At 49.6% G+C, this 57,671-nt stretch carries 46 protein-coding genes, 1 tRNA gene and 1 pseudogene (1 of these 48 running past the window's edge); 38 read left to right on the top strand and 10 right to left on the bottom strand.

The window, feature by feature from the left end:
• Positions 1-184, bottom strand: partial view of an ankyrin repeat domain-containing protein gene (locus tag LLG46_14775; protein MCE5324560.1) — the 5' portion only. Its footprint begins 245 nt before the window's first position; only the first 184 of its 429 coding nucleotides appear in the window; its start codon is at positions 182-184; its stop codon lies off the left edge, out of view.
• Between the two features lie 247 nt (positions 185-431).
• Positions 432-623, bottom strand: a complete 192-nt coding sequence (locus tag LLG46_14770; GenBank protein MCE5324559.1) for a hypothetical protein — start codon at positions 621-623, stop codon at positions 432-434.
• A gap of 192 nt (positions 624-815) precedes the next feature.
• Here LLG46_14770 and LLG46_14765 point away from each other — a divergent pair, with 192 nt between their 5' ends.
• The 29 genes and pseudogenes from LLG46_14765 (at position 816) to LLG46_14625 (ending at position 31,953) form a co-directional block, all read left to right on the top strand.
• Entirely contained in the window at positions 816-1,319 is a 504-nt protein-coding gene (locus LLG46_14765) for an L-2-amino-thiazoline-4-carboxylic acid hydrolase (GenBank protein ID MCE5324558.1), read from the top strand.
• A 179-nt stretch (positions 1,320-1,498) separates the two neighbouring features.
• Positions 1,499-2,194 carry a GntR family transcriptional regulator gene (locus LLG46_14760; protein MCE5324557.1) on the top strand — a complete coding sequence of 232 codons (696 nt, stop codon included), beginning with the start codon at positions 1,499-1,501 and terminating at the stop codon, positions 2,192-2,194.
• Positions 2,195-2,269: 75 nt separating this feature from the next.
• Positions 2,270-2,965: a lipoyl(octanoyl) transferase LipB gene (gene lipB / locus LLG46_14755; protein ID MCE5324556.1), complete on the top strand. Its 696-nt coding sequence runs from the start codon at positions 2,270-2,272 to the stop codon at positions 2,963-2,965.
• Positions 2,966-3,021: 56 nt separating this feature from the next.
• On the top strand, positions 3,022-7,545 hold the full coding sequence (locus tag LLG46_14750; GenBank protein MCE5324555.1) for a translocation/assembly module TamB domain-containing protein: 4,524 nt from the start codon (positions 3,022-3,024) through the stop codon (positions 7,543-7,545).
• 6 nt (positions 7,546-7,551) lie between these two features.
• The gene (locus tag LLG46_14745; protein MCE5324554.1) at positions 7,552-8,064 is read left to right on the top strand and encodes a sigma-70 family RNA polymerase sigma factor; all 513 of its coding nucleotides are present in this window, start codon (positions 7,552-7,554) and stop codon (positions 8,062-8,064) included.
• A gap of 169 nt (positions 8,065-8,233) precedes the next feature.
• Positions 8,234-10,093, top strand: coding sequence for a BamA/TamA family outer membrane protein (locus LLG46_14740; GenBank protein ID MCE5324553.1), 1,860 nt, complete (start codon positions 8,234-8,236; stop codon positions 10,091-10,093).
• Between the two features lie 370 nt (positions 10,094-10,463).
• Positions 10,464-11,108 (top strand): OmpH family outer membrane protein, encoded by a 645-nt coding sequence (locus tag LLG46_14735; protein MCE5324552.1) that lies wholly within the window; start codon positions 10,464-10,466, stop codon positions 11,106-11,108.
• 20 nt (positions 11,109-11,128) lie between these two features.
• Complete coding sequence (locus tag LLG46_14730; protein ID MCE5324551.1) at positions 11,129-12,256, top strand: hypothetical protein; 1,128 nt, start codon at positions 11,129-11,131, stop codon at positions 12,254-12,256.
• The gene (gene lpxD, locus LLG46_14725; protein ID MCE5324550.1) at positions 12,256-13,311 is read left to right on the top strand and encodes a UDP-3-O-(3-hydroxymyristoyl)glucosamine N-acyltransferase; all 1,056 of its coding nucleotides are present in this window, start codon (positions 12,256-12,258) and stop codon (positions 13,309-13,311) included. The genes LLG46_14730 and lpxD overlap by 1 nt, the downstream gene beginning before the upstream one ends.
• The gene (gene lpxC, locus LLG46_14720) at positions 13,292-14,218 is read left to right on the top strand and encodes a UDP-3-O-acyl-N-acetylglucosamine deacetylase (GenBank protein ID MCE5324549.1); all 927 of its coding nucleotides are present in this window, start codon (positions 13,292-13,294) and stop codon (positions 14,216-14,218) included. The genes lpxD and lpxC overlap by 20 nt, the downstream gene beginning before the upstream one ends.
• A pseudogene (fabZ, locus tag LLG46_14715) lies at positions 14,206-14,631 on the top strand (3-hydroxyacyl-ACP dehydratase FabZ). Before lpxC ends, fabZ begins: the two are co-directional and overlap by 13 nt.
• Positions 14,632-14,695: 64 nt before the next feature.
• Positions 14,696-15,511, top strand: coding sequence for an acyl-ACP--UDP-N-acetylglucosamine O-acyltransferase (gene lpxA, locus LLG46_14710; GenBank protein ID MCE5324548.1), 816 nt, complete (start codon positions 14,696-14,698; stop codon positions 15,509-15,511).
• Positions 15,512-15,513: 2 nt separating this feature from the next.
• Entirely contained in the window at positions 15,514-16,668 is a 1,155-nt protein-coding gene (gene lpxB / locus LLG46_14705; protein MCE5324547.1) for a lipid-A-disaccharide synthase, read from the top strand.
• Positions 16,669-16,715: 47 nt separating this feature from the next.
• The gene (locus LLG46_14700) at positions 16,716-17,240 is read left to right on the top strand and encodes an isoprenylcysteine carboxylmethyltransferase family protein (GenBank protein MCE5324546.1); all 525 of its coding nucleotides are present in this window, start codon (positions 16,716-16,718) and stop codon (positions 17,238-17,240) included.
• A 10-nt stretch (positions 17,241-17,250) separates the two neighbouring features.
• Entirely contained in the window at positions 17,251-19,044 is a 1,794-nt protein-coding gene (locus LLG46_14695; protein MCE5324545.1) for an ABC transporter ATP-binding protein/permease, read from the top strand.
• Positions 19,041-19,700 carry a lysophospholipid acyltransferase family protein gene (locus LLG46_14690; GenBank protein ID MCE5324544.1) on the top strand — a complete coding sequence of 220 codons (660 nt, stop codon included), beginning with the start codon at positions 19,041-19,043 and terminating at the stop codon, positions 19,698-19,700. Before LLG46_14695 ends, LLG46_14690 begins: the two co-directional genes overlap by 4 nt.
• 429 nt (positions 19,701-20,129) lie before the next feature.
• Positions 20,130-21,353: a hypothetical protein gene (locus tag LLG46_14685; protein ID MCE5324543.1), complete on the top strand. Its 1,224-nt coding sequence runs from the start codon at positions 20,130-20,132 to the stop codon at positions 21,351-21,353.
• Positions 21,346-22,455: a tetraacyldisaccharide 4'-kinase gene (gene lpxK / locus LLG46_14680; protein ID MCE5324542.1), complete on the top strand. Its 1,110-nt coding sequence runs from the start codon at positions 21,346-21,348 to the stop codon at positions 22,453-22,455. The genes LLG46_14685 and lpxK overlap by 8 nt, the downstream gene beginning before the upstream one ends.
• Complete coding sequence (locus tag LLG46_14675) at positions 22,397-23,371, top strand: lysophospholipid acyltransferase family protein (protein MCE5324541.1); 975 nt, start codon at positions 22,397-22,399, stop codon at positions 23,369-23,371. The genes lpxK and LLG46_14675 overlap by 59 nt, the downstream gene beginning before the upstream one ends.
• Complete coding sequence (locus tag LLG46_14670) at positions 23,361-24,404, top strand: glycosyltransferase family 9 protein (protein MCE5324540.1); 1,044 nt, start codon at positions 23,361-23,363, stop codon at positions 24,402-24,404. The genes LLG46_14675 and LLG46_14670 overlap by 11 nt, the downstream gene beginning before the upstream one ends.
• A 6-nt stretch (positions 24,405-24,410) precedes the next feature.
• On the top strand, positions 24,411-25,403 hold the full coding sequence (locus LLG46_14665; GenBank protein ID MCE5324539.1) for a glycosyltransferase family 9 protein: 993 nt from the start codon (positions 24,411-24,413) through the stop codon (positions 25,401-25,403).
• On the top strand, positions 25,404-26,492 hold the full coding sequence (locus LLG46_14660) for a glycosyltransferase family 4 protein (GenBank protein MCE5324538.1): 1,089 nt from the start codon (positions 25,404-25,406) through the stop codon (positions 26,490-26,492).
• Between the two features lie 6 nt (positions 26,493-26,498).
• Positions 26,499-27,272: a glycosyltransferase family 2 protein gene (locus LLG46_14655; protein MCE5324537.1), complete on the top strand. Its 774-nt coding sequence runs from the start codon at positions 26,499-26,501 to the stop codon at positions 27,270-27,272.
• Positions 27,262-28,014: an outer membrane lipoprotein-sorting protein gene (locus LLG46_14650; GenBank protein ID MCE5324536.1), complete on the top strand. Its 753-nt coding sequence runs from the start codon at positions 27,262-27,264 to the stop codon at positions 28,012-28,014. Before LLG46_14655 ends, LLG46_14650 begins: the two co-directional genes overlap by 11 nt.
• A 21-nt stretch (positions 28,015-28,035) precedes the next feature.
• The gene (locus tag LLG46_14645; GenBank protein ID MCE5324535.1) at positions 28,036-28,818 is read left to right on the top strand and encodes a class I SAM-dependent methyltransferase; all 783 of its coding nucleotides are present in this window, start codon (positions 28,036-28,038) and stop codon (positions 28,816-28,818) included.
• The gene (locus LLG46_14640; GenBank protein MCE5324534.1) at positions 28,815-29,777 is read left to right on the top strand and encodes a hypothetical protein; all 963 of its coding nucleotides are present in this window, start codon (positions 28,815-28,817) and stop codon (positions 29,775-29,777) included. The genes LLG46_14645 and LLG46_14640 overlap by 4 nt, the downstream gene beginning before the upstream one ends.
• Positions 29,774-30,793 (top strand): PfkB family carbohydrate kinase, encoded by a 1,020-nt coding sequence (locus LLG46_14635; GenBank protein MCE5324533.1) that lies wholly within the window; start codon positions 29,774-29,776, stop codon positions 30,791-30,793. Before LLG46_14640 ends, LLG46_14635 begins: the two co-directional genes overlap by 4 nt.
• On the top strand, positions 30,780-31,535 hold the full coding sequence (locus tag LLG46_14630; protein MCE5324532.1) for a tetratricopeptide repeat protein: 756 nt from the start codon (positions 30,780-30,782) through the stop codon (positions 31,533-31,535). Before LLG46_14635 ends, LLG46_14630 begins: the two co-directional genes overlap by 14 nt.
• 202 nt (positions 31,536-31,737) lie before the next feature.
• Positions 31,738-31,953, top strand: coding sequence for a cold shock domain-containing protein (locus LLG46_14625; GenBank protein ID MCE5324531.1), 216 nt, complete (start codon positions 31,738-31,740; stop codon positions 31,951-31,953).
• A gap of 237 nt (positions 31,954-32,190) precedes the next feature.
• On the opposite strand, the gene LLG46_14620 is transcribed toward LLG46_14625, so the two are convergent.
• From LLG46_14620 to LLG46_14595, 6 genes are all read right to left on the bottom strand, one after another.
• Entirely contained in the window at positions 32,191-33,915 is a 1,725-nt protein-coding gene (locus tag LLG46_14620) for an EAL domain-containing protein (GenBank protein MCE5324530.1), read from the bottom strand.
• Complete coding sequence (locus LLG46_14615) at positions 33,912-36,659, bottom strand: response regulator (protein ID MCE5324529.1); 2,748 nt, start codon at positions 36,657-36,659, stop codon at positions 33,912-33,914. Before LLG46_14615 ends, LLG46_14620 begins: the two co-directional genes overlap by 4 nt.
• 61 nt (positions 36,660-36,720) lie before the next feature.
• The gene (locus LLG46_14610; GenBank protein ID MCE5324528.1) at positions 36,721-37,302 is read right to left on the bottom strand and encodes a YfiR family protein; all 582 of its coding nucleotides are present in this window, start codon (positions 37,300-37,302) and stop codon (positions 36,721-36,723) included.
• A gap of 31 nt (positions 37,303-37,333) precedes the next feature.
• A complete protein-coding gene (locus tag LLG46_14605) occupies positions 37,334-39,343 on the bottom strand; it encodes a TonB-dependent receptor (protein ID MCE5324527.1) in 2,010 nt (669 codons plus the stop codon).
• Positions 39,344-39,421: 78 nt separating this feature from the next.
• Positions 39,422-41,281, bottom strand: coding sequence for a TonB-dependent receptor (locus tag LLG46_14600; protein ID MCE5324526.1), 1,860 nt, complete (start codon positions 41,279-41,281; stop codon positions 39,422-39,424).
• 395 nt (positions 41,282-41,676) lie between these two features.
• Entirely contained in the window at positions 41,677-45,357 is a 3,681-nt protein-coding gene (locus tag LLG46_14595) for a hypothetical protein (protein ID MCE5324525.1), read from the bottom strand.
• A 297-nt stretch (positions 45,358-45,654) separates the two neighbouring features.
• On the opposite strand from LLG46_14595, the gene LLG46_14590 reads away from it, so the two are divergent.
• On the top strand, positions 45,655-47,061 hold the full coding sequence (locus tag LLG46_14590) for an MATE family efflux transporter (GenBank protein MCE5324524.1): 1,407 nt from the start codon (positions 45,655-45,657) through the stop codon (positions 47,059-47,061).
• A 34-nt stretch (positions 47,062-47,095) separates the two neighbouring features.
• Here LLG46_14590 and LLG46_14585 read toward each other — a convergent pair.
• A tRNA-Val gene (locus LLG46_14585) sits at positions 47,096-47,170 on the bottom strand.
• Between the two features lie 123 nt (positions 47,171-47,293).
• On the opposite strand from LLG46_14585, the gene LLG46_14580 reads away from it, so the two are divergent.
• The 3 genes from LLG46_14580 (at position 47,294) to LLG46_14570 (ending at position 50,281) form a co-directional block, all read left to right on the top strand.
• Complete coding sequence (locus LLG46_14580) at positions 47,294-47,650, top strand: hypothetical protein (protein ID MCE5324523.1); 357 nt, start codon at positions 47,294-47,296, stop codon at positions 47,648-47,650.
• Positions 47,647-49,509 carry an ASKHA domain-containing protein gene (locus LLG46_14575; GenBank protein ID MCE5324522.1) on the top strand — a complete coding sequence of 621 codons (1,863 nt, stop codon included), beginning with the start codon at positions 47,647-47,649 and terminating at the stop codon, positions 49,507-49,509. The genes LLG46_14580 and LLG46_14575 overlap by 4 nt, the downstream gene beginning before the upstream one ends.
• Positions 49,510-49,645: 136 nt before the next feature.
• Entirely contained in the window at positions 49,646-50,281 is a 636-nt protein-coding gene (locus LLG46_14570) for a corrinoid protein (protein MCE5324521.1), read from the top strand.
• A gap of 196 nt (positions 50,282-50,477) precedes the next feature.
• Here the strand turns inward: LLG46_14570 and LLG46_14565 are convergent, their stop codons facing one another.
• On the bottom strand, positions 50,478-51,326 hold the full coding sequence (locus LLG46_14565; GenBank protein ID MCE5324520.1) for a hypothetical protein: 849 nt from the start codon (positions 51,324-51,326) through the stop codon (positions 50,478-50,480).
• Between the two features lie 212 nt (positions 51,327-51,538).
• Between LLG46_14565 and LLG46_14560 the strand changes: the two genes are divergently transcribed.
• From LLG46_14560 to LLG46_14540, 5 genes are read left to right on the top strand one after another with little or no spacing between them, the layout of a single operon-like run.
• The gene (locus LLG46_14560) at positions 51,539-51,964 is read left to right on the top strand and encodes a hypothetical protein (GenBank protein ID MCE5324519.1); all 426 of its coding nucleotides are present in this window, start codon (positions 51,539-51,541) and stop codon (positions 51,962-51,964) included.
• Positions 51,965-52,366 carry a hypothetical protein gene (locus LLG46_14555; protein ID MCE5324518.1) on the top strand — a complete coding sequence of 134 codons (402 nt, stop codon included), beginning with the start codon at positions 51,965-51,967 and terminating at the stop codon, positions 52,364-52,366.
• On the top strand, positions 52,350-54,461 hold the full coding sequence (locus LLG46_14550; GenBank protein MCE5324517.1) for a YfhO family protein: 2,112 nt from the start codon (positions 52,350-52,352) through the stop codon (positions 54,459-54,461). Before LLG46_14555 ends, LLG46_14550 begins: the two co-directional genes overlap by 17 nt.
• Complete coding sequence (locus tag LLG46_14545) at positions 54,458-56,053, top strand: hypothetical protein (GenBank protein ID MCE5324516.1); 1,596 nt, start codon at positions 54,458-54,460, stop codon at positions 56,051-56,053. The genes LLG46_14550 and LLG46_14545 overlap by 4 nt, the downstream gene beginning before the upstream one ends.
• On the top strand, positions 56,043-57,362 hold the full coding sequence (locus tag LLG46_14540; protein ID MCE5324515.1) for a hypothetical protein: 1,320 nt from the start codon (positions 56,043-56,045) through the stop codon (positions 57,360-57,362). The genes LLG46_14545 and LLG46_14540 overlap by 11 nt, the downstream gene beginning before the upstream one ends.
• The last annotated feature ends 309 nt before the right edge of the window (positions 57,363-57,671 follow it).

Here is a 57,671-nt window from a genome sequence, read left to right as displayed (position 1 = left end):
CTTTCACACTGTTCGAGTATGCGGCAATATGAAGTCTGCCGTTATGTCGTGCCTTTCTAGGTCCCGAGTGTATAAAGACCTTGTCCAGCGTCTTATAAGCCTGCGAGGCGTGAAGTAGTCTGTTTATATTGGCAATATCATTGTTTAGTATGGCTATATCCAGCCTCTCACTCCATGAATACATCTTGGGATGCCTCCAAGCGATACTTCCTGTACGCACATCAGGCTGGCACTGCCTTTTGGGCAATGACCAGCCAAGAACTTCAACAGACTATTTGCTATATTGAGGCTATCATACCCTAGTAACATAGGTAAGTCAAGCCTGCATATAAGCCGTGCAAGATCGTTCCAGTCGTGCACGAACGCACCACGTTCGTCTATGGCGGATTGGCTGATAACTTATGCGAAAGCCGTATCAGCGGGGAAATTTCTTATCTACGTATCTCATATTCATCCACAGCAGTGGCTTTGGCTTCAGCTGCGCAGCAGGGGCATAGGATTTCCTCGCGTGTGCAGTCATCGCTGGTGATCTTGACGGGTTTACCACAGCGCTCACATCGCGGCATATCTTTCAAGCCGCCTCCGAGTTTCCTGTCGAATTTGTTTCTATAAACTCGCTCCACGATCTCCACCTCCAATTTTCGAGTGTAAATCGAGAACTGCCGTCAGTCCGATGCGCATCTATCAACATATGCATTACATGGCACATGTATACCCCACTTTCAGCAACTATTCAAGTGGTCTGGGCAGGATTCTTAAGAGTCTCTGTGTAAATTATTGCAGGTATATGGTTGCAATAGACAACGGGGTTGAACATGAAACAGTGTTTTTCCGATGCTCAAATAGCTGATTTTCTGCGCAGATCATACTTAGCTGTAGACGGTCTGTGGTTTCTGAATGTCGAGGAGCGCTTTTCTTCGGACGATGCGATGGACCTCGACGAGTCCGTATGGTCAGTGATGTACAAGATTCAGGCACGTAAGGCTAAGGAAATTCTTGACCTTGCTGGCGGCGACCTTGATGATCTTGCGAAAGCATTCCAGCTCAAGTTGACATCAGAGGGTTACGATTTCAATGTGGAGATGGGTGATAACGAACTGGTTTTCACAATCACCAAGTGTCCCTGGTATGAGGTCTTAAAAAGCAGTGGCAGGACGCATCTTTCGGAATCAATAGCGGATCGAATATGCGGCAACGAGTTTTCCGGCTGGACAAGTGAGCTTGCAAAAGGGGTCACATTTGAGATGTGCTCCGGTATGTGCAAAAATTTCGATACCGGCAGCGTGTGCCGATTGGTATTCAGATTACAAATGATGTAGCAGTATCGATTGACAACGCGAAGAAATTTGACAATAATAAAATAGGTCAACAAGCAGTGTGTTGAATATGCTTTCCAGTAGGTTATCGACTGGCATCAGTCATAGCACACCGCGCCTCAGCAGAAGATGTAAATGCCACAGAGCTGTTGGTACGGGCTTCTTATATGAGGAGGAATACATTGGCGAGAGAAAGTGGAACTGCGTCCGAGCACATATACAAAGAAATACGCAGTATGATCGAGCGCGGCGAACTCAAGCCTGGAATGAGGCTGATTCAGCGCGACCTCGCGAAGCGGCTCAGTACCAGCAATATACCGATTGTGGAAGCAATCCGACGGCTTGAACACGACGGTTTGGTGGTATCAAAGCCGAACTGCGGCGCACAGGTTGTGGACATGTCTTCGGTTGAGGAGATTGAGTCCATAATCATGATACGCTCTTCGCTTGAGCAGGTAGCTGTGCGTCTTTGTGCCGTTCGAGCTACTGATGAGCAGCGCGCCAAACTCAAGGAGTTGGCAGAGAAATATAAAACGAGCGCAACGGCAGGAGATCGAGACAAGGTTCGAGATATCGATGTCAGCATACACTCATTTATTGCAAAGTGTTCAGGTTCTCGCATACTTGCCCGTATGATTTCAAACTCACGCGTGATTACGAACACCATGTATAATGTGTACTGGCTGCCTCCGAGCAAGATAGTTCCAGATGTTCATGATGATCTAGTTGACGCAATTGTGTCCGGCAATGCCGATCTTTCTGCGCAGATTGCAAAGGCTCATATCGAAAGATCGCTATCAGTTTTACATCGTGTGGCTGAAGAGCGTGGTGTTCGAGCTCAGATGTTGGGCTTTCCTCCTGCTTCCGGTTCTGCTTGACCGTGTGCACTTGAGTAGGTATACTGAGTCAAGCCGCCAGGAACTTATAACGGAGGAGACTACGCAGTGCAAGATATGTCCACACCTGATATTCACGCCCAATCTTGCACAAAGGCTTGTCTGCTTCAAGATATCGGCCGCATATGTTACTCCGACGCCTTGAAGCTGCAAAACGATCTGCATGACCGCTGCGCAGTGGGCGATATACCAGGTGTTTTAATCCTTCTCGAACATGATCCGGTAATTACTTTAGGGGTCAAAAATTCCAGTCGCGGCAATGTGCTTGCAAGTCCCAAACTGCTGAAAGCGAATGGTGTGGAGCTAGTCGAGACCGACAGGGGAGGGGACGTAACATACCATGGACCGGGTCAGTTGGTTGGCTATCCCATAGTGCGACTGCGCGAACTCACCGGCGATGTCCACAGCTATCTTCGTCTGCTTGAACAGAGCATCATCGATACACTTGCCGAGTTCGGTCTTGAAGGCCACAGGAATGGTCCGGCGGGGGTATGGGTGGCGGACAAGAAGGTCTGTTCAATAGGCATTGCGGTGCGCAAGTGGGTCACATATCACGGTTTTGCCCTCAATGTGGACCCAAATCTCTCCCACTTTGCGCTTATAAACCCATGTGGACTTCACTCTGAACAGATTACCTCTATGGCAAAGCTTCTTGGGTATGTGCCTGAGATGCGCGATGTTCGCGATGTGTATGCGCGTGCATTTTCCAGGATATTCAACGTCGAACTCCAGGCCTGGTGTGGTCCGACATGACAAATCGCCGCCAAAAGCTAATTGTAACAACAATCGCTTGGTTGCCGGTATTGGTCATGTTATTTGCAAGCGTCGCATATGTAGTCGGCCAATATCGCAGAACGATAAGCAATGCCTCGATCATAATAGTCGATGAACTCGAAAGTCGGCTGGATCGCGAGGTTAAAATCAGCAGTGCCAGAGTTACTCCATTCGGCACGGTAGTTTTGGACGATGTTGCAATAGCTTCCGGCAAAAGACTTACAGATGGTTATATAGTCAGAGTCAAACAGATCAGAATCAAATACGATGTCAAGGCGATGCTGTCTGGTATGGGAGCGCAGAGTATCAAGAGCATTCTTGTCGTTGAGCCGAATGTCAATCTAGTCAGGCGGCGCGACGGCACTCTTAATATCCAGGACCTTTTGAAGCAGCCGCCCGGCCGGCCTGCCAGACCGTTCAAGGGCGTAGTAAGCGTCCGGGGCGGCAACCTCACATTCAGGGACTACCTCGCCAAGACAAGACCGCTGCCTGCAATGAACCGCATATATGATATGAACGGTTCACTGAGCGCGGCGAGTTATCCCGTCTATAAATTTCATGGGAAAGCTAGAGGTCCGGGCGGCAGATTCCAGTCGGCGGAGGTTATCGGCACATATGATACTCGTGCCAAGAAAATCAATCTGGACGTCAGCGCACGTGGTGTAAATGCGGCCTATTTAAGCAGGTATATCGGGCTGACCAAGAGCATTGACGTGCGCGGCGGTGTAATGAACGTAATTGCGGGCATTCGTCTAGCCAAATCTGCCGGTAAGACGAAAATGTCCCTGTCAGGTGTGGCGCGTATTTCCGATGCCAGTGCCCGGCTGTCGATGATGACCAAGCCGGTGACAGGTATCAACGGTATTGTTGTGCTGCGTGGGCAAAGTGCGATCATGAGTGTGACCGGCAGACTATCAGGCTCAGATGTGCGTGCAACCGGCACAATAAGCGGCTTCACAAAACCTCGACTGGATATATCCGTTTCATCAAACAATGCTGATTTTGCGACTCTTGTCGGTGCTTTCAAACTGCCGGACAGTGCCCGTGAGCTGCATGCAAGCGGACGCGGTCAACTAAAAGCCAGGATTACCGGCAAGACATCCTCTCCGATAATTGCAGTCAGGGCAAAAGTGCCAGGTGTGAATATTCGGGGTTACACGGCCAAAGATGTCGAAATCTCTGCGAGATATGCCGACCGGGCGATTGTGGTGTCACCCTTGACCTTCACCTGGCGAGACACGCGTTTTGCCGCAAGTGGCTCACTGTCGACCGCCGGCGACCAGCGAGTTGCTATCAGTGGGCGCGCGACGGGAGTAAACATAGCTGATCTGCCGCTTCCGTCCGCAGTGTCTGCAAAGGGCATTGCAAATGTTGGTTTCAGTATAAGTGGCACTCTAGTCGATCCGACAATCCGCGCGAATGTGAATGTGACGAGGGGCGAGTTTCGAGGAATTCCGGTTGAGCAAGCGCGCGCGCGTATAACGTATGCTTCCGGTCGTGTCGAAGTTGCGGCTCTTGAGGTGACGAGCAGGGCAGCGGCAGGATTGGTGACGGCCAAAGGAGCGGTAACTGCCAAGCGGGTAAATTTGTCGGTAACCGGCGAGTCAGTAAATCTGGCCACGGTCGGTCAATTGTTTGGTGTGAAGGATGTCACAGGCACGGGATATTTTACCGGCACGATCAGGGGGCCTCTCCACACGCCCACATTCTCGGGCATTTTCGAGGCATTTGATTTGGGGTATGGAAAATACAGAGCGGATTATACTCGCCTGGAGTTTTCGACCGATCTGAAGACCGCATCGATCACAAGCGGCATTGTCAGGCTGTTCCCGGCGGAGTTTAGGTTCAGCGGTAGTGCAGGCGGTTTGGGAACCGACCGTATAGCATTCAAGACATCCGGTCAGGTTGACAGGCTCACGATCGAGAAGCTGTCGGAAATCCTCGACCGCAAAATTGATTTCAGCGGCACTCTGGTGGGCAGTTTTGTTGCGTCGGGAGTTTACCTGACCAATCCGAAGCTGGGTCAAATACCTCTGCAGGATGCCTCTGCATCAGCACAGATTACGCTGGAGGATGGGTCGGCATTCGGATACCCTATAAACGAGGCATCGGCTCAGCTAAATCTGATCGGCAACAGGCTTGAGGTTAAAGAGGCAAAGCTCAGCAGCCAGGAGGCCAAAGCGAACTTGAACGGTTCGGTCATGTTGGATACCGGCGATGTGGATATGACATATGACATTTCCGATTTTGATCTAGCCAGGCTTCATAACGTGATCGGCCAGTATGTCGTTATTGGCGGAACTGCACATGCAGGCGGTTCAGTTACCGGGACTACCGCAAATCCGAAGATTTCGCTTGATGCGGCCATCGAAAACCTAATCATAAACTATTCCAAGTTCGACGTTGCGCAGGCAAAGGCCGAGTATTCAGACGGTCTTATCAAGACGGCCTCGGCACTGATAAAGAAGGGCAATCAATCAGTTTTGATTCAAGCAAATAGATATAATCTTAAGACAAACTGTCTGACGTCGGCAGGCGGGACAATTGAAAATGTGAGTGTTCCTGAGATGTGGAATATATTTCGTTCATCGCCATACTTGCGAACCGAGGGAGGTGCTCGGCTGCGAGAGTCGCTTACGCGTCTGCCGAAGTTAACGAGTGGCCTTATCAATGGCACATTTTCAGTAAGCGGCTGCATGACAAGCCCCGAAGGTGCGATCCATCTTGCAGGATCGGATATTGGTGTCGATATCACACGCATCGATACGGTTGTTCTAGATGCGAGCTTGTCAGGCGGCGCTGTGAATCTGAGTCAATTTAAAGCTATGTCGGGGTCAACGAGCCTGACGGCCACTGGCAGCTACGAGCTTGCAAACAGACAAATACAACTCGATGCATCCGCCGCCAACTTCGATCTCTCACGTCTGAGCCCATTGCTGGGAGCAAATACACCGGGCGGTATGATGGCTGCCTATTTTGAGATCAGCGGAGACATATCGTCGCCAAGTGTTACTGCTTCCGTGGAAGTTAAGCAGCCAAGTTTCAATGGTCTGACATTCGATAATTTGCGCACAAGCCGCATTGAGATTACATCCGACAAGATTGAGTCTGCCGATGTCATATTAGCATCCGGCAATCATCAGGTCATAGCTCACGGTTATCTGCCGTGGGATTGGTCGACTCTGACTATCCCGACAAACAAACCGATGGAGGTCACTGCACGACTAAACAAGCAGAACTTATCGATGTTGTCTTCATTCACAACTGCGATAGAGCCGAGCGCTACCGCTGGTTCGATTGAGGCCTCGCTAAATATAAGCGGTACGCCTGCTGCGCCTGTCTTGAATGGTTCTCTGGCTATCACAGACGGTGCCATCGCGCTTAAGAATTTCTCGAACCAGTTCAACAACATCAACATAAACATGGTATTTGACGGCAACAGGATAACGGTGGATCAGTTTTCGGTTGCGTCGAGTTTGGGCGGCACGCTCAGCATAGTCCCAGGCGGCTACATAGAGATGAGCGCGGACGGAAAAGCCGAGACCAATCTGCAAATTGCGGCAAGTGATTTCTCTGTTGCCGAGAAGAATGCTCTGGGTATGCAAGAAGACATCTCACTTCAATTCGATGCCGGTATATCAGTGACCGGGGATGTCAGTGCGCCGATGGTCACGAATGCGAACGTGGGCACTGTGGCAGGCGGCATAAACATACATGATTCTCATATTTCGTTTGTTGCGCCGAACGTTCCAGAGAGCAAGCCTATCAAGACTCCACCGATTAATCCGACATTCAATGTGGCAGTCAAGATTGGAGACAAGGTAGTGCTTGCGCCGCCGAACATGACGCTTACGATAACCGGTGACGGCCTCATCAATGGCAGCCTTGCAAGTCCTGTTGTCGTGTTTGATCCCATCAGGATTGAAGAGGGCACTCTTCGTTTGGCTGTTTCGCGTTTGACTGTTGAGCCTGACGGCACTCTATATGTGCGCTATGCACCTCCCGAGGAGCCGGTGGTGCGGGTCAATTTGAATGCGACGACTAACGTTACTGCAATGGATTCTTTCGGCAAGCGTCAGAGATATGAGATAACCGTAGCGGTCAGCGGCACGGTATCGAATCTGGATATCGAGCTTTCGTCCGATCCATCTGGTTTGAACAAGGAACAGATGCTGGCAGCTCTAGGGCATGTTTCAGGTATCTTTGCCACTGGTGAAAGCGGTCTGCAAAATGAGCTGGGCAATATTTTAACAGCCGTTGGCACGAGCACAATTTTTGCTCCGGTGGAGACTCTGTTTGTGGAGCAACTGGGCTTCGAGCAGTTTTCGCTGGAGTATTCTCTTGGCCAGCCTCTGGCTCTGTATGTGTCCAGGAAGCTAATCGGCAATATATACATTTCATATTATGGTTATCTAACGTCTGATTTTACGAGTCCGAATGACGTGGCATATCTACTGGGCTTAAGCTACAGGATGAATCCCAATTATCAGGCTTCGGTCTTTGTCGATGATCAGCAGAACGGTTCATTCCAGATTCAATATACAAGGGCGTTTTGGTAGGCAGATATGGACTTTGGCGAGTTGCTCGATGCTTACGAGAAGCCAATATATAACCTTATATTTCGGCTCATTGGTGATGCAGATGAGGCAGCCGACCTTACGCAGGAGACATTCGTCTCCGCGTACAAGTCCTATTCCAAGTTCAAAGCCGAGTCGTCTGAATACACCTGGCTATACAGGATAGCTGTAAACAAATGCAAAAACAAGTTCAAGGAGCGTGCCAGGCATAAGGAGAGTTTTACGCTTGATGAAGAATTACCATTGGATGCACTTGGCGAGTCTGATACAACATATAGTCCCGAGGCAGCCTTTGAAAGAAAAGAGCTAAAAGAACGCATAATCCAGGCAATAAGCCAGCTTCCCCCCGACTATAGAATAGTGACGGTCCTTCGCGAGTTGCATGGTTTGAGCTATCAAGAGATTGCACAAACTGTGGACTTGTCGGTTGATGTAGTAAGGACGCGTCTTGCCAGGGCGCGAAGCATGCTCCGCAAAAAACTTGAGCAATATCTGGAATAGGTGATGATTGTTTGGTGTCGGTCAGCCGCTCTCTTCCGGGGGAGAGGACTGGGGTGAGGGCACAAACTGCTTTGAGTTAGACATTTCGTTTGCTTGAACAAGAATTGGGTCATATAATATAATCTCGGCGAGTATGCTGTCGAGGGAACGGACGTGGAGGAATTATCTGATGAATCGGGCATATGTTTTTTTAAGAGATGCCATATTTACAGCTTTGGTCTTGAGTGTGTTGGCTGTGCCGGCAGTGCTTATGGCGCAGGAAACAAAAAAAGTAACTGAGATTGCCGTGACGGGCAACGACAACATCAACACCGACACCATATTGAATGCCATCTTGCTTAAGGTGGACGCAGACTATGACGAGCAGACTATCGATAAGGATAAGGCCGCAATCATAGCTCTGGGATATTTCAGTGCGGTAACGGTTCACACCGAGGATGTCGCCGAGGGTGTAAAGGTCACCTTTGAAGTGACTGAGAACCCAAAGATATGTGACATCAAGATCGTCAACAGTGAACCAATGACAGCCCAGCAGATTCTGGAATTAATGAAGACAAAGCCGGGCCATATCCTCAACACAGCCGTCTTATATCAGGATATCGAATCAATTCAAAATTTCTATGGCGAGCAGGGCTACATTGCTTATGTCGCCGAGGATGGTGGTGTTGATTCTCAGACAGGCGTTTTGACCGTGCCGATAGTAGTGCACCGGGTCGAGAGTGTCGAGATCGTAGATAACAAAAAGACCAAAGAGATGGTATTTCTGCGAGAGATGAGTACCAAACCCGGAACGATATTCAATTGGAAGACTCTCCAGAAGGACATGATGAAAATAGGCAGCCTGGACATTCTTGAGGACATCAAGACGCCACAGATCAATCAGGGCAGCGAAATTGGTTATGTCAAAGTTGTTCTTCCTGTTGTGGAGAAAAAGACCGGCCAGATGTCGGTTGGTGTTGGTTATTCGTCCAAGCAGAGGCTTGTCGGCCAGGCGAGGTATTCCGAGACAAACTTCCGCGGCCTTGGTCAGGGTCTAAATTTGATGTGGGAGCAGGGCACCACTGATAACGCAACCGGGGGCAATGCGAGTTACGAGTTGGGTTTCTATGAGCCGTGGATAGATACCAAGCATACTTCACTGAACGTAAACGCATACAACAAGTTGATTTACAGATTTTCTTCGGGAATTTTCAGCAGTGATGATGATGCATACAATGAGCGCCATAAAGGCGGCGAGGTAACCGTAAGCCGTCCGATGAATGAAAAGGTAAGATTATATCTTGGTGGTTCGTTTGAGAATGTCGAGACTGATCCTAGTCTGCTTACAGATGCAAGCATTCTCAACATTGTGCAGGATGGTAATGTCGGTAGTGGTTCACTTCGTTATGTGCGCAACACTCGTGACTATGATCTCGATCCCGCGGCGGGCGGATATGATGCCGTTTCATTTGAAGTCGGTGCGGTAGACGCCACTCGATACGAACCGAATGCCGTGTTAGTCGAAGATGAGAGCAAACCCGGCACATATGATGTCGACCAGCAGCCGATCCCATTTGATTTCAGCGGTGGGTACCAAAAGACATCCATCGAGATCAGGCGATATTACAGTAAGCAGGGCCCAAAAAGTTCTCTGCAGGATAAGCGGACAACATGGGCGATGCGTCTCAGAGCAGGGTACGGCAACGGCACCATACCCTATTTCGAGCAGTTTTTCGTGGGCGGCGGTGAGAGTCTTCGCGGATACAGAGAGGACCAATTCTGGGGTGACAAGATGCTGCTTGCGAGTATAGAATATCGCAAGCCGATTGCTCAGTCAATCGCAGGTGTGGCGTTTGTGGATTATGGAGATGCTTGGGGGACAGCGGATGAGTTCAACACAGAAGACCTTCCCCAGAGCAATTCATTTGTAGGTAATGTTGGTGTCGGCATTGGTTTAAGGGTGGCGACACCAATAGGCAACCTGCGGCTTGACTATGCGGAGGGCAGATATGGCCCGCGGACGCACTTTAGTATGGGTCAGGCATTTTAGCCCGCATTATTCACGAGGAGAGACCCGAATTATGCGGTAAGCACATAATCCGGGTTAGCAAGATCCGATAAACTAATGGTACAGGGTCGGATGGTTCATCTATCCGGCCCTTTTTTTGTCTGCAATGAAATTTATTGTTGCGGCGGCAATACAGTTTGTTTTGCTACGTCTATGCCATATGGGCTTAGCTTGCATTATTCACGAGGAGCGTGTCTGAGCCCCGGATTTTGCGGGAAGCGCATAATCCGGGTTAGTGGGTTCACGTTGTGGACGTAAACCTCTTTTGCTTGTTGGGCTGTGGCGTATTTGATATAATTTTTGCAGGAGGCGGCATCTTAGCCTCCATAATGCGTTTGTGAGGTGCATCCTTATGTTAAAATCACGCACTATGGCGTGGGTGTTGGCGATAATGGTCGTCAGCGCCGGACTGATGGCAACAGCAGCATCTGCTGCCGATCAGGCTCAAAAAATTGCTGTTGTAGATGTCGAGAAGGTGTATACGAATGCGCCGCGTGTCAAGCAATACAGTGAGGAATTGAATGCATTCGGGCAGGATTTAAGCAAGAAGGTAGATATTCGCAACCAGAACATGATGCTCAACGAGGCAGAGATTCAGGAACTCGTTACGCTCAAGACCAAGTCGAATCGGACAGCTGCCGAGGATGCGCGTATCAAGGAGATCGAGAGTACTGAGCGCACAAGGGACGATCAGTATCGGAATCTGCAGGCAACAAAAGAGCCGACCGATGAGCAGAAGGCTCAGCTCAAAGAGCTGCAGGATATGCGTCAAAAGGCCAAGGACACCCTGGACGCTCTTGCAAAGGACTATGACGGTCAGCTCAAGTCGAAGCAGCAGGAACTGCTCGGCAAGGCGGATGCAGATATAAGAGGAGCGATCAATAAGGTTGCCGGTGAGAAGGGAATCACGATGGTGATTGCAAAGGACGCTGTTTTGTTTGGCGGACTTGATATTACCGACGATATCATAAAGAACCTCGACCGCAAGATGCAGTAGGTTTTTATCGGAGACTGTTCTTGAAGTTTGCAATATACACATTGGCGGGCGCGATGTTGATTGCGACGGTTGCCGGGCTGACTCTATCTGGTAGTCAGCCCGTTAGCGCGCCTAGGCAAGCGAACGACCGTGAAGTTGTCTATGTCGACATAGACACTCTGGTGCAGATGCATCCTGCGTGGCAGGCTGTATCAATGACCGGGTCGGTAATGAGTGATGCGCTGGCCGATTCGGTAAAGGTCGGCGGATCAGCAGTGTATGGCAAGAATGCTGATACCGATATCAAATATTCAGAGTTGGACCCGAATATCAGGCAACGCCTTGTTTCAGAGGCTATTCGTCTTGCCGATGACGCGATGTTGAAACTCGAGAAGCAGCAGTTGGAGATAGTTGATCTGCGTCTAGGCCAGAGGCGCGAGACGATGAAAAAGAGTTACGAGACTGAGGTGACTGCGAGGGCACAAGAAATCAGTGAAAAAGCTGCAGACCAGGTTGAGCTGATAGCTCGCAAGTACTGCGCCGATAAAATAAATGCAGAGCTGAATGTTAAAACTTTGCAGTTGAGATCGGGCCAGCCGGGCATTGATGATAAGTTGAACGATTTAAAAATCGCGGCGGCTGAAAATGGGCTTGCCCGGGTCAATGAGCAGTGCTCGCTGGAGACAGATAAGGTGTTGGATCAGGCCAAGGCTCTGACGGATAGTTTGTGGTCGAATGCCATTACTCGGACGGATGCATCTCTGTCTATTATTGAGAGTGGTGAAAAGAGGAAGATCAGTAACAAGGGCGCGGCGTCACGAAATGAAATTTTGCGCGAGTTGCTCTCGCTTTATGATTTCGGCGACACTTCAACTGCATTACTGTCTAATCCGAGTAGGGCATTTGCAGTGGAGTCAAGCGCAGCATTTGCCGGTTCCGGCCGGATCGATATTGCAGACTGGCGCGAAGAGAATACCAGCCTTAAAAGTCGCATCAGGCAGGATGTAAAGATCGCTGTTTCAAGAATTGCCCAAACTCAAGGCGTGAGAGTCATTTTTACTCGGAAGTCAAAGGGAATTCCCGATGAGACCAAGCGTTTTGCTCGATTGATGAGTGAGAGCATATGGAACGGATGTGATCCGGTGATCAGCATGGCGGGCGATTCATAATGCAGATCATCGCTGCGGATATTGCCGCTCTTGTCGACGGGATATTGGACGGCAGTCCTGATACGCTCATAACCGGCGCTGCAGGCGTGGATGATGCTGAGGTCGGCGATGTAGTTTTGGCTGAGGATGCAAAATATTTTGCAAAGGCTATCTCTTCGGATGCTGGTTGTATTATTGCGCGCACTGACTCGGGATGTGCGCCTGGCAAGTGCCTGATACGTGCTGCGGACCCGGTGGAAGCCTTTATTAAGGTGCTAGAGGTCTTCAAGGGCGGTGAGGAATGTCCGTCTCCGGGCATCGGATGCGGAGCGGTCATAGAACAGGGCGCACTGCTCGGCAAGGATGTCGCGATAGGGGCGAACTGTTTTGTGGGCCGGGGCACAAGTTTGGGCGACGGATGCGTTTTATACCCTGGCGTATATATTGCTCGTGATGTCACGATTGGGGAGGGCTGCGTGCTCCATCCTGGGGTAGTTGTTTATTCCAAGTGCACCCTTGGCAAACATGTGATATTGCATGCAGGCGTAGTGATCGGCGCTGACGGGTTTGGATACAAGCCGTCGCCGCGGGGACTGATGAAGTTTCCGCATATAGGGACGGTCGAGATAGGTGACGACGTGGAGATCGGTGCGAACTCCACCGTCGACCGTGCAAAGACCGGCGTGACTGTGATCGGCAGCGGGACAAAGATCGACAATCTGGTGCACATTGCGCATAACGTAAAGGTGGGTGCTCATTGTGTGATAGTCGCGCAGAGCGGTGTTGCCGGGAGCGTGGAGATCGGCAGTGGTGTTGTTCTGGCGGCTCAGGTCGGCGTAAAGGACCATGTCCACATTGCCGACGGCGCAAAAGTGGCGGCGCGAGCCGGTGTGATAGGTAATGTGGAGCAGGGCGCGGTAGTATCGGGCTTCCCGGCCAGAGACCATCGTGCTGAGATGAGAGTCCAGGCTGCGAGGCTGCACCTGCCGGAGATAATGACAAGACTTCGTGACCTGGAAAATGAGGTTGCGAGACTAAGTGGGGAATGTGCTGTAGATGAATGTGCTGAAGATTGATATGAATACCAGGACATGCCGGTCCAAGCGTTCGGTCGTCACCTCAAATCAGACGACAATTGCCGAAAGCGTACGGCTGACCGGCACGGGCTTGCACAGTGGTGACCAGACAACGGTATTCATTCATCCTGCGGACAATGACCTCGGTATCGTCTTCAGCGACGGCGAGAACAACATCGTGCGCGCACTTGCTTCCAATGTGACCGACACATCGCGCGGGACCACCATCGGCAGCAACGGCACGAGTTTTCGCACCATTGAACACTTGATGGCAGCTTTGAGCGGTGAGGGCATAGACAACGCGATAATCGAGGTGCTCGGCCCCGAACTACCTGCACTTGACGGCAGTGCTCTGGTATATTCCGAGGCGATTGATGCAGCGGGTGTGGTGGAGTTGGATGCAAAGCGCAGATTGGTCGAGCTGAAGGACCCTATATGTGTGCGTCAAAACGGTTCATATATTTTGGCCGTACCCGCGCCCAGGTTGAGCATTACATATGTGCTCAATTACGATCACCCAATGATAGGCTCTCAGACTGCCTCATATGTGCCGGGCGAGACGGACTTCGGTGAGCAGATTGCTCCGGCCAGGACGTTTGTATTGTATGAAGAGATAGCCGGGCTGCTAAATGAGGGGCTTTCTCAAGGCGGCAGCATAGATAATGTGATTGTCATATGGCGGGACCATTTTAGTTCGGAACTACGTTTTGACGATGAACTGGTCAGACACAAAGTCCTGGACCTGATCGGTGATCTATCCCTTGCGGGCAGCGTGCCGCAAGCTGAGATATTGGCTGTTAAATCGGGCCACATGCTCAATGTCGAGTTTGCGAAGACGTTGGAGAGTATGGTCTGTGAATTACAAAATCGTGAGATTGGAGTAGGCGAAGAGATATGCTTGACGTAGAGCAAATCAGGGATGTGCTGCCGCATAGGTATCCATTCCTGCTTGTCGACAGGATTCTGGAGCTTGTCCCCGAAAAGAGCTGTCGCGGTTACAAGAACGTGACTATAAACGAGGAGTTTTTCGAGGGTCATTTCCCGGGTCATGCCGTAATGCCTGGGGTGTTGGTTTGCGAGGCTATGGCACAAGTTGCAGGAGTGCTGCTGCTTTCGATGACCGGCAATGCAGGCAAGCTGGCGTACTTTGGTGGAATGGACAAGGTTCGTTTCCGAAAACCGGTGTTGCCGGGAGACACGCTGGTCACCGATGTCGAAATGATTGCATCCAGAGGAAATATCGGCAAAGTGAAGGCGGTGGCACGCATCGACGATGAGGTCGCGGCGGAAGGCGAGTTTATGTTTGCACTTGTAGAAAGAGACAGAAGGCGAAAACTGACCGGCGATGCTGCCGAGACAGAAGAAAACGGAGCTCGGCGCAGCGATGAATAAAACAGACCAGAAGACAGAAATACACCCGAGCGCGATAATAGATGCGTCAGCCGAGATAGGTGAGGGTGTCGAGATCGGACCTTACTGCATAATCGGCAAGAACGTCCGCATCGGTGATGGGACCAGACTTGCTTCGCATGTGGTTATAGAGACCAACACGACCATCGGGCAAAACTGCAAAATTTTGAGCGGTGCGGTCTTGGGTGGTGCTCCTCAGGACTATAAGTTCAAGGGTGAGCCGACCTATTTGAAGATCGGTGACAATAATATTATCAGGGAATGCGTAACTTTGCATCGAGCCAGTGGCGAGGGCAATGCCACGACCATCGGCGACAACAATATGCTCATGGCATACTGCCATGTAGGCCATAACTGCACTCTCGGCAACTGCATCACCATGGCAAACACCGTGGGCATCAGCGGCCATGTTGTTGTCGAGGACAAGGTCGTCTTTGGCGGGATTGTGGGCGTTCATCAGAATGTCCGCATCGGCAAACTGGCTATGATCGGTGGCTTCTCAAAGATTCTGCAAGATGTGCCTCCGTTCGCGATGGTCGAGGGCAGACCCACCAGGGTATACGATCTCAACAAGGTCGGCCTTCGCCGCAATGGTGTGGGACCCCAGGAACGGGCAGGCATAAGGTTGGCGTATAAGCTGCTCTACAGGTCGAACCTGAACACCAGTCAGGCGTTGGAAGCAATCGAGCGTGAGGTCGAGCCGAGTTCCGAGCTTGAATATCTGCTCAACTTCATTCGCAGCATCAGAAAAGGCTATGCGGGGCGGCAGTTGGAAGCTCCCAGGTTCTAATAGTGTCATATCAAATTGCCATATCTGCCGGTGAGGCGTCCGGCGACATGTACGGCGGCCGACTGGCCGCCGAACTGCTAAATATACGAAATGACCTGGACTTATGGGGTGCGGGCGGTCCGAAAATGCGTGAAGCGGGTGTCGATGTGACCGTAGATATGACAGGCGGCGGCACCATAGGCGTATCGGAGACCCTAAAGTCACTTCCCTCGGTAGCCGCAAAGTATTTCAACTTTCGGTCTCAACTGCTTGAGCGGCGGCCTGAGCTGTTTGTGCCGATAGATTTTGGTGCATTCAACATCCGGCTGGCTCAGATCGCGCATAAAAACGGCATACCGGTGGTGTACTACTTTCCGCCGTCTTCATGGAGGCGAAAGCCCAAGAATGCAGCCAAACTGATAGCTTGCGGCGGCAAAGTGATAACTCCATTTCCCTGGTCCCAGGAACTGCTTTGCGCGGCAGGAGTCGACGCCAGGTTTGTCGGCCATCCGCTCATAGACATAGTAAAACCCTCGGCTGACAAGGCCACTTTTTTGCGTGAGTTCGACTTGTCCGACACACTGCCCACTATTGGCATGCTGCCCGGCAGCCGTGGGCATGAGCTGAAAGAGCACATGCCTATAATGATCGAGTGTGCTCGCATAATCGATGAAAAACTCGGCGGTGCTCAATTTGTAATAGCAGCAGCAGGAAGAACTGGCCGGATTCATAAATACATAGATGACGCCGCCGGAAAGAGCAATTTGCCGGTGATCCGCGTGATCGAAGGCCGCACATATGACTGCATGGCTCATTCCGACCTCTTGATATCTAAGTCCGGGACAGCTACACTAGAAGCAGCAATTTTGGGCACACCGATGGTCATCATATACAGCGGGTCGGCGATTATGCGCTTTGAGTTTTTGTTCCGTAAGGCCGTGCTCGAGGAATACATCGGGCTGCCGAATATCGTAGCGGACAGGGGCATATGCCCGGAACTCATAAATGAGCAGGCGACCCCTGAGGCTGCGTCGGATATTGCGCTCAGCCTGCTGCAGGACAGCGAGAACCTTGATACAATGAAGGCAGGTCTGCTCGATGTCAGACGTGTGCTTGGTGAACCGGGTGCGCTTGTCCGTGCGTCACACTTGCTGCTTGAGATGGGAGGATTGAAATAGACAAGCTGATATATTTTCTCTTCAGACGAAGGACTTCTTTTTTATTATTGGCGTCCATCATCATTCTATTGGTCGCCAAGCCGACTCCAAAAAGTTTTTTGATAGGTCTGCCGTTTGTCATTGTAGGTGAAGCGATTCGCATATGGGCATCGGGGTATCTGAGCAAGCTAAAGAGTCTGATAACCGCCGGACCCTTTGCAATTTGCCGCAATCCGCTATATATAGGCAGTTTCCTTATCAGCCTGGGATATTTTATCATGTGCAACCAACCCATTGTCTGGATTGCCGGCCCGATTTTATTCTGGCTGTTTCATGGCGGCGCAATTTCTTATGAGGAAAGGCTGCTTGCGAATTTGTTCGGAGATGAGTTTAATGAATACTGTAAGACCATACCAAGGCTCATCTCTTTTCCGCGTTCTCTGGCAGGTCATGGTGAATTCTCGATCAGGCAGGTCGTGAATAACAACGAGCACAGAGGCGCTCTCATAACAGCATTGGCTTTGGCGCTGTATGCCATACTGGCATACTCGTCGAGTGATATGCCGATCTCATGGTTGATATCAAGATTATAGGCAGGTAAATGTGACCTCTCAAAAACGCCTTTTAGGATATGTTCTGGCTCATAAAGGCCGCTTGATCACAGCTTTAGTATGCGGGCTGTTGATGACCGGCTGCACACTGTTTATGGCGACCCTGATAAAATGGTTTACCGCGGTTGCCAGCAATGAGCCGGTCACAGGCTATGCCATAGTGAGGTTCGGCATCAAACATGGTCTCTTTGATGCCAAGAATGCGCCGGCCGCGCTGATGATAATAGCTGCGGCGTTGATGGTGCTCATCAATATCCCGAAGTCGACATTCACCTTTTTCAATAATTATCTAATAGCCTCCGTCACCAGCCGCATCGGCACAGACGTGAGGGCGGATGTCTATGCACATCTGCAGACACTTCCTCTGCGCTATTTTCACAGGAGCAGGTTAGGGGATATCCTGTCCCGGATGAGTGTAGATGTCGCGCTCATTCAAAACTCGAGCACTATAGTCGTCCAGGCGATAGACGGTCCTCTGATGGTAATCGGCGGACTGGCCAAGATGGCGCTCATCAGTTGGCAGCTCACGGTCTGTACGATATTATTTGTGCCTCTGATGGGTGCTGCAATAAACAAGTTGACTAGGAAGATCCGGCCTCTGACGACCGCCACTCAGTCAAGGTTTGCGGACGTAAGTTCGGCCATCGAGGAGTCCATCCATGGTGTGCGGGTTATAAAGGCTTTTGGGATGGAGGACTACGAGGTCAAGCGTTTCAACAAGGCGAATAACAACAGCCTGGCTGCCACGCTCAAATATTGGCGGCGAAACGCATTGGTGACACCGATTGTCGAGCTGATGGGTTCCATTGCAGCAGCTTTACTTATGATAATCGGCGGTCGGATGCTGGTCAAGGGCACAATCACTTTTCCTGATCTTGCTGAGTTCATGGTCCTTGCGTTTTATGTAGCGGGCTCGGCCAAGCAGTTCGGTCGTCTAGGCTCGCTCTATCAGCAGACAATAGCGGCGGGCGAGCGTGTATTTGAGATACTCGATACCAAATCTGATCTGCCTGATGCGCCTGATGCAATTGTTCTGAAGAATGTTCAGGGCATGGTCGAGTGCGAGGATGTCTGTTTTGAATATAATCCTGGCGAACCCGTGATTCAGGGACTGTCTTTTAAGATAGACCCCGGAGAGGTGGTCGCTATAGTCGGTCCCAGCGGCGCCGGAAAATCGACGATAGCTGACCTCATTTTGCGTTTTTACGATGTCGACAAAGGCCGGATCCTGATCGAAGGTCATGACATACGCTGGATCAACACAAAGAGTCTGCGCGAGCACATGGCGATGGTCCCGCAGGAGACGATCCTTTTCAGCGGCACAATCGCAGAAAACATCTCATACGGCAGACCCGGCACCAATATGACCGAGATAATCGAGGCTGCCAAGGCCGCGAACGCGCATGATTTTATTATGCAGTGCCCGAACGGCTACGACACCGAGCTTGGCGAGGGTGGAGTGGGGCTTTCCGGCGGCCAGCGCCAGAGGATTTCGATTGCGCGCGCTCTGCTCAAGAACCCAAGGATTCTCATACTCGATGAGGCGACCTCGTCTCTGGATGCCGCGTCCGAAGGCATCGTCCAGGAGGCATTGGACCGCCTGATGAAGGGCCGCTCGACGCTGGTGATCGCGCACCGGCTCTCGACCGTCAAAAACGCAAATAAAATATTTGTGATGGACAGGGGCAGCGTGATCGAGTCCGGCACATTTGATGAACTAATGAGCGCAGGCGGCCTTTTTGAGCAGTTATATAAGACTCAGTTTCGCGATCAGGGTGCAAAATGAGCGGCGAGAGATCGAGTCTGAGAGAGCGGATCAAGCGAGGCATTATCATACGGCTGCTCTGGCTCATATCCACCGGGATCGCAATGACAGTCCGGTTCAAGGTTGAGGGCTGGGAGAAGCTGATAAAGATAAGGGACGATGGCAGAGGTGGGCTGATCCTACCATGGCATGGCGTGACCGTGCTGCCTATCTATTATTGCCGTCACATGGGTTTTTATTCGATTGCATCTGTCTCAAAGGACGGCGAACTGCAAAACGGCATATTGCGCCTGCGAGGGTTCCATACAATTCGCGGGTCGAGCGCAAGGCATGCTGTCCGTGCTCTGCTCGAAGCGATTCGGTGTCTAAAGAACGGCAATGTGCTTGCATATACACCCGATGGTCCCAAAGGTCCGCCTAAGAAGGTGCAGCAGGGCACTGTATATATGGCGCAGCGTTCGGGCTGCCCGGTGCTGCCGGTGGGTGTTGCATGCAGTCCGTGCAAGAGGCTGCACTCTTGGGATTCTCATATGATCCCTATGCCTTTTTCGCGCGCGGTGATTGCATTCGGCGACCCGATACATATCCCGGAGGGTATGCAGGAGCAGGAAGCCGCCGAGATGATAGAGAATGCCATTAACAGCGCGGAAGACCGTGCCAATGAAATTTTGAGATAATGTGCCTGCTGCGCAATACTCTGCATAAAGCAGCAAAGCCGTTAAAGTAAGTCATTCCGATGCGAAGCCGAGGAATCTGCTTTGAACCAATGTGGTCACAAGCCGGTAAGTGTCCACTTAATAAAAAGAAGCAATAGATAACTGTCATTCTGAGCGCAGCGAAGAATCTGCTTTGAACCACACGTAGTAAAAGGCAGATTCCTCACTAACCCGAATTGCAGCTACATCTTAACTAATCAAATTCTGCAATTCGGGTTATAAGTTCGGAATGACATGTATAATATAATGGATGGCAGAAATTTACCTGCATGCTTCGACGCGGATTGTAACTATCAAACCATCCAACTATCGAACCATCAAACTTGTATGACTTACTTTTTATACAACCTGTTGCTGCTGATACTCTCGCCGCTTATTGCGGTGTTTATTTTGTATCGCATTTTTATTTCAGGCAAATCGCGCAAGTCATGGCGTCAGCAGATGGGTTATACGGCTCTGCCCGATGAGATAGCGGACAAGCAAAAGGTATGGATTCATGCCGTCTCAGTGGGTGAGTCGGTGGCCAGCGCGGCAGTTGTGAGCGAAATTAAGCAGATGCTGCCTGATGCTGCTGTAGTGGTGTCGACCACGACCGAGACCGGCCAGGAGATGGCTCGCAAGTCGATCAAGGATGCCGATGCATTTTTCTATTATCCGTTCGATCTGGCGCCTTTCGTGTCTCGATCCATAGACAGTGTCCAACCAAGGGTGTTCGCGAGCACCGATACCGAGATATGGCCGAATTTCCGCCACATAGCGCGCAAAAAGGGCGTGAAGACAGCCATGATAAACGGCACGATATCTGACAAGACTATGTCCGGCTCAAGGAAGATACCATGGCTCTATCGGTGGACCATGTCCAATATAGACCTATTTTGTATGCAGTCTCAGGCCGATGCAGAGCGGGTAATTGCGCTGGGTGCTGACCAAACGAAGGTGATCGTGACCGGCAACTGCAAGGCCGATCAGTCGGCTGAGAACTTAAGCGAGTCGGAGAAGAACGAGATATGGTCGCGTTACAAATTTCCAGATGGGTCAAGGGTATTTGTTGCGGGCAGCACAAACCCCGGCGAGGATGCGCCCGTGTTGGAAGCATACGTGATTGCGAGGAATGCTCATCCGAGCCTGCGGCTGATAATAGCTCCCAGGCAGATAGAGCGCCGCGATGAGATAGTCTCTGTTGCACATGAAATGGGCTTGAAGTGCGGCTGGCGTAGCGAGCCTGTGAGCATTACAGGCGATGAGGATGTCGTGATACTGGACACTTTCGGCGAACTGGCGCGGGTATATTCCATAGCGGACGTGAGTTTTGTGGGGGGCAGCCTGATCCCTCGCGGCTGTCACAGCATTCTCCAGCCCATATCGCAGGGCAAGCCGGTGTTTTTTGGTCCATATACATTCAAGGCAAAGGACTTGGTTTCTCAGGCAAAGGCTGCGGGAGTGGGTTTTGAGATTGCGGACGGCCATGCGCTCGGCGAGAGTATAGCCGATATGCTGGGTGATGCTGCGCTGTTGGAGAAGATCAGAGTCGGCTGTGAACAGATGATGCAGGCAAATCAGGGTGCATCTCGACGCACAGCCGAAGCGCTGGTGCGGCTGTATAACCATGACTAAGGACTATATAGAACGTGTAATAGTCGGCGAAGACAGGGGCGCACTGTCCTGGTTGATCCGAGGTGCTCTGTGGCTTCTGTCAATAATATATCGAGCCGGTCTGGCAGTCTATCTTTGGCTATACTCACTCGGCATCAGAAAGAGATATGCCCTGAGTGTGCCTGTGATAAGTGTCGGCAATCTGACGTTCGGCGGCACCGGCAAGACTCCGGCGGTCCAGACCATATGCCGCCTGCTCGTTCAAAGTGGGAAAAAGGTGGTTATCCTGTCGCGCGGGCATGGCGGGTCTGCGAAAGGCGCATTGATTGTCTCAGACGGCAAGCATGTGTCGGCAAGTGCTTCAGAGGCAGGTGACGAGCCTGTTCTGCTTGCTCTGAGCCTGCCGGGCGTGCCGGTTGTTGTGGGAAAAGACAGGCGGGTCAGCGGGAAACTGGCTGTCGAAGAGTTTAGTCCTGATGTAATTGTGCTCGATGATGGCCTGCAGTATTGGCAGCTTCACCGCGATCTTGATATAGTATTAGTGAGCGCGGCAAAGCCCTTCGGCAGCGGGTTTGTGATGCCTATGGGCGATCTGCGCGAAAGTGTGAATGGTCTCAAGCGCGCGGGCGTAGTGCTGCTGAATACCGACGGAGCCACTGACATAGAATCTGTCGAACAGCGCATCAGGCGTATTGCTCCGGGGGTCGATATATATCGGTGTCGGCGCACGCCTGAGAGTTTTGTTCGCATCTCTGATGGCGAGCAGCTTGCTCTGGACTGGGTAAAAGGCCGCAGGGTATTGGCATTTTGCGGTATAGGTAAGCCCCAGTCGTTTATAGATATGCTCGAATCGCTGGGTGCCATAGTCGTCAAGCAGCTTGTATTTTCGGACCATCATGAATATTCGCACGAGGATATATCTCTGATCGAAAGTGAGCGCAGTTCATCGTCTGCCGAGGCCATTGTGACCACTCAGAAAGACCTCGCTCGACTGGGTGAGCTTGTTCGTATCAACAACTTGCACATACTCGTGATCAGACTCGAAGTTGAGGATAACATTCGTTTTGCTAATCGAATCAAAAGTAAGGGTACGCAGACTTCCGCCAAAGAAGCGGTTGATTAAGCTAATAGGCCGCATCACGTTTTGGTGTATGACCAAAACAGCAGGTCTGTTGAGGCCGTGGTCGGTCAGGCTCATCGGACAGACTCTCGGCTCGGCGTTTTATCAGCTTTCCAGCCGATATCGAAACGTTGCCTTGAAAAACCTCAGGAGCGTCTACGCGGATAACAAGAGCGAAGAGGAAATACAGGTTATCGCCAAAGAAGTGTTCAAGCACTTCTCGCAGGCTGCAGTCGAATTTTTCTATTTGATTTCCCTGAGCCGAGACCGAATCGATTCGATGATTGACCTCCAGGACGGCGAGCATATAAGTTCGGTTTTGTCTGAGGGAAAAGGCTGCATTATCCTCACCGCTCATTACGGCAACTGGGAGCTTCTTGCGCGTAAGCTGGTAATACTCGGCTATAAGGTGAATGTCATCGCGCGCGACAGTGATGATCCGGGCATGACCGGTATAACGGAACGCATCCGCGAGGACGGCGGTTATCGAGTTTTTGACCGGGATCAGCCAATCATAGGCGCATTCAGGGCGCTTAAGAATAATGAGATTTTGGGGATCCTGCCCGATCAGAATGACAGCAGTGGTATATTTGTAGATTTCTTCGGCAGGCCGTCAAAGACTGCAACCGGCACGGCGGTTTTATCGTTAAAGTCAGGCGCTCCGATAGTGCCCGTGTTTGCACGCAGAGTCAACGGAGGCAAGTACCAGGCAAAGGTCTATCCGCGCATTGAGTATATGCCCACGGGTGACCATGAGCGCGATGTTTGCAATCTGACTGAACTGGTCAATGCAGCAATCGAGCATGAGATACGCTCCAACCCGTCACAGTGGCTCTGGCTGCATGACCGATGGAAACTGTCTCCGTCTGTCTCAGCAGCTTCGACAATGCCCGGAAAGGAATCGCCCAATGCCCGCTGATGTGCCAAAGAGGATATTGATTGTAAAACTGAGCGCAATAGGCGATGTGTTGATGGCGACTCCAGCCGCGCGTGCAGTACGTCAGGCCTATCCAGACAGCTACATCGCATGGGTTGTCGAACGCAAGTCAGCCGATATCGTGCTCGGAAACCCATATTTGGATGAAGTGATTGTCTGGGAGCGAACCAAGGGTCATGGTCCGATCAGCGGCGCATGCCGCTTCATTAAGTCTATGTCCGGCCTGAGTAGAGAACTCAAATCACGCAATTTCGATGTCTGTGTTGACTTGCAGGGGCTGCTTCGCAGTGCAGGCGTATGTCTGGTTTCCGGGGCGAAAAGGAGAATAGGTTTTGCGGATGGTGCGGAGTGCAGCGTATGCCTGTATCATGAGAGATATGACCCTGGCGGCGACGACGTGAACGCCCAGCAGCGCAATCTTGACTTATTGCAAAAAATAGGTGTCCGCTCGACCGATACGGCCATGTATATGCCTGTTGGTGATGATGACCGATCTTTTGCAGCCGGTTTTTTTGGTGATAATGAGCTTGACACCGAAAAGGTGGTCGGCTTTTGCCCCGCCACGACATGGGCAAACAAGCACTGGACACCTGAGGGCTGGTCACAAGTGGCGGATATGTTATGGCTGCGTCATGGCGCACGGTCATTGATTTTCGGCTCCAAGACCGATATCCCACTCGCACAACAGATTTCTGACAATGCCGAGTGCAAACCGGTCATAAGCGCAGGTCAGACTTCGCTCAAACAGGCGGGAGCGCTTATGGAGAAGTGCGCAGCCGTGATAGGTGTAGACACGGGACTCCTGCATATGTCTGTCGCGCTCGACCGACCGACCGTAGGCCTCTTCGGTGCGAGCGCATGGCGTTGTTTTCAGAAGAAGCCGAATTTTGTGTGGGTTGCAAAGGACTTTCCATGCAGCCCATGCCGCAGGCATCCGACCTGCAAAAATGTCGACTGCATGCAGGCCATAACTGCCGAAGACGTCGTGAGCGCGGTTGCGCCGCTGATAGCGTAGGATGGAATGAAGATCATCTGCTTTCATCTCAACCAGGTAGGCGACCTTGCTTTTTCACTACCGGCCTTAAAGTGCCTGCGCGACTCTTTTCGCGATGCGCATATTACCAGCGTAGCAAGACCGAACTGCTGCAGTCTGCTCACCGCAACCGGCCTTATAGACAACGTGTTGCCAAGGAATAGAGGCATAAACCTAAACAAACTTATGCTCGCTGGGCGCATCATGGCCGCACGATATGACCTGGCTGTCGTGTTTTCGCAGAGTGCGGATTGCGCCGTACTTGCATATCTGAGTGGTGCGAAGAGACGAGTTGGTTTTGTAAACACATCTCTCGGCTCTTTGTTGACCGAGCAGGTGAGCTTTACACATCCGCCCTCGACGCAAAACAATCTCAATTTGATTGCCGCCTTGGGCTGCGAGATCACATCACATGATTATTCGGGACTGCTCAAGTTGACAGAAGATCAATGTGCGGCGGGAGATAATGTGCTCGCAAGGCATGGCATTTCGGCTGAAGACAAGATTGTCGCATTTGCCCCGGGCACTTCAGACAGACGCAGCGTAAAGGAATGGACGGATGAAGGTTACGCAAAGGTCGGCCGGCATCTTATAGACAGGGGATATAAGGTAGTAGTATTGGGGACTATCCCGGCAGTGGAGATTACAAGCCTATGTGAGTCCATAGTAGACTTGAGTGCAGCGACATCTCTTGATGAGGCTGCAGGAATTTTGAACAGATGCTTGACTCTTGTTGCGGTGGATTCCGGGATGCTGCATTTGGCCGCAGCGCTGGGAAAGAAAGTGGTTGGTCTGTATGGTCCATCAAACTGGCAAGTCACTGGGCCGCAGGGTGAGGGTCATAAGTTGGTGATATCGGGCGAGGAGTGCAGTCCATGCATGCAGACCGTGTGTAAGTTTGGGCGAAAATGCATGACAAACATAGACGTGCAAGAAGTGATTTCGTGCGTTGAATCCATAATCGCTGTTGAGGCAGGCTAGATGGACAAAAAACTCAAGACGCTTCATGTGGATTCCGAGATGTCATGGGGCGGCGGTCAGAGACAGGTATCCGGGCTTTGCACCTATCTTCGCGACTGGGGGCATGACGTCAAGCTGGTCTGCAGACCCGGCTCCAAACTTCAGAAGTGGGCTGATGAGAACGGTTTTGCATCTTTTCCTGTCGAGATGAAGTCTATCCTGTCGGTGAGTGCAGTTCTGTCGATTCGTTCGATAATAGCCCGGGAGCGTCCTGATATTGTCCATATGCACAGTTCACGCGCGCATGTCCTCGGTTCTGCCGCCGCGAGATTGGCAGGTATTGGTATAGCGTTGGCGACCAGGCGCAACGATGATATAGTGAAAATGCTCTGGCCGAATACTGATGCTTACGGACGATGGACAAAGGCGATCATTGCAATATCTGATTCTGTGCACTATAAGCTGGTGCTTTCCGGCGTAGAGCCGTCAAAGATCAGGGTCATTCAAAGTGGGACGGATGTCGACCGTTTCGAGCATGCAGTCGGCGATCCAAATCTGCGAGAGCGGCTTGGAATCGATCCGTCTGCATTTATAATATGTTGTGCCGCGAGCCTTGCGGAGTGCAAAGGAATCCGCTATCTCATTGAAGCGGCCAGTCTTGTCAAGAGAAAGGTTCATCTGATAATTGCAGGTGATGGCGAGCAGCGTGATATGCTTGAAGCATTGACGCGCGATAAAGGAGTTTCGGCTTCGTTCACAGGTTTTTGTTCCGATATGCCGGGTCTTCTCGCGGTGACTGATGCGTTCGTGATGCCTTCGCTGGCTGAAGGTTTGGGTGTCGCTGCATTGGAAGCGATGGCTGCCGGAAAACCGGTCATTGCCAGTGCTGTCGGCGGTCTGCGTGAGTCCGTGCAGGATTGTGTCACGGGCTATCTGGTTCCTCCTGCCGATCCCAAAAGCCTGGCGGATGCGATAGACAAATTGATCGATGATCCCGAGCAGGCGAGGCGATTTGGCGAAGCCGGACGGGCAAGAGTGCGCGAAAACTTCAGTCTAGAAAATATGGCGCACAAAAATGAATCGTTGTATTACGAACTGTTGGGCATGTGAGCGAGTATGGGAATTTCTGCATTGGTTCTTACGTATAATGAGGAAGCAAGGATCGCGCGGTGTCTAGAGAGCTTGACATTTGCCGATGAACTTATCGTACTCGATTCCCACAGCACCGACAAAACGCTGGATATAGCCAAAGAATACACAAGCAATATTTCCAAAAGGAAATTTACCGGGTTTTCAGACCAGAAGAGTGCGGCAATCGAGCTTGCCAAAGAAGATTGGATATTGATAATTGATGCCGATGAAGTAGTCTCAAAAGAGCTTGCTTCCGAAATCGTTGCGGCAGCAGAGACCGATGAGTTTGGTGCCTACAAGATGCCTCGCACCACATCATTCTTGGGAAAATGTATTCGCCACTGCGGTTGGTATCCCGATTATCAGCTCAGACTGGTAAGACGCGATAAGGCTTGCATACCGCATAGGCTGGTGCATGAGACGCTTGACTATAACGGGCCTGTCGGCACTCTGGAACACCCGATTATTCATTACAGCTATGATACGATGGCGGACTATTGCCGCAAAATGGTTTTATACACCAGAGCGGCCGCCCAGCAGAAGTATAATGAAGGCCGCAGGTTTCATATTGTGGATTTGCTGTACAGGCCGTGGCACTCATTTATAAAAATGTATGTCTTTCGTCAGGGTTTTCTGGATGGCGTACATGGTTTGGTCTTATGCGGTCTTACGGCATGTTCGTCTCTGCTGCGTTATGCATATTTGTGGGAATTGTGTTCGCAAGGCCCATCGAACGAGGATCAAGTTGATGAGAAGTAGAATACCATACATGCGCATCCTGCCGATCATAGGCATACTAGTGTTGATACTGTCTGTTCCATCTGTTGCAATAACAAGCGACGAGCTAAAGGCAAAAGTCCAGGCGGCGACAAATGGTCTCAAGGATATCAGCATGCTTGGCACAGTGACCCAGTCCAATAAGGATGCAATAGCCAAGATCGATGAAAACTATACCCGGCTTTATGAGTTCAAATCCGCCAGGGTTATGCTCAAGCTTCCCGACAAGATGCGGATGGAGGGCAAGCTGGGCATGGTGAAATTCGAGTACATTATAAATGGCGGCATCAAGATATTTCGTGCATCGCCCGTCAGGATAAACAAGCGGTCGGACTATTCGGACGATCCCGCCAAATTGCAGAGTGCACTGGATGTCGGGTTGATTACATCAACGCTGTGGGACAATCGTAAAGTCGAAATTGTTGAGGATGCTGAGGCAAAGGCGAACTGTGAGATTAAGCTTCAACTAAAATGGCCGAAGGGCGACATGCAGACTTTTATCTGGATCGATAAGAATGACCTCTGGCTGAAGAAGTTGGAGAAGCGCGACGGGCAGGGTGATCTCAAGGTTAGGGTAGTATATTCCAACCCCAAGAATATCGACGGGATCATATGGCTGCCGACAAAGGCGGAGATGTATTCCTCCAGCGGTGACAAGGTCGGCACGACCGAGATGAGCGACATCAAATACAATTCCGGCCTGCCTGATTCGTTGTTTGAGTAAGTGGAAAGTGGAAAGCTAAGCGTGGAAAGTCCGAAACCTATAATTTGCAATCTCTGCGGCAGCAATGTTACGAGTGTTCTGGTGAGCAAGGGAGGCCATAAAGTATATCAGTGTGGGAAATGCTCTCTGGCATTTACCTGGCCTCAGCCGGAAGCAATAGCCGATCAATACGATGCTTCATATTTCGATCTATATCGCCGTCGCAGATCATTCAGGCTCAAGCGGGGCGACAGCCGTCTCCGCAAGATAGAATTGATAAGAGAGCCGGGCAGACTGCTTGACATAGGCTGCTCTCTGGGTTATTTTGTTGAGGCGGCGAACACCAGGGGTTGGTGCGCATCGGGTGTTGAAATTTCCCCATATGCCTCCGAGGAGGCACGCAAGATGGGGTTGGACGTAAAGACGGGCGTGCTTGAGGATGCCGGTTACCGGGACTGCTCATTCGACTGTGTGACCATGTGGGATGTATTGGAGCATGTTCCCGACCCGACTGCACACATGATCGAAGTGAACAGGATTCTATCGCCCGGTGGCATGGTAGTGATCGGGACGCCGAACCTGGGTCACATCCGGTTCAGGGCACAGCGTGAAAACTGGCGTCATTTGAAGCCCGCCGAGCATATATTCTACTTTATGAAATCCAGCATTTCGCGGCTATTGGATAAGACGGGTTTTGACCTTGTTGATCCGCCGGTGTCGGGCGGGAGAAAATTCCCTGGCAGCACGGGCGCAGCCATACGCGGCGGTATGGCGAGGCTGTTCCAGCTCAACGATGTGCTGACAGTATACGGAGTCAAAAGATGAGTTCAAAATATCCTGTCGTGGACCCCAGCAATCTGCGGACGATGTCGATTTGCGATCGCAAGAGCAAGGTCGATGTAGCCGATTTTGCCGAGCCTCACAGTCCGGGAGCCGGAGTTGCGCAGTTTTTTGAGAGCCTGCCAAATATATTTGCCGGTCGATGGATTCGGACGGTGATAGAGCGCATAGTGGCTGCTCACCGCGCAGGTAAGCCGGTTGTGATTACGATGGGCGCTCATGTCATCAAATGCGGCCTGAGCCCAATGCTGTGCGATCTGATGCGCAGGGGAATCATCACAGCGATAGGCATGAACGGCGCCGGAGCCATCCATGATTCCGAGATAACCCGTTTTGGAGTGACGAGCGAGGATGTAGTCGACGGTATGCACACTGGTATGTTCGGCATGGCCGTCGAAACTGCCGACTTTCTCAACGGTTCCGCCAAAATCGCGAATGACGAGGAACTGGGATTCGGCGAAGCTCTGGGCAGGGGGCTTGTGGAGATGAATGCCCCGAATAAATCGGTGAGCCTGCTTGCGACTGCTTACGAGTGCAATGTTCCTATTACGATCCATGCATGCATCGGCTGTGATATTGTGCATATGCACCCAAGCGCAGACGGCAGCGCGATAGGCACGGCATCTCTGCGCGACTTCAGGATTCTCACCGAGGCGATGAGAAATCTCGGCGGCGGCGGTGTGCTTGCGAATTTAGGATCGGCTGTGGTCTTGCCGGAGGTGGCTTTGAAGGCCATAACGATGCTGATAAATATGGGCTGCGATATGGCCGGCATGACAGGGGTGAACCTGGACTTTGTTCAGCACTATCGCTCGAACCAGCAGATAGTTGCCCGTGTGCGTGAGATAGGCGGCGAGGGGATTTCTCTCACCGGCCACCATGAGCTTATGATCCCGTTGATTGCCGCGGGTGTTGTCGAAAAGCTGGAAAGGCAGTCACAATGAATTTAAACGCATGCCGTGCGGCACTAAAACAATTTACCGGCAAACGTGTGCTTGTGCTGGGTGATATGATGCTCGATGAGCACATCTGGGGAAATGTGAACCGCATTTCTCCGGAAGCTCCTGTCATGGTCGTCAATGCAGAGGACACGAGTTGCATGCCCGGCGGTGCCGCAAATACAGCCAATAATATACGTGCTTTGGGCGCACAGGCCTGTGTGGTAGGTGTCGTGGGCGATGACGAAGCCGGTGAAAAGCTCAAATCGACTCTTTCAGCATCCGGCATAGACACATCGGGTCTGTTTGTGGACAAAAAGCGTCCGACCACCCGCAAGACCCGTGTCTGGGCATCGCACCGGCATCAAGCGGTCCGCGCGCAGGTAGTGCGTGTGGATTGGGAGGACAAGCACAAGATTTCCGCAGGCATGGTCAAGCGTATGGTTGACTTTTTGGAGAATGTTGCGCCCGATATAGATGCGATCCTGCTCTCGGATTATGACAAGGGTGTGGTGATGACCGATACCATTCGCGCATCCATACGAATCGCCAATGAGCATTCCATGCTGTCTATTTCCAATGCAAAACCGCGCAATCTGTCTCATTTTGCCGGGATCGACCTTATAACTATGAACCGCCCCGAGGCAGGAACGGCGTCCGGAATAGAGGTAGAAGACATTGCCGACGCAGACAAAGCCGGGCGAAAGATACTGCGCTCCACCGGATGTCGGGAACTGGTCATCACCCTCGGTGCGCAGGGTCTTGCCGCATTCTCGAAGTCAGGTGAGATGAGCCTTGTCCCCGCGATCAAGAGTGAGGTCTATGACGAGGCCGGGGCAGGGGACGCGGCAGTGAGCGCGCTCACTCTTGCGCTGACCTCTGGTTTGGACCTGGCCGGTTCGGGTGCGATTGCCAACTGTGCTGGAGGAGCCGTCGTGAGGAAAGTCGGTGTCGCGACTACCACAGTCGATGAGATAGATGCTCTGCTCTGCGCGTCCTGGAGCCAACTTGCTTCGCATTAAGACAACAATACTGCTTTGCCTGCTTGTATTTCTGATCGGCGGCTGCGCTGATCGTGATCTTTCGCGTATATCCAGGGCAGTCGGCCTGCTCGATAGTAATAAACCCCATGCCGCAGTAAATGAGATGTATGCCGCCATAAAGTCCGATCCTTCTCGGTTCGACATATATGCTATTTCCATCGACTTGCTCTTCAAAAAAGAACGCTATCATGATGCCGCTAATATTGGCGATGCGCTGCTTAAGCGTATAAAGTCTGGAAGACTTGATCGCAGTCTCACCGATGAAGAGCTTGCATCTACGTATGTCATCCTCGCTCAGGTATATCAGAATGTGCCCGATTTGCAGAAAGCCGAGTCTGCATATGAGCATGCTCTGGCCATTTCCCCTGACAGCCCTCAGCTGCTGAATGCGCTGGGTTACTTTTATGCGGATAGTGGCATCAAGCTGAATGAGGCTCTCCGACTTACAAAAAGGGCGGCAGCGCTTGCTCCGAATGATGGAAATATAATTGACAGTCTCGGTTGGAGTCAGTACAAACTCGGTCAATATGCGGCATCAATCAACACATTGAAGCGTGCGGTGGAGCTGCAGCCGGACGCTGCCGAGCTGCGCTATCACCTCGGAGCAGCATATAACAGCGTCGGCAAGCGAGATGAGGCATTAATAGAGTTGAACAAGGCATTGGTTATAGACTCTAATATGACACGTGCAGCAAAATTAATAAAAAAAGTTCAACACTAGCTCTTGTTGTAGGCAAAATGATTCCTTGCAGTTTAGATTAACATGCACATTATGTGAATGATAGTGCCTTATATCGGCCTGATAGGCCAATTATGCTATATTTATTCTCTCAAATAGTTGACTGAGTAAGTATCATGTGATATAATTCCTCCACGATGCAGAAAGCTTGCTTCGTGTGAAGTGTTTTTTGCAGGAGGAAGGTATGGCAATAGGAAAGGTGAAGTGGTTTAGTGATGCAAAGGGCTATGGTTTCATTCAGACTGAGGATGATCCCATGGCAGGCAAAGACATCTTTGTACATTATTCGGAGATAGTAAAAGACGGCTACAAAAGTCTTGCGCCGGGTCAGGATGTTGAGTTTGAGTTAATGGACACTCCCAAGGGTCTTCAAGCGAAGAACGTAGCACCCGTATCTTAGCCTAAGCTAAGGTTATTATTGGGAATAGGAAGTTCTCAATTTGCAAGGCAAGTTGCTTTAAGCGGAAATGGATTTTTCCTTGGCCTAACAGAGGCCAAGGTTTGGAAGCTCAAGTATTGGATTCCTTTTTTATCCCTCGAAGTCGCGGATTTGCGGTTCAGCCGACAACTCAGCGTTTCCGCGATGCTTTTAACTACATGGCCAGGCAATTCAAAGCAAATGCAGCCTTCTGAGAATCTATGCAGCCCACTTATTGCTCGTCTGTTGAGCAGTGTTCAACACGATATGTGCCAATTCGTCTGCCGGGATTGGGGGAGTAATGAAGTAGCCCTGCATCTCGTCACATTTTAGGGTTCTTAGAAATTCAAGTTGCTCAAGTGTCTCAACTCCTTCGGCGATGACTGTCAGCTTAAGGCTGTGCGCCATTGCAACCACGGCGCCTGCAATTGCTGCGTCGTCGGCGTTTGAGTTGATATCTCGGACGAATGAACGGTCGATTTTCACTGCATTAATTGGGAACCGCTTCAGATAGCTCAGCGATGAATATCCCGTTCCGAAGTCATCGACTGAGATTCTGACGCCCATCGATTTGAGTCTGAGCAGGATTCCTATGGCTGCTTCGGGATCCTGCATCAACGTGCTTTCGGTCAATTCCAGTTCAAGGTATTGAGGCTCCAATTTGGCTTCATTGAGAGCGTTTGTTATCATTGTCACAAGTGAATCCTGCTGGAATTGACGCGCCGATATGTTTACTGAGACAGTTATCGGTTCAATCCCCATTGTTTGCCATTGCACTGCTTGTGCGCAAGTCTTGCGAACCACGAGTTCGCTGATCGGTGCAATTAGTCCTGTTTCCTCGGCAAGAGGTATGAACTGCGCGGGTTGTATCATTCCATATTCAGGATGCAGCCAGCGAACAAGTGCTTCGACGCCCATAACGCGTCCTGTTTCAATTTCCACTCTCGGCTGGTAGTAGACAAGGAATTCATTGTTATCGAGAGCCTTGCGCAGATTGCTTTCGAGTTTCATCCACTCCACTGCCGCAGCGTTCATTGATTCGGTATAGAGATGGTAATTGTTTCTACCCTGCTCTTTAGCACGGTACATTGCGGTATCTGCGTTTCTGACCAAGGTTTCCGCGTCCAGGCCGTCGGATGGAGAAATGCTTATACCGATGCTTGCCGTAACGAAGAGTTCTCGTCCTTCGAGTGAGAACGGCTTTGAGAGTTTTTCCAGAACTTTTTGTGCAACCATAGTCGCGTTGTCCGGTATGTCTACATCGGTCAGTATAATGGTAAATTCGTCACCACCCATCCTCGCGAGAGTATCCGTCTCTCTCAGACAGGTTGTAAGTCGTATAGCCACTTCCTGAAGGAGCATATCACCGAAATTATGTCCGAGTGTATCGTTAATGAACTTGAACCTGTCCAAGTCCAGGTACATAACAGCCGTCAACTGGTTTTTGCGACGCGATATTGCAAGTTGCTGTGTAAGCCTGTCACCAAAGAGAAGGCGATTAGGCAGACCCGTTAGTGGATCGTGTGTAGCCTGCTGCCTCAGGGTTTCACGCGTGGATATGAGCTCGGCCTGCAAGTCGAGAATTCTCATGCCTGCTCGCAGTCTTGCATTGAGTTCGCTCGTATCAAACGGTTTTGTGATATAGTCATCTGCACCGGCATCTATGCCACGAATAATATCTTCTTTCTGGCTTTTGGCCGTCAGCAAAAGGATATAAACATACGGGCCGCTATTTCGGTCACGCACTCTACGGCAGAGATGAACGCCATCGATACCGGGCATCATCCAGTCTATGATTGCCAGCCTGGGAGTGTCATCATCCTTGAGCACATTCCATGCTTGCTCGCCATCACAAGCGACGATGACTTCATATCCCCATTTTGTCAGAAGTGCTTGAAGCAGCCTGCGTGAAACAGGATCGTCTTCAGCAATGAGTACCCTCATGCTGCTTCCTCCATGTCAAGCTTGGCAAGTGTGTTTTGCAACTGTTCTATTTTATCTTCCAGTGTGACGTATGCGTCATGCGCGCCGTTCAAATTACCGCTGTGTCCAATCTGTTCAAGTCGATATGCAGCGTCGTAAGCGGGCTTCGCGGCAAAATTGCCCACGGAGCCTTTCAGTGTATGAGCGCTCTTTTCAAGTGCGCCGGCATCGCCACTGGCAATAGCATCTTGTATCTGAGTCATCAGATTTTGTGCATCACAAGTAAATAGTTCCACAATTTCCTTAAGCAGCGACATATCTCCGTCCACTCTTGCAAGCAATTCGGTCATGTTAAAGCATGATTTATCAGACGGCGTTGTGCGTTTTTTAGGTAAAACAAGAGACTTGCCGGCATCTTCCAGCACTTTATATAGCTCACTCGACTGAATCGGCTTTGCCACATAAGCGTCCATGCCCGATTCGAGGCATCTCTCTTTGTCGCCTTTCATTGCGTGTGCGGTCATTGCTACAATTGGAATATGTGCTCCTGTAGTTTTTTCTTTCTCGCGAATAATAGTGGTTGCTTCAATGCCGTCCATTTGCGGCATTTGAACGTCCATAAGCACCATATCGAAGTGTTCCGTTTCGAGTTCGTCCAGTGCTTCGCGTCCATTGTTTACCACAGTGACGTTATATCCTTTCTTCTCAAGTATGCTCACCGCCAGCTTCTGGTTCACCGCATTATCCTCAGCAAGCAGGATACGCAGTTGTGTGCCCGGTTTACTATTCTTTTCTGAAGTTATGCCTTGCAACTTCTGACTCTCAGTGATTCCCATTTCTTCAGGTGTACATGATTTGCTGAGCACGCTCATTATGCCGTCAAATAGTTCAGACTGTCTGATTGGCTTGGTCATATGTGCAGCGATTCCCAGGCTTTTGCACCGAGCCACATCGCCGTATTGTCCGCTTGATGTGAGCATCATGATTGTCGCACCGGCGGTCTTGGGATCATGTTTGATACCTTCAGCGACAGCAAATCCATCCATTTCCGGCATTTGTGCATCAAGCAGAATCAGGTCATATGGTTTGTCAGTATCATTGGCGCGTGTTACTTCAGCAAGGGCTGTTTGCCCATTGTCAACAGAGACCGGTTTCATCTGCCAGTTTGTCAGTGCTTCTTCAAGTATGCGTCTGTTGGTGGCATTATCATCTACTATCAGCACTCGCACATTTTTCAAATCAACCGGCATAGGGCAGGTTTTTCTATTTGAATCACTGCTGCTGCGGTCCATACGGACAGTGAAATGAAACGTGCTGCCTTTATCGACCTCACTTTCGAGCCAGATATCTCCATTCATCATTTTTACGAGTTGAGATGATATGGCCAGACCCAGTCCTGTTCCTCCGTAATTACGAGTTGTGGATGCATCGGCTTGTGAGAATGCTTCAAATATCAACCGTCGTTTTGCTTCTGGAATGCCTATGCCTGTATCTCTGACCGCGATATGCAGCTTAACATTTTTATCTGTAACCGATTCGGTTTCAACATGCACCACGACCTCGCCTTGATGAGTAAACTTGATTGCATTGCCGACCAGGTTGACGACAATCTGCCTCAGTCTCATAGGGTCTCCTATAAGTGCATCAGGCACATCCGGTTCGATATGGCAAGCCAGTTCAAGCCCCTTTGCGTGCGCTCTAAGTGCAAGTGTTTTGACTGTATCTTCCAGGCTTTCCCTGATACTGAAGTCTGTGGAATCCAGGTCGAGCTTACGAGCTTCGATTTTGGAAAAGTCGAGAATATCGTTTATGACCGAGAGCAGTGAATCCGTTGAGGATTTGACTGCATCCAGATATTCCATTTGTTCTGGTGTCAGCTTAGTATCCAATACAAGTTCTGTCATGCCGATTATGCCGTTCATCGGCGTGCGGATTTCATGGCTCATATTTGCAAGAAACTCGCTTTTTGCCTGGTTAGCTTCTTCTGCTGCTTCTTTGGCTTTTATTAGCTCAGCCTCAGTATTTTTGCGCACCGATATTTCAAGCTGCAGTTGTTCTGTACGCTGTTCCACACGGCGTTCCAGTTCGTTGTGGGCTTCCCGGAGTGCAGCGTCTCTTTCCTGTATTTGACAGAGCATTTCATTAAAGCTGTCGATCAGCAATCCCATCTCGTCTTGTCCATGTTTTATGGCGCAGACGGAGTAGTTTTTTTGTGTGGTAACCAATTTGGCCGTATCGGCAAGATCGAGTATAGGTTTGGCGATAAGGCGCTGCATTTTTGCCGACAGCAGCAGAGCGACGAACGACGACATCAATAGGACAATGGCTGCAATTCCTGAGTATCTCTTCAGACGCGAATGCATCTCTTCCATGTCCGAGCGCAGATATACAATGCCGATCATTTTTCCATCCAGGGTAATTCTTCTGTAGAGCGTTAAATATCCATTGTTGAAACTCCAAGTATTTAGTTTGCGGGCTTGAGGAGGAGGGAATGTCCGACTGGCATTCGGTCGGGTATAGTGTGCAAACATCTGTCCTTCCGGCGTATATATACACGCTTCCACAATACTGGCTTCCACTCGCAGTGCCGACAATGTTTCTTGGGCGGCGGTCTTGTCTGAAAATATCAGTGCGGCTTTAGAGTTATCTCCGACAATTCTTGCAAGGCTGGAGAGATTGTTAACCATTGCTTTCTTGAACGTAATTGGTTCATATGCAAGGAATGAGCCTATTGCCAGTATCAAGGCAATCGAGCTGGTAAGCATTATTGCAAGCGTCAATTTGTGTTTGATTGAAATATCTTTAAAAGAGCGCATCTTAACGTTGTTAACCTTTCACGACTTTAGCAAGTTTCAGCAATTTTGAACTAATCTTCAGTCCGGATTTTTTCGCGTTATCTGCGTTGATCTCGAATTTGATTTTATTGTCCTCTGTAAAAAAGTTGATTATTCCCCCATTGCGTGTAAAGCCGTCGGTATCTGCGACGGTAAGAACGTGCCAATCTCTGACAGTGTTTGCAATTTTACCGAAGTGATTATCTTCGGATGAGCTGACGAAGAGTATATGGCATGGTTTGAGATCGCGTGCCGATCCAAAATATCTGACATCGATCCTACGGCCGTTAATTGTTTTGCCCTTAACGGTTTTTTCAAGTGTATTACCGAACGGGTTATCGCCGCAGACTCCGATGATAAACGAGCCGGAGCTATCTGCGGATGTTTTGGGCGGCCACTCAACAAAGCTCGCGAAATTGTATAAAAATGCCGCTTTTATCTCATATTCATTTGGTGATGAGCCTGTTCTTCTCGCAAATGCTGTGCTGCCCAAAATCATCATGCATACAAGCATCACAGCGAATGCATGATAATGTAAAAGCAGGCTTTCGGATTTTCGATTTATTAACTGCACTGTCTACTGCTCCGAATGATTACAATAGCTCTTAACGGCGCCAAGAGAACATAGCATAATAGCTCCTCGTGGCGTATGTAGCTACTTCGTTGGTTGTTGCATAGGCTTCTCTATGCCGTTTATTGAACAGATTTTGGACTCCGAGACTTATTTCAGTTGTCTCGGCCTTTTTCCATCCGAGCCTGAGGTCTGTTCTCGACCATCTCGGAACGTTGAAAACGACATCAGTCATAGGACCTGAATAATAGTGGTTAATATCGAGTTCAAAATTTCTGGCAAGGTCAAGGCTGGATTGGATTTGGAATTGCTTACGTGGATAGTACACATCGTTATTTACTGAGAATGTGTCGTTGCTTTCCGGATCGCTCGACATATCCAACCTGCAATATGTATAGCCTGTTGACAAGCGCCAATTATTGGTGATGTTATACTTGCCGGATATCTCCCAGCCGTAGACATTGACATTGACCAGATTGTTTATCGTCAAGGGTATGACAATGTAGGTAAATGGTGATGTTACTATCTGTGGTGATCCCGGCTCAAAGCTGCGATAGTTATCGTAAACATTGTAATATGCGGTCCAATCGAGCGACATCTTATCGGCTCTTTGGACTCTATAGCCGATTTCATATGCGGTCAGCTCTTCGGGCTTGAAGTCTTTATTTCCGATTATTCTAAGCAAATAATAGTTGCCGTCGTCATATGTCCGTCCGACCCAGGAAAACTGTGAATATCTCTCTGCATACGAAGGTGTTCTAACTGCTCTTGACACTGAGGCCCAGAATGTATGTCGTGGCTGCGGTGTCCATAGGAATCGGATATTGGGTTGTATTTCAAAGCCCGTATAGCTATTGTGCTCGAATTTGGATCCGATAGTAAGTCTCGACCGATTTTCAGCAAGTGTAATGTCTTCTTGGCAGAATGCGCTATAGAGGCATGTAGTTTCGCCTGACAGATCAAAACTGACGACTTCACTGCTGGTGAGATCGTTTGAGCTTTGGCGATAGCCCATGCCCCATACAAGTTCTTGTCTAGGATTCAATGTCAGCCTTTTTTGATAGTCAAAATCGACCGTATTGCGTATTTCGCCATAGCTGCTTTCGGTTCTATTGGTATGGTCATAGTAGAGTTGTATATCAGTGCTGGACTTTGGCGAAGGCGAATATGTCCACTTCGCCAGTACATCTGATCCTTTTGCGTTGATGTTATCTTGGCTGACGACACTTAATGCCGGATCGAGCTTAGCCTCCTGTTGAGCGACTTCGTTATAGAAATCTCCCTGAACCATCAACGAACTTGATTTGGTCAAGTTCCAATCGACTCTGAATCCTCGTCTATTTTGTTCCCATCCGTCGTTGGCTGTCTGACCGTCTTCGTAGGCGGCATTATCCCAGTTCAGATATCTGCCATATACTCGATATGTAGCATTCTCGCTGAGCATGCCGCCATATCGAATGCTGCCGATACCTTTGGCTGTATTGCCTGTGTATTCCGATGCCAATGTCCCTTGAGTGGTATTGGAGTTTTTGGTGATGATGTTGATTACACCGTTGACGGCATTTGCGCCCCACATAGTCGCTCCAGGTCCACGGATCACTTCAATGCGATCGATATCTTCCATAACTGTATCCTGCATATCCCAATAGACACCGGCAAAGAGTGGAGTATATACGCTTCTTCCATCTATGAGCACCAGAAGCTTGTTCGTGAATCGTTCAGCGAAACCCCGGCTTGAGACAGTCCACTTGTTCGAGTCGATCTTGGCAACATGAAGCCCCGGGACCATGCGAAGAGCTTCTGGAATACTTGTAGCTCCTGAGCGCCTGATATCCTCTGAGGTAATTACATACACAGCGGCAGCCGAATCCGAAAGCCGCTCGGCTTTTTTTGAGACTGACGTCACCTGTATGTTCATCAAGTCTTCGAGACTTAACTGTGTAAGGTCTGATGTGTTTGAGCGTGTCTCGGTATCGGCGCACCAAGCTGGTGTGAATATTCCGATTACCAATGCAATTATCGGTATTACCGCAATTTTTTTCATTAGCAATGACTCTATATTAAATGGATTGTTGATACATCTAACTATTATCGGTGACCGGCATAGCCCACATTAGGCTTTCTAAAAACGGTAGGATGCTTCAAACTGAATCGTCCTTCCTTCCTGCGGTATTTGATCTTGAATATGTTCTCCAGAGCCTGGAACGTATATGGATCTGTTGAGGAGGTTATATATGCTCAGATAGAAATTCGTTTTGTCTTGTTTTTGGTTTGTTTTGAGAGTCAGATTGACCACACTTGCTGATGGTATTTCATTTCCGGCGAGTGTTTTTCGCCTGCCTATATATTGAGCTTCGGGGCTCAGATACAGTTTGTCTGATACCAGAGGAATGGATATGCCCGTACTCGCAATGCACCTCGGAGAGTTAGTTATGCGTTCATCCGTCTGAACGTCTGTTGCTTTCAGCAAACTTATGCCAAGGTAAGCACTGCATTTGTTCGGCAGCAGCATATCCGCCTGAACTTCAATCCCACGGCTTCGCACGCAGCCGTTGTTTACAAACTGGATCATATCATCATCGTTAATTGTCTGCGTGATTACATCATCGAGCTTGAAGTTAAAGAAGCTGGTCGTTATTCTTGTTTCATTACTCAGAGCCTTTTCCCACACAAGTTCGACGTTCGTCAGATTTTCTGGCTGCAGGTTTTGATTTCCTATGGTAGTGACTCCATCGCAATAGTCCATTTCGTAAAAATTAGGTGCTCTGAATGCCGTGCCATATAGCAGTTTCAATGTATCGGAATGCGTTGGCTGATATATAACGGCAGTCCTTGGACTCGAATGTGTGCCGAATGTCGAGTAATCATCCAAACGAATTCCGCCGACTAGTTTCAAGGTAGGGCTGATATCTTTGTCTGCTTGAAGATAATATGAGAAGACCGAAAGCGACCCGCGTGAGTTTATCAACATCAAAAATGGGTCAAGGTTATAGTTATCGAGTTGGACGGAATATGTTCTCGTATATTCAATGCCCGAAGTCAGCGACAGTTGGTTGTTGAGGTTTATTATTGACCGCAGTTCAGTGCCGAACCATTTGCACCTGTTGTAGTCGATATTGACGAGCGGGTCTGAATCAGTGTCATATACATATTCGCCTTCATACAGATAGTCGCCATAGAAAACTCTAGCCTGCAAAGTGTCTTGTTCAGAGGCGCCCATCTTGGTTTCGTAGCTGAGGTCAAAATGGGTTCTGCTATCTTTGGTGAAATTGCCGTCGTCATTGAATGTTGTGCCGAACGAGCCGGTTGGGATGACTTTCCTCATATATCCTGAGCAGTAAGTCATTTTAAGTTGGCCGTATGAAGCCGCAATATAGCCATGGTCTGCATTTGTGCCGTCTACATTTCTGGCCAATCCGTCACATACACCCGACTCGACATACTCCGGGAAGAAGATAGACTTTTGACCCTGTGATTTGAGAGTGCTGAACGCGGCAATGATATTTAGCCCGTCAGGGCTCGTGTTTTCGTATTGCAGATAGGACTTATTTTCGGCATCCGATCCATAGCTCTGTGTAAATCGGACCTCATCTTTACGTCTTGCTTTCTTTGTAATGATATTCACCACACCCAGTAGGGCATTAGTCCCCCAGAGTGCCGAGCCTGGACCTTTTGCGACTTCAATTCGTTCTATGCTTTTGATATCGACTGGCAAATCCAAGCCTACAGTTGCGGAGTCGTACATGGTGTCGTTGATTCGCATACCGTCTATGAGCAGAAGAATTCTGGTGTTATAGTCGCCCGGGCTTGAATATCCTCTCACTCCCAAATAATCATAATTACGGTCTGAGCTTACATACATTCCGGCAATTCTGCGGAGCGCTTCACCAAGCGTGCGATATCCCCATCGTTCTATCTGATCGCCAGTGATGACTGATACACATGCAGGAGCTTTACTTATTTTCTCAGCTTTCTTTGACACTGACGTGACCTCGATATTCATCAGGTCTTCGATACTGAGAGAGGTCAAGTCGACTTGAGGTGTTTGATCTTGAGCCGTGGCTGAGTGTGGTGTAGATATGAGTCCTGCTATTATTCCTATGAATATTGCAATAACGAGTATAGTGCTATTCAGCTTATACGGATGAGTTTGGTCGTTAATGTTTGTAAACGATCGAGAAGGCTTATCCATATTGTCCTTGTTGCCGGTTGCCAGGATTGTGATAGATTTTTAGCCGACAATCAATCCAGATAATCGGTATTTTCCTGGCGTTATTTGAGGGGTATTGCCGAAATTGACCACGGCGCACAGGCGCGCAAAAACCCCGCCGGTATTTTCCGACGGGGTCGAAAACCATTTGATGGTTTGCTATTACATCACTTTTTTTGAATGAATATACCGAGCCTTCTGCTGATATATTCTGCATCCGCAAGGAGTTTGCAGCAAGCGGGGTTTTCTTCAGAATTGGCAATACCGGTTCCATTGCCTGTTGGGTATGGCCGTACAGGCGAAACAGCAATGCAGGCATCCATTACCATCAGTTCAAATTCTGAAAGCATAAGCCCGGCGTTTACCGTGTCGCCGACATCGATCAGGTCTTGAATCTGGATCAGTTTTGCCTGTAGCAGGCCATATAAGGCTTCGTCTGAAATCAGCGGCACTTCATCTTTGCCGAACGGCAGTTCATGGAATAGATCGATAAGGTGACTCATACTCTCAATATCTGCGTCTATTGTCCACTCCCATGTATTGCTGTGGACATAACCTGATTGGTTTGGTCCGTTACCGTCGTCATCATATGGTGTTTGTGTGCCATAGAGGATACTCAGCGTCCATGTTGTGCCGGGAACCTCATACATCAACGGCCACCAAAGTCTAATGTTTGTTGTGCCTTGTTGAGTGATGGTCTTTTCCGGGAAAACATCGGCGCATTGAACAATTTCAGGCGTCTCTTTTTGCATTGTAACGTTCTTCAGAGTGTATTCCACTCCATCCTGAGCCGCGCCCACATAATATGACCAATTATCCCCTGGCACAATCGCCAGTACTCCAGGCACAGCCACAGGCATGTCGGATTCTACACCAAGATAGCCCATGAAGTACTGACTCGGACCGGCAATTATTGTCTCACATGCCTGAGGCAGCCAGAATAATGAGTCTTTTCCAGTGTAGTTAGCCGGATCGGTGACCTGCACATCAGGTCCTATCGGTGGTGTTCCAGTAGCCGTGGCGATATTTGTGTTCAATCCGCTCAATGCTGTTGTGCTGTCATAAACTGTAAGTGAACCTTGCGGAGCCAATGTAGTTGGGCTCAAAGGGATAGGACCGAGTTTGTCGTCGATCAGAGTGAGGTCAGTGAGTGTAACATTGCCTGTGTTGGTGACGTCGTATCTGTAATCGACCGTATTGCCGATCAGCACACTTGGTCCGGGCGGTGTATTGGCATCGATCCAGGTCGTGCCTCCGTCAACAGAAACATATTTCACCAGACCGATGTTATGGATTTGCAGGAAGTTGACTGTTTGAGATGTCGCTTCTGTGATATCAGGTCCGCTTGGCGGTGTGCCGGTGGCGGTTGCAATATTAGTCTGTGACCCAGCGTCCAGCAGTTCCTGAGTAAGTGTCAGAGTTGCCGTGCCGGTAGTCGACTCGCCCGGCGCCAGGTTTGTGTCCAGTAGAGTAATTGTGCCGAGTATGTCGTCGGTTACTGATACGGGATTCAGAGTCACATTGCCAGTATTAGTAACAGTGTATGTATATGTCACAACATCACCCACATGAGAGCCATTTCCTGTAGTCCATTCAAATGTCTTTTGAATATCGATAGCCGGTGAAGTGATGAATGTGACCGTACGAGTCGATGTGCTTGTCACATCAGGTCCGCTTGGCGGTGTGCCGGTTGCTGTTGCAGTATTTGTCTGCGATCCAGCGTCCAGCAGTTCCTGAGTAAGTGTCAGAGTTGCCGTGCCGGTAGTTGATTCACCCGGTGCCAGACTTGTGGCAAGCAGTGTAATGCTTCCCAGTTTATCGTCACTCACGGATACCGGATCGAGTGTCACGTTGCCTTCATTAGTCACAGTATAAGTGTATGTGACCACGTCGCCCACATGAGAGCCGTCTCCGGTCGTCCATGCGAAGTCCTTTACGAGTTTTATTGCCGGTGTCGTAAGAAACGTGACTATTTGTGTGGATGTTTCTGTGACATCGGGTCCGCTGGGCGGCGTGCCTGTGGCTGTGGCTGTGTTAGTCTCCGATCCGGCGTCCAGCAGTTCTTGTGTCAGTGTCAGTGTAGCTGTGCCGGTGGCGGACTCTCCCGGAGCAAGGCTGGTTGCGGACAGGGTGATTGAGCCGAATACGTCATCCGTAACGCTCACAGGGTCGAGTGTTACAGTGCCGGTATTCTTGACGGTAAAGGTGTATGTCACCACATCACCTACGTGTGAGCCGTCTCCTGTGGTCCATTCGTATGTCTTTTTGATGTCGATGGACGCTCCTCCGCCGAATGTGACTGTCTGACTGTCTGTATCTGTAACATCAGGTCCGCTTGGCGGTGTGCCGGTAGCAGTTGCGATATTTGTCAGCGTGCCTTGATCCAAAAGTTCCTGCGTCACAACAAGCACCTTGGTCCCCGTCGTTGACTCTCCGGGAGACAGACTGGTATCGAGCAGGGTGATATTACCAAACTGGTCGTCAGATACGCTTACGGGGTCCAGAGTGACATTACCCGCGTTCGTGACCGTATAGGTATATGTCACCTCATCACCGACTTGAGTACCGTCTCCTTTGGTCCACTCAAATGTCTTTATTATATGGATTGCCGGTGTCGTGATAAACGTCACCGTCTTTGTGGCCGTATTGGTGACATCCGGTCCTGTCGGCGGCGTGCCGGTGGCGGTGGCGACATTGGTCTGTGACCCAGCATCCAGCAGTTCCTGGGTGAGAGTGAGAGTTGCCGTGCCGGTAGTATATTCTCCAGGCGCAAGGCTGGTCACCGCAAGAGTGATTGTGCCGTACTTGTCATCAGTCAGCGAGACCGGGTCGAGTGTCACGTTGCCGGTATTAGTAACAGTATATGTATATGTAACTACATCGCCGACATGAGAGCCATTTCCAGTGGTCCACTCATAGTCTTTTACGACCTCGATCGATGGTGTCGTCAAAAATGTGACTGTCTGAGTGGCCGAGTCGGTCACGACACAGCCAATAGGCGTCGTGCCGCTTGCATCAGCTGTATTTATCTGGAATCCGATATCCAGCAGTTCCTGTGTCAATGTCAGCGTTGCATTGCCCGTAGTACTTTCACCCGGGTTAAGTGTTGTGCTTGCCAAAGTGATCGATCCGAATACATCATCATCAACTGTGATTGAATTCAAAGGCCCGTTGCCTGTATTTGTAACGGTATAGGTATATGTCACAACATCGCCGACGTGCGATCCGTTTCCCGTGGTCCATGTATACGATTTTTGAAGATCAATAGACGCATCGCAGCATATAAGCTCCAGAGGTATGCCTGTTCTGGGAGATCCCGAAGTGGCTGAAGTATGACTTGTGTTTTCATCATATACTTCAACGTGCAAGAACAGCGAATAGAATGCCGGTGAAGTCGGAGTGCCGGGAGTGATTATGAAAGATGCCTCATATCCATCGGCTGTCAGCTTATCAGCGCTCTGGTTGACCCAGGCAAACTGCGGTGGTGTGGGAGGGTTTCCCGAGTTTCCGGTATATACTTTATTGGCGACAGTTCCTATAGCTCCCCATGCAGCTGTTTCCCATCCTTGAGCCAGCGCTTTGACACCCGGCACGGCCAATACCAGCACATAAAGCGTATGAGTATTGCAATCATACCGCAAATATGCCTTGGACTCGACTTTGAATGCCGGGTTACCCGCCCGATACATGTTGGCGAAGAAATCGTTAGTGAGGTCCCATTCGCTGATATCCCCATCGACGACTGCTGTGCCGTATGTGGGCTGAGGTGGACTGGCAGCCTCTGCCGTTTGTGCCTGAGCAAATGTCATTAATATGCTGACCAAGATCATCAGGTGCATAAGCTTCATAATTGCACCTCCATATCAAATGCTCTACGGGCGGCCTAGGCAGAAAGATAGGAGCGCCTGTCCATCATTGATGTCTGTATGAACGGATGCCATTTACCCAGTCAAGATAGCGGCCAAACATAGGGTATCCAACATACTCTGCCTCGTTCTGGTATAATTGTGCGTGTTGTAAAATAGGTTTTTGTGATTTATTGTATTGTCTTTAGCGTGTCTCTTGTTCCACTCTATACAGTACCTTGGACAAGACAATCCACACCGGCAATAACTCAGCAGAGGCGGTGATGACAGGAAGTAATAATGATGCAAGAAACACATGACAAGACCGCCAAATACACGCCGGGCAGCGTCAGAGAACTGCTGGTAATAGCCCTACCGATGATGGCATCGAGTGTATGCGACACAGTGATGACCTTCACCGACAGGCTGTTTTTGTCGAAGCTGGGTTCTTCACAAATGAATGCGGCGCTTGGCGGCGGAATGACCAGCTTCATGCTAATGACGTTTTTCATCGGCCTGATCGGTTACAGCACTGCACTCATCGGTCAATATTACGGTGCGGGTCGCAAGAACAATTGTGCGATAGTCGTCACACAAGCAGCGGTCATTGCGCTGGTGGCTTATCCGATAATACTTCTAATTGCCCCGTTGGCCAAGGCTTCTTTTCGATCTTTCGGCATTGCCTCCGAACAGCTGGGTCCGCAGATTATTTATTTCAGTATAATGATCTATGGCACGATCATTGGTCTTATGCGCAATGTTTTCAGTTGTTTCTTTTCAGGCATCGGCAGGACCCGCACTGTGATGGTCGCGTCAGTGACTGCCATGGTGGTCAACATTTTTGCAAACTACGTTCTTATCTTTGGTCATTGCGGTTTCCAGCCGATGGGGATCAGAGGAGCGGCATATGGAACCATAGCAGGTGGCCTGAGTGGTCTATTGATCCTGATGACGGCATATTTCTTCGGTAACAAATACAAGGAATACAGCATTGGAAAATCATACAGATTCGATCTTGACGTGATGCGCAAACTCCTCAAATTCGGATACCCGGCGGGGTTGGAGTTCTTTCTCACGCTCTCCGCATTTACTGCGATAATCATGCTTTTTCAATCACTGGGTCAGACAGTTGCCACAGCCGCCACAATCACTTTCAACTGGGACATGGTCGGGTATGTTCCTCTGATCGGCATAGAGATAGCCGTAACGAGCCTGGTAGGGCGCTATATGGGAGCCGGGCGACCCGACACAGCGCATCATGTGGCGATGTCGGGCATAAAGGCCGGGATACTGTTTTCCGCAGTTATGATGGTGCTTTTTTTGACTATACCATACCCGCTTATCAATATCTTTCGACCGGACGTAAATGACACTGTTTTCACGAATGCCATGCCTCTGACTGTCTTCATGGTCCGGTTAATGTCGCTGTATGTGCTTCTTGAGGCGATCATAATTGCATTTTGCGGGGCTTTGCGAGGTGCGGGAGACACATTCTTTGCCATGTGTATGTCCGTAATCCTGCACTGGCTGATGGTTGTAATCCTGTTTGTCATGTTTAGGGTGATGCATCTCAGCGCTCAGGCAGGCTGGGTGGCGATGATATTGTGGTTTATGGTGCTCTTTATTGCTTTCTGGATGAGGTATCGCAGCGGCAGGTGGCGTGAAATAAAGGTGATTAATAACGAGGAGCCTGCCACTCTGGAGTAACAGCGAAATTGCAGGCAGTCCATCACAAGAAGCGTGGTGGGCGATACTGGGTTCGAACCAGTGACCTCTTCGGTGTGAACGAAGCGCTCTCCCACTGAGCCAATCGCCCGAATGTGTTTTGTGCTCGGATATTATACCCCCATGCTCAAAAAGAGTCAAGTAAACTTGATTTGAAGTCGATATGCTGATATACTGCATCCAAGCGCGGTTTTGCGTGCCACCGAGGAAAGTCATGGGGCAGATAGAAGAGCACATAGAGCGCGGCGTCAGCCTCAAAAACGATGGGCGCTACGATGAAGCTCAGTCGGAACTCAAACATGCTCTCGAGATTGACGCTGAGAGCGTTGAGGCGCACAGGCAGCTCGGGCTAGTTTACGGCTTCGTAGGCCTGTTCGATGAAGCCATAGAAGAGCTGACCGTTGCCGTACGCCTTGACGAGGGCAACCTTGGCGCACGAAATGACCTTGCGCTGACATACTCGATGCTGGGAATGTGTGACGAGGCAAGAGCGGAGTTCGAGGCCGTGCTTTCGGCCGATCCGGAAAACGAGACCGCGAAGAAGAATATAATGTATTTCGTGCAATTATGAGCAAAGATAAATTGGTAAAGGTGATATTTGAGCCCGATGGGATGGAAGTAATGGTCCCCTCGGGCACATTGCTATCAAGGGCAGCCGCCGCGACAGGGCGAGGAGTCGAGACGCCATGCGGCGGTATGGGCATCTGCGGCAAATGCAGGGTAGTCGTGCATGGTGATGTAACGGAGCCGGACCCCACCGAGCGCGAACGCCTGACCGCTGATGAACTCGCTTCGGGTGTAAGACTGGCATGCATGACGAACGCATTGGGCGATGTGACTGTCGAGATACCCGAGTCCAGCCGCTCACTGGTTCAGAAGATACTGAGCAGAGGTATTCATAAAGAGTGCGCGGTGCTCTCGAACGTCGCCAAAGTCTATTGCGAGCTTCCAGCGCCCAGCCTTGAAGATGAGCAGGCCGAGTTCGAGCGGCTTGCAGTTAGCTTGAAGTCCCGCGACATACATCTTCAACCGAGCCTGAATGTAGTGCGCACACTCTCAGCCGATATGCGCAGTGCGGACTACAAAGTCACTGCAGTAATTTTTGATGATGAGCTGATCGGGGTCGAGCCGGGGGATACCACTGATAAGTGTTACGGCATTGCCTATGACCTGGGCAGCACGACCATAGTCGGCTATCTGATGGACCTGACGACCGGTCAGGAGATGGCGGTATCGTCTGTGATGAATCCCCAGATGGCCTACGGCGACGATTTGGTCTCCCGTATCAGCTTTGCCACGACTCAAGATGACGGCGCGAATATATTGCAGTCCGCTGCTGTCGGTGCTTTGAATCTTATTGCGCATGATCTTGCCGATAGTTCCGAAATATCGCTGGACAATATATATAAGGTAACTGTGGTCGGCAACACATGCATGACCCATCTCCTGCTTGGGATCGATACTACGAGTCTTGGCCAATCGCCATATGTGCCGTCCATATGCGCAGATATCACCGTGCGCTCACATGATCTGGGCATTGAGGTCAATCCCGAGGCAAAAGTAGTCATATTGCCCAATATTGCGGGATTTGTCGGGTCAGACACTGTGGGGGTGCTGCTTTCGAGCCTGTATGAGGATAACGGCAGCGTCCGGCTTGCGGTCGATATAGGCACCAACGGCGAGATGGCATTGATACACAAGCAGCATCTGTATGTATGTTCGGCTGCTGCCGGTCCCGCGTTTGAGGGGGCGGGCATAAGCTGCGGCATGCGCGGCGCTCCGGGCGCAATCGACAGCGTGATTATAGACGGTGATGTCCATATAACTACAATTCATAATAAACCGCCGGTTGGGATATGCGGGTCCGGCTTGGTGGATGCAGTCGCGCAGATGCTGGATGCGGGAATTATCGATGAGAGCGGTCGAATGGTTTCACCCAGTGATGCAGCCAATCTGCCGGATGCAATTCGAGCAAGGTTGATTGAGACTGAGTGCGGGGTCGAGTTCGTATTGGCAAGCGAGATGCAGTCCGGCTCGGGCAAAGCCATTACTCTTACATCCGGCGATATCCGTCATATGCAGCTTGCAAAGGGTTCGATCCATGCCGCAATCCAGACGCTGATAAAGACCGCAGGCATCACCGATTCCCACCTGGATCAGATAATGCTTGCCGGTGCGTTCGGCAGCTATATTCGTGTCGAGAGCGCTATTCGGATAGGTTTGATTCCTGATATTACGCCTGAGAGGGTCATATCGATCGGCAATGCGGCAGGTGCAGGCGCAAAGCTGGCTTTATTGTGTGAAAAAGAGATGGAACTGGGCAGGCAGTTGGCGCAAATGGCTGAGCATATCGAGCTTGCCGTATCGCCATATTATCAGATGGAATTGATGGAGAGAATGATGTTTCCAGGCGCAGGAGCAGTTTTATAAGTCAAATATTTTGCATTTTTTCTCAAACAACCTTGCATCTGATGTGCACAATGGTTATACTTATGGCGAAACAAAACCGGACAGTGGTAATATGAATCACCATTGTCTGATGTCAGCAATTTAAGGAGGAGCTAGATTGGCTGATATGGAAGCACTGGCGCAGGCCATAATCAATGGCAAAGCGCCGGACGCAAAAGAGATTACAGAGAATGCGCTTGCCGAGGGGATGAACCCCGGTGACATTCTGAATAACGGTCTTGTGGCCGGTATGAATGTTGTGGGCGCAAAGTTCAAGAACAATGAGTTCTATGTACCGGAAGTGTTGATTGCCGCTCGTGCTATGAAGATGGCAATGGAGGTACTTCGTCCGAAACTGGCTTCGAGTGGTGTCGAGGCCAAGGGCAAGGTTGCGATAGGCACGGTAAGCGGTGACCTTCACGATATCGGCAAGAACCTGGTCGCGATGATGCTTGAGGGCGCCGGTTTTGAAATTGTCGATCTCGGCGTCGACGTAAAGCCTCAGACGTTTGTTCAGGCGATTAAGGACGGCGCAGACCTTGTCGCGCTTTCTGCTTTGTTGACGACCACCATGCCTGCAATGAAAGAGACCATTGAGGCGATGAAAAATGAGGGAGTCCGTGACAGGATCTCTGTTATGATCGGCGGCGCTCCAGTCACTCAGAACTATGCCGACGAGATCAATGCCGACGGCTATGCTCCTGATGCGGCGAGCGCAGTCGACAAGGCAAAAGAACTTCTCAAGATAGCGTAAAAAAACAGGTAATAGGGATCAGGTATTAGGAAATAGGTGGTGCAACTTGCACACTATTACCTGTTTCCTAATTCCTATTACCTACTTCCTATTTTGATCGTCCGGGGTATTCTTGCCCCGGACGGTTTTGTTTCTACCTCATATTTCTTAAATCTTGATATATATCGTCCGAGGTATTCCCAGAGCCAATTCCCTATCAGACCGCCATACCATCATATGCAATTTCGTATCCAAACTGCTTAGCATAATTAGAAAGCTCTGTATATGGAGGGTTTCCTTCATGTGATATATGTGTTGCGAGTATTCGGGCATTATCTGATAATAGGTTTTGCTCTTTAAGCAGCTCTAATTGCTCAATAAATCTATTTGCATTAAGATGACCTCCACTATCAGCGTTTGGACCGTAGGTATGGTCTAAAATAACGACATTAAAACGCATCTTCTTATTAACAAAGCTTGTTATGACGTCTTTGCGAAATGAATCGGTATCAGTTGCATAAAGTAAGGTAAAATCATCTTCAGATATACTATAAATGAGTGAATCTGCGGATTTGTCGTGGTCGCTCGAAAATGCCGTGATTTTATAACTACCTGCCACGAAAGTTTGCTGGGAAACTACTGGATTAATTTTGAGGTTCATTTTCTTCTGTTCTTTAAGATCAAACAGGTCTGCAACGTAGCCTTCATTCTTGAGCATTTCAGACATCTTTGTTAGGGTTGCCAAAGATGCATAAATCTCTAGTGGCGGGGTACTTACTCCCATATATTCCGGTATTCGAGTTGTAAGATGTGAAGGATCAAAATGGTCAGAATGAGGATGGGTTTGCAGACAGTACCTAATATCGGCAATTGATTTATTATACATAAATGAAGCAGATAATACGTCTGGCCCCAAATCTATAAGTAGATCGTCGTTAATGATTATCGACGACCTTTTTCTTAGATTTTTTCCTCCTAGTTTTCTTGCCTCTTTGCAATAATCACATTGGCAAAAAGCCAAAGGATATGAAGTTGCAGCAGCAGTCCCTAAAAAAATTATTTTCATATAAACAGTATATCATCTTGCATTGTTGAGTACAAAGAAACAGTTCCCAAAGTGCAACAAATACTGGCCTATACTTAGTGGACTTACGATTACCTTGATCTTGATCGTCCGGGGTATTCTTGCCCCGGACGTCCTTTGTTTTGACTTCAGACTTTCCTAAATCCCCATCTTGGTCTATAATTGAGTCAACACTATTTTGGAGGTTACTGCTCGTGCAGGGCAATCTCACTCCGGCTTCATTCGGCATCATCTGTATTGCAATAACCCTCGGTGCATTCGGCCAGGTATTTCTCAAGCTCGGCCTCGGCGCAAAGAAGCTGGCGTCAAGCTCGATGATGCAGACTTTCATCAATATTCTTCACGCGATGATGGCTCCATATGTGCTCCTTGGGCTTGGGCTGTATGTGGTCAGCACTCTGTTTTGGATTGTCGTGCTCAGCAAAGTAAGGCTGAGTGTCGCATATCCACTGATAAGCATGAGCTATATTCTGGTGGTGATACTTTCGGGGTGCATGCTTCATGAACAAGTGAACTGGATGCTGGCCGGCGTCGGTCTGGCTCTCATTTCAATAGGAGTATCTTTCATAGGTGTAGGATTGGGCCAGGCGAAAGAAAAGCCCACTCAGGAGGGCAGTTAAGTGCAGGGCAATCTCACACTAGGTTCATTCGGTTTGATGTGCGCATCGGTCACACTGATGGCGACCGCACAGGTGCTGCAAAAACTGGGTCTTGGCAATGTTAACCTAATCGGCGATTCCATAGTCAAGACGCTTTTCAACATCGTGCGCGCGATGTTTACTCCACGCGTTCTGACCGGATTATTTTTATATGTGATAAGCGCATTTTTATGGATACTGGTGCTCAGCAAAGTGAGATTGAGCGTGGCTTATCCGATGCTCAGCATCAGCTATTTTCTGGTCGTGATTCTATCGGCAACTGTTTTGAAGGAACGGGTCAACTGGAAACTGGCGGGGCTGGGGCTGTTTTTCATCTCCGCCGGGGTTTCATTTATCGGGTTTGGACTTGGACAAGGACACTAAAAGTATTAGGATCAAAGGCCTACTGCCGTATGTGCTGTTTTTGATACTGGTGTGCATATTCCTCTGGAGGCCTATATTTAGAGGAGATGCTCTGCTGCCTGGCGATTATCTGGCTCAGATGTCTCCATGGAACAGCGTCACAAAACCCACAAGTCCGCCTCCTCAGTGGAACGCTCTGCAGTGGGACGCAATCGCTCAGTTTTACCCATGGCGAGTTTTCTATGCCGAATCGATACGAGCAGGTCATATTCCGTTGTGGAACCCACATCAGTTCTGCGGCACACCGTTCCAGGCGAACGGCCAGTCGGCAGTGCTCTATCCGGGCAATCTGCTGTTTTTGATCTTCGATCCGATCACCGCATTTACTATATTTGCCGCACTGCACCTGTTTCTGGCTCAGGTGTTCACCTATAAGTTTATGCGTGAACTCGGCGCAGGGCTGCTGGGCGGTATAGTATCGGCGATATGCTTTACATTCAGCGCATTTATTGTGCTGTGGCTGGAACTGCCGACTTTTATAAGTGTAGCAGTATATCTACCTTTAACACTTTTTCTTATACACAGGTCTGTCGAGAAACGATCCACTTTTTATGCAATGCTCGCCGGGGGATCTTTGGGTTTGGCATTTTTGGCCGGTCACTTCCAGATAGCGTTTTATGTAGCTATGGCGTCTGTGCTCTGGTGGATATGGAAGTGTATCGGCAAGTGGCGGTCAGATGGTCTGAATAATTCTGCAAAATATGCCATGCTTCAATTCGTTGTGTTTGTGGCGATTGCGTTTCTCATATCGGCTCCGCAGATACTTCCAAGTCATGATCTTGCGCAGCACTCCCATCGTATCAGGCAGGTAACGGGTGCGGGTTATGCTTGGTTTATCGGCAACGCCCTGAAACCGTATCGCTTAATTACTATGTTCGTCCCCAATTTCTTCGGTAATCCGAGCAAAAACACATATTTCCTGGGCAGCGCCGCTGATTTTATGGAGTACGGACTGTATATAGGCATATTGCCATTGATGTTTGCGATAATCTCGCTTGGCCGGGTAAAAGACAAGCCGTGCATAGGTTTCTTTGCTTTTCTTGCACTATTTGCGCTGCTATGTGCTCTGGGCACACCTATAAATGCGCCTTTTTACTTCTTCATACCAGGCTTTAGTGCTTTCGGCGGACCCAACAGGATCTTGCTTCTTTATTTCTTCAGCATAGCCGTAATGGCAGGCTTTGGAGCGGATTATTTTGCTGAACGCGCGCAGGAGAAAGTGTGTGTGCGGGGCAGGGAATTGATGTGGGGTGAACTCGCCGCACTATTTGCTTTTTTGATTGTCGGAGTGTTTTTTGCCATAACAAATATACTGGGTGCAAGTTATATTGCAGGTATCATAGGCAAATCATTTTCTGGTCTGGCCGGTCCAAATGGAAGAATATTCACGGTTTTGATTCTGGTTTCGCTGGGTCTGCTGCTTGCGAGAAGTAGAGACACTGTCGCCCGCTCTATGTATCCCGTGATGGTTGTTGTCTTAATTGCTGCCGACCTCTTCGCTTTTGGAGTCAACTATAATCCCACATGTTCCCGATCAAAAGTGTATCCCGATACGCCACTTACGAAGAAACTCCAGTCACTAACAATGGACGGCTCGCGCATAGCGCCGATCAATCCGAACTGGAGCCTATACAATACTCCCGATGCCATTCTTCCGCCAAATGCCGCAATGGTCTACGGGCTGTATGATATGCAAGGATACGATTCGTTGTTCACAAAGTCATATAAGGACTGGTCGAGCAGGATTCAGGGCGGGGACTCCAGCCCACAGGAAAACGGCAATATGGTGCTAATGCGCAGATACACGCCGGATGTAGGCCGCGCAGCGAAGTATATCTTGTCACGTGATGAGATAAATGATGCTTCACTCAAACTGATCAATACGATTGACGGAGTTCGCATCTATAAATCGCTCAACTATATTCATGCACAGCCCCCGAAATGGACCATGGGCTTCCGCGCATTCTATTTCGGCCTGTACCTTATGCTCATCGGTGTCGGCACGATCTGCGGAGTTGGCACATATCGCTTCCTGAAGTATAATCGTCATAGATGATGGAAAAGAGCAGCAGGTCCGAACGAAACTGGGTGTTTATGTGTGCGGCAGCTATCATGCTGCTGACCACTCTGCCGTATATCTTTGGTTTGTTCCTCACTCCAAAGGGCTACCATTTTCTGGGTCTTACTCATAATATCGACGATGGCGCGGTCTATCTTTCTTGGATGCGTCAGGCAGCCGATGGCCATTTCTTCATACGCAATCTATTCACCAACGATCCCCAATCCGCCAAAGCGTTTAACATTCTCTTTCTGGTGATGGGCAATTTTGCTCGGGTCACGCACCTGCCGCTGATTATCGTTTTTCATCTGTTCAGAATAGTCTTTGGCTTTGGTTTAATTCTGGCGATATGGAAGTTTTCAAAGCTCTTCCTGTATGAGTCAAAGCAAAGAATTGTATTGATGGTTTTGGTGGGTTTCTCGTCTGGAATTGGTTGGTTGGTGTCTCCAGGTCAGCTTCCACGCTCAGTTGACCTGTGGCAGCCAGAGGCTATTACGTTTCTTTCCATATATCTTAATCCTCTGTTTCTGTTCAGTCAGATATTAATGTTGGGAACGTTTTATTATCTGATTCTTACCGAACGCAATGGTCGGGTGCGCGATGCTGTTACAGCTGGTGCTTACCTGTTGATTTTGGGAAACGTTCATACATATGACATTCTTACTATCGCATGTATATGGGTGGCTTATGTTGTAAGTCATGCAATTGTAATGAAGAAGTTTCCAACCAGGACGATTGCATTGAGCATTCTTGCGGCGTTAATAGCCATTCCATCAACAGGTTATCAGTTCTATTTGTATTCAGTTGATGCGGTATATCGTGCTCGTGCAAATTCAGGTGCTCCATCGCCCGAATTCTGGTTTCTCTTATCGGGTTACGGGCTTATCCTTGCAGGAGCAATAGCGGGTGTCGTGCTATGGTCGGCAGGAGGGCGATGCCGGGGCAGATTGTCATTTTTTTTCCCCACGGTATGGGCGCTTGTAGGTTTCTTGGTCCCGTTTATACCAATCGCACAACAGAGAAAACTTGTGATGGGTCTGCACATACCATTGTGCATACTCTGCGCATATGCCGTTGGTCGATTGCTGTCGTCCAAAGCGGCAAGCAAATACAAATATATTCTTATAGTGTTGATATTGCTGACCGTGATAAGCAATGTTCGGTTTGTAGCAACTGATGTCAATATGCTATTGGATGGCATAACAGTTCCCGGATACCAGACATATATGAGCAAGCAAGAATGGGGTGCAATGCATTTCCTTGAAAGGCGCGCTAAATGGAACGATAGTGTTCTGGCTCCACCAACATTTGCGTTGTTTACTCCTGCGTTCACTGGTGTGCAGGTATGCTATGGCCATTGGAGTGAAACACCAGATTATGCTCACAAAGTGCGGTTTTTCCATCTGATGGAGAATAACCTGATCCCGCTCAACATTTGTGAGCAGTTCATTCAAGAAAGTAAAGCCGATTATGTAGTAATGATCGATAACAAACATTCATATAAGCTGGAGAAAATAGGTTTGAGACCTGTCTATAGACGCGGTCAGGTAATTGTGTTCCGTGTGAATAATGGAGCTTATGATGAATAAGTCTGTTGCGGATGTGATTACAAATGTTGCACATCGCTCGACTCGGCGAGGGACATTACTGTTGTTTGCGGTGTTTTTATGCGGAGGGATCATATACAGTCTCGTTCTGCCATTGGGGCTGTCGCCAGATGAGGCGGCACATGTTAAATATATCAAGTATATGGCCCGCACCGGCAGTCTGCCGATATGGAAGCCGGATGGAGGTGGTGAAGCGGGCTACGAAAGTCAGCATCCTCCGTTGATGTATGCAACAGGCGCTGTAGTTTATCGAGCTTCAAGTTTTTTGCCTGAGAATTGGCGATGGCAGATTCTCAGGTGGTATTCATTACTGATTGGTGTTTGTCTATTTTGGGTGGCTCGGGGATTCTTTCTAGATTATTTCAAGGATCATAATGAGCTTGCTCTTGTGCCTTTGGCGGCATTAAGTGTCACGCCTCTTGTGCTGGAATATTCGTCTTATCCCAATCCAGACATTATGTGTGCTTTATGGTCGACACTTGCTTTCTGGATGGCAATGAGGGTTGCCAGAGGAACAGCCAGGCGATCCGACCAGGTGATTTTGAGTATAGCGCTTGGCTTGGGACTTCTTACCAAACTTACTGCACTTTCCATGGTGCCTGTAGTGGTGCTGGCATACATTTTTGCGCCTGCCGCTGAAGCTTCAAAGAGGTGGGAGAAGTGCAGACTTGGAATTTTTGGAACATTTCTAGCCGCTATGATACTGGCAGGCTGGTGGTATTACCGAAACGGCTTGTTATATCATGTGGTTTTTCCGCACACTATAAGCAGTGTTCTGCCAGGATGGCCGCTTCTATTGGTGTCCGGAAAGGCCGGGCTTCTGATATGGACAACACTCTTTGGTACGTTCGGGAGTTCATTTGTAGAGCTTGGTTGGATGCCATTCCCACTGATAACGCTGCTGCTATGTGGGGTTGTGTTTTGCGTGATTGTTGCAGCAGTTTTGACATCGTTACGTAGACATAGCGCCAAACGTAGATCAGCATGTGATCCGGCACACTGGCTGATGGGGGTATTGATTATGTCCATCTTCGTCTCCCAGCAGTATCAGGCCTGGTTTATAGATTTCGCTTTCAGCTTCGGCGGCCGCTATATGATGAGTGGCTTGGCTTGTTCATATGGTCTCATTGCTTTTTCATTGGCTGAAAACAAGCGCAGAAGATTATACTATGGCTTATGGATTGGGGCATTGCTTACTATGGGAGCGCTAAGTGTTGCATATCTGGTGTTGAGTCATAACATGGTGGTTGTGCCTGGCTGGCATCTGCTTAAGTTGACGATACCCTACTAGGTAAGGTCAAAAAAAACGCAGAAAGTCTCCGAATTCGATTGACAAGGCTGATCCAGGGTGGTATTATATATCTCGCGCCTGGGGGTAGACACCTCCTGGTAAGAGCGAAGTTCTTTGAAAACTAAATAGTGCAAGCGTGAAATAAGGTTATGAGTTTCAGCCTGCTATTGCAGGTGTTGGTAAAGTATGAACAACAGATAGACTCTCTTGAGTTGTTTATCTACGTTTCTTGCGTAGTGACATAAATATTCTTATGGAGAGTTTGATCCTGGCTCAGGACGAACGCTAGCGACGTGCCTAAGAAATGCA

Source organism: bacterium, from assembly GCA_021371935.1.
Lineage (GTDB): Bacteria > Armatimonadota > UBA5829 > UBA5829 > UBA5829 > UBA5829.
The sequence above is the reverse complement of the archived record's forward strand: the minus strand, read 5'-3'. Positions and strand labels throughout refer to the sequence as shown.

Bases quoted from the DNA above. Each gene is read 5' to 3' on its own strand.
- LLG46_14655 (MCE5324537.1), top strand. From the start codon at position 26,499: ATGGGAATTTCTGCATTGGTTCTTACGTATAATGAGGAAGCAAGGATC.
- LLG46_14595 (MCE5324525.1), bottom strand. From the start codon at position 45,357: ATGAAGCTTATGCACCTGATGATCTTGGTCAGCATATTAATGACATTT.
- LLG46_14765 (MCE5324558.1), top strand. From the start codon at position 816: ATGAAACAGTGTTTTTCCGATGCTCAAATAGCTGATTTTCTGCGCAGA.
- LLG46_14740 (MCE5324553.1), top strand. From the start codon at position 8,234: ATGAATCGGGCATATGTTTTTTTAAGAGATGCCATATTTACAGCTTTG.
- LLG46_14635 (MCE5324533.1), top strand. From the start codon at position 29,774: ATGAATTTAAACGCATGCCGTGCGGCACTAAAACAATTTACCGGCAAA.
- LLG46_14540 (MCE5324515.1), top strand. From the start codon at position 56,043: ATGATGAATAAGTCTGTTGCGGATGTGATTACAAATGTTGCACATCGC.
- LLG46_14650 (MCE5324536.1), top strand. From the start codon at position 27,262: ATGAGAAGTAGAATACCATACATGCGCATCCTGCCGATCATAGGCATA.
- LLG46_14580 (MCE5324523.1), top strand. From the start codon at position 47,294: ATGGGGCAGATAGAAGAGCACATAGAGCGCGGCGTCAGCCTCAAAAAC.
- lpxC (MCE5324549.1), top strand. From the start codon at position 13,292: ATGAATGTGCTGAAGATTGATATGAATACCAGGACATGCCGGTCCAAG.
- LLG46_14745 (MCE5324554.1), top strand. From the start codon at position 7,552: ATGGACTTTGGCGAGTTGCTCGATGCTTACGAGAAGCCAATATATAAC.
- LLG46_14545 (MCE5324516.1), top strand. From the start codon at position 54,458: ATGATGGAAAAGAGCAGCAGGTCCGAACGAAACTGGGTGTTTATGTGT.
- LLG46_14625 (MCE5324531.1), top strand. From the start codon at position 31,738: ATGGCAATAGGAAAGGTGAAGTGGTTTAGTGATGCAAAGGGCTATGGT.
- LLG46_14735 (MCE5324552.1), top strand. From the start codon at position 10,464: ATGTTAAAATCACGCACTATGGCGTGGGTGTTGGCGATAATGGTCGTC.
- lpxD (MCE5324550.1), top strand. From the start codon at position 12,256: ATGCAGATCATCGCTGCGGATATTGCCGCTCTTGTCGACGGGATATTG.
- LLG46_14590 (MCE5324524.1), top strand. From the start codon at position 45,655: ATGATGCAAGAAACACATGACAAGACCGCCAAATACACGCCGGGCAGC.
- LLG46_14575 (MCE5324522.1), top strand. From the start codon at position 47,647: ATGAGCAAAGATAAATTGGTAAAGGTGATATTTGAGCCCGATGGGATG.
- LLG46_14565 (MCE5324520.1), bottom strand. From the start codon at position 51,326: ATGAAAATAATTTTTTTAGGGACTGCTGCTGCAACTTCATATCCTTTG.
- lpxA (MCE5324548.1), top strand. From the start codon at position 14,696: ATGAATAAAACAGACCAGAAGACAGAAATACACCCGAGCGCGATAATA.
- LLG46_14605 (MCE5324527.1), bottom strand. From the start codon at position 39,343: ATGAAAAAAATTGCGGTAATACCGATAATTGCATTGGTAATCGGAATA.
- LLG46_14620 (MCE5324530.1), bottom strand. From the start codon at position 33,915: ATGAGGGTACTCATTGCTGAAGACGATCCTGTTTCACGCAGGCTGCTT.
- lpxK (MCE5324542.1), top strand. From the start codon at position 21,346: ATGACTAAGGACTATATAGAACGTGTAATAGTCGGCGAAGACAGGGGC.
- LLG46_14615 (MCE5324529.1), bottom strand. From the start codon at position 36,659: ATGCTTACCAGCTCGATTGCCTTGATACTGGCAATAGGCTCATTCCTT.
- LLG46_14750 (MCE5324555.1), top strand. From the start codon at position 3,022: ATGTTATTTGCAAGCGTCGCATATGTAGTCGGCCAATATCGCAGAACG.
- LLG46_14640 (MCE5324534.1), top strand. From the start codon at position 28,815: ATGAGTTCAAAATATCCTGTCGTGGACCCCAGCAATCTGCGGACGATG.
- LLG46_14690 (MCE5324544.1), top strand. From the start codon at position 19,041: ATGAGCGGCGAGAGATCGAGTCTGAGAGAGCGGATCAAGCGAGGCATT.
- LLG46_14665 (MCE5324539.1), top strand. From the start codon at position 24,411: ATGAAGATCATCTGCTTTCATCTCAACCAGGTAGGCGACCTTGCTTTT.
- LLG46_14660 (MCE5324538.1), top strand. From the start codon at position 25,404: ATGGACAAAAAACTCAAGACGCTTCATGTGGATTCCGAGATGTCATGG.
- LLG46_14670 (MCE5324540.1), top strand. From the start codon at position 23,361: ATGCCCGCTGATGTGCCAAAGAGGATATTGATTGTAAAACTGAGCGCA.
- lipB (MCE5324556.1), top strand. From the start codon at position 2,270: ATGTCCACACCTGATATTCACGCCCAATCTTGCACAAAGGCTTGTCTG.